Here is a 55508-nt window from a genome sequence, read left to right as displayed (position 1 = left end):
GAAACTCGATAGCAGGCTCACAATTTCATTCAAGACCCGCCCTCTGCGACCGATATCCAAAGTAGGTCACATTCTGTCGCATGGAACGCGCATTTCCTTCCTTGCCGGATAACGTCCCATGTCCCTACGCAATATGAACATCGCCCCGCGTGCCTTGCTGGGCTTTGCCCTGATCGGTGCGCTGATGCTCGGTCTTGGCATCTTTTCGTTGATCCAGATGGGCAACATTCGCCAAGCCGGCGTCGCCATCGAAGCGGTGAGCGTGCCCAGCATCAAGACCCTCGATGAACTGGCCCTGCTCAATCTGCGCATGCGCACCCTCGCCTACCGCCTGGTGCTCAACCGCGACCCTCAGTTCCAGCAAGATACCCAGCGCCAGATGGACGAGCGCAACGCGCAGATCGACAAGATCCGCGACGCCTATCGCCAGCTTGTGGAAGGCCCTCAGGAGCAAGCCGCCTTCGAGCGGTACAACCAACTGCTCGGCCAATACCGCCAGCTGGAAGCGCGCATGCGCAGCCTCAGCCAGGCCAATCGCGTGGAAGAACTCCAGAGCCTGATCAACCGCGAGCTGTTCGAGAATGCCGAGCAGATCAACCAGGCCATGGCGGAGCTGGTGCGCATCAACACTGAACAGACCCGCGCCACCAATGCGACAGCCGCCAGCCAATACGACGCCGCGTTCACCCTGGTCATCGGCCTGCTGGTGACCGCCACCGTGCTGACCCTGCTATGCGCGTTCCTGTTGACCCGCAGCATCGTCAAGCCGATCGACGAAGCGCTCAAGGCCGCCGAACAGGTCGCCGACGGCGACCTGACCCAGGTGATCCGCGCCGAGGGCAGCGATGAAGCCGCCCGCCTGTTGCGCGCCATGGCGCGGATGCAGGACAAGCTGCGCGACACCCTGCAATTGATCGCAGGCTCGGCCACCCAGTTGGCCTCGGCCGCCGAGGAGCTCAATTGCGTCACCGACGAAAGCGCCCGCGGCCTGCAGCAGCAGAACAACGAGATCGAACAGGCCGCCACTGCGGTCACTGAAATGACCAGCGCGGTAGAAGAAGTGGCGCGCAATGCCGTGAGCACGTCCGAAGCCTCCAGCGAGGCGAGCCGTTCAGCGGGCGATGGTCGCGACCTGGTACTGGAGACGGTGGGCGCCATCGAGCGCATGAGCAGCGATGTGCAGGCCACCGCCACACTGGTCACCCGCCTGGCGTCCCAGTCCCGGGATATCGGCAAGGTCCTGGATGTGATCCGCGGCCTGGCCGATCAGACCAACCTGCTGGCACTCAATGCCGCGATCGAAGCGGCCCGCGCCGGCGAAGCCGGTCGTGGCTTTGCCGTGGTGGCCGACGAGGTACGGGCGCTGGCCCATCGTACCCAGCAGTCGACCAGCGAAATCGAACGAATGATCGCCAGTATCCAGGGCGGGACGGAAGAGGCGGTGACCTCGATGCGCACCAGCACCGAACGCGCCGAGTCGACCCTGAACATCGCCCGGGGCGCCGGCCTGGCCCTGGACAGCATCGCCAGCGCGGTGTCGCAGATCAACGAGCGCAACCTGGTGATCGCCAGCGCCGCCGAAGAGCAGGCCCAGGTGGCCCGCGAGGTGGACCGCAACCTGGTGAACATCAATGACCTGTCGGTACAGAGCGCGACCGGGGCGCATCAGACCAGCGTGGCCAGTGCCGACCTTTCGCGCCTGGCGGTCGACCTCAACGGCCTGGTGGCGCGCTTTCGCACCTGACCGGCAACGGGGCTGCGTTGCAGCCCTTTAACGGCGCAAGGCCGCTCTTACAGGGAGGGCACAGCATGCGCTGTGTCTGTAAGAGCGGCCTTGTGCCGCGAAGGGCCGCATGGCGGCCCCATATCCAGGATCAGTAGTCGATCCGCACGTCCCCTTGCGGCACGCTGCAGCACGACAGGATGTAGCCTTCGGCTTCGTCTTCCTCGGTGATACCGCCGTTGTGGTCCATGACCACTTCGCCGCCGAGCTTGAGCACTTTGCAGGTACCGCAGATGCCCATGCCGCAGGCTTTGGGGATCATCAGCCCGACCTTGGCCGCTGCCGCATGCACTGTCTCGCCCGGGGCGATGCGGATGCTCTTCTCGCTGCCGACGAATTCCACCAGGTTGAGGTCGGCCGCGTCGAGTTCCTCGGCCGCCTCGGCGGCCTGCTCGGCATGCTCCACAGCGTCGGCCTTGGCCTCTGCCGGGGTCGCGCCGAACGACTCTTCATGGTAGTTGCGCATGTCGAAGCCCACCGCCTCGAGCATGCGCTTGACGGCGTTCATGTACGGCGTCGGGCCGCAGCAGAACACCACCCGCTCCATGTAGTCAGGCGCGATCAGCTCCATCAGGCGCTGGTTGAGGTAGCCACGGTAGCCCGACCAGGGCTCGCCCAGGCCGTGCTTCTCGCAAATGATGTGCAGGCTGAAATTGGGGATCCGCGAGGCCATCTGGTCCAGTTCGCGGTGATAGATGATGTCCTTCGGCGACCGGGCGCTGTGAACGAAGACCATGTCGACGTTGCCGTTGGTGTCATAGAACCAACGGGCCATGGACATCACCGGGGTGATACCGACACCGCCGGAGAGGTACAGCACTTTCGGCGCCGGGAAGTCGATGGCGTTGAACAACCCCACCGGCCCGTGCACCGCCAGCTCGAAGCCTTCGTGCATGTTGTCGTGCAGCCAGTTGGACACCTGCCCGCCAGGTACGCGCTTGACCGTGATCGAGAAGCTGTAGGGCACCGAGGGCGAGCTGGAAATGGTATACGAGCGCATCACCTGCTTGCCGTCGATCTCAAGCTCCAGGGTGACGAACTGCCCGGGCTTGAAGAAGAACATGATCGGCTGGTCGGCCATGAAACAGAAGGTGCGCACGTCCCAGGTCTCCTGGATGACCTTGACGCAGCGCACCACATGGCGGCCGTTGGCCCAGGTCTGGGTCGTGACCGGATTGAGGAAGGTATCGGACATGTTCTTCTCCAGCGGCCGACTACCGGCCTTCATGGCTGCGATAATGCGCAAGCCAGCGACGAAGTACATTCCTATCAGCGACATCGGCGTGCTTATCGCGACCAGCCCCGCACCACAAGGGCTGGCGCGTCGGAATCGGATTCGGCCATGTCGCCCGTGGATATGGTTCCTGTCGGCGGCGAACGCACACTCCACGGCAAATGAAACAGCTGTTTTTAGCAAGCAGCCTTGCGGCAAACCACAACAACGATTAGCCACTTTCGCCGGCCGCATACGGCCCTGAGGACCAAACGATGGACGTCACCGCAACCCTGAGCCTGGGCGATCCACTGGAAGCAGCACGCAAGGCCACTGCCGAGATGCTGCAGACCCGCGAGCGAACCTACTCGCTGCCCCAGCCTTTCTACACCGACGAGCGTCTGTTCCAGATCGACATGCAGGAGATCTTCCACAAGGAATGGTTGATCGCCGGCATGACGTGCGAGATTCCGACCAAGGGCAACTTCCTGACCCTGCAGATCGGCAAGAACCCAATCATCGTTATTCGTGGCGCCGAAGGCCAAGTGCATGCGTTCCACAACGTCTGCCGTCACCGTGGCTCGCGCCTGTGCACCAGTGAAAAGGGCAAGGTGGCCAAGCTGGTCTGCCCGTACCACCAGTGGACCTATGAAATCGACGGTCGCCTGCTGTTCGCCGGCACCGAGATGGGCGCCGACTTCGACATGAAGCAGTACGGCCTCAAGCCGGTGCATGTGAAGACCGCCGGTGGCTACATCTTCATCAGCCTGGCCGAGAACCCGCCAGCGATCGACGAGTTCCTGGCAACGCTCGACCACTACATGGAACCGTACGACATGGAGAACACCAAGGTGGCGGTGCAAACCACCTTGATGGAAAAAGCCAACTGGAAGCTGGTGCTGGAAAACAACCGCGAGTGCTACCACTGCAACGGTTCGCACCCTGAGCTGCTCAAGACCCTGCTGGAGTGGGACGACACCAACGACCCACGCGCCGACCAAGCGTTCAAGGACCACGTCGCCGCCTCCGCTGCTGCCTGGGAAGCCGAGAAGATCCCGTACCTGCACAAGAGCCATGGCCTGCGTAACCGTATCGTGCGCATGCCGCTGCTCAAGGGCACCGTTTCCATGACCATGGACGGCAAGCAGGCGTGCAAAAAGCTGATGGGCCGCATCAAGAACCCGGACCTGGGCTCGATGCGTATCCTGCACCTGCCGCATGCCTGGAACCACTGCATGGGCGACCACATGATCGTCTTCACCGTGTGGCCGATCAGCGCTCAGGAGTCGATGGTCACCACCAAGTGGCTGGTGCACAAAGATGCCGTCGAAGGCGTCGACTACGACCCAGAAAACATGCGCAAGGTCTGGGACGCCACCAACGACCAGGACCGTCGTCTGGCCGAAGAGAACCAGCGCGGCATCAACTCCACCGCCTACCAGCCTGGCCCGTACTCCAAGACCTATGAGTTCGGCGTGGTCAACTTCATCGACTGGTACAGCCAGCGCGTGCTCAACAACCTGGGCGCGGAGCCAGCACCGTACCTGAAGGAAGTCAACGCGCAGTAAGGCATCACCGCTACACGAAAAGAGCAGCCCGACGGCTGCTCTTTTTTTTGCTCGCAGCCCTGTCATGAAGAACGATGATCAATTTTTGATCAACTTTCACCCAGCCAAGGCCTCCCATGGCCTGCAGCCACCGACCAACACTTTATCCACAGCCTGGCTCACAGTAATTGTGGAAAGTCGCAACGAACCTTCACTGAATCAGTTGCTCATTATTTGAGCAAAACGCTGTAGCCCTTTGAATCCGTGGCCTCTGTCGATTACCGAACATCTTGTCCACAGAGCCGCCAACAGACTTTGTGGGCAAGGTTGGATCACTGCCGCACACACCTGTGGATAGACGCCTGAATGCCCTGGGACACGCCGGTTTCAGAGGAATTGATCAATTATCGAACAAACGGCTGGAGCCCAATGACCACGCGGCCTGCGTCATTAGCCAAACAGATTATCCACAGAGCCGCCAACAGCGATTGTGGGAAACGTTTGGGCCGTTAGGGGGTAGGCGAAGCGTAGAGCCTGTTCAATTGTTGATCAAAGCCATAGAGGCCAGGATTGGCGAGGCCTGCAGCGAGGCGTAAACATTTTATCAACAGGGTGGCGAACAGATTCGGTGTGTAAAAGATCGGGGCCGCTGCGCACCCCCTTTCACGGCACAAGGCCGCTCCTACAAGTACGGCGCAAATCCATGGGCTGCGCTGCATCTGTAGGAGCGGCCTTGTGCCGCGAAAGGGCCGCACAGCGGCCCCAGCGTCGCAACGCTTAGCGCAGTACCCCTTCCTCCACCAGCAACTTCAGGATCGCCTCGGCGCCTTCCTGTGGAGAAACGTCCTTGAGCACCTTGCCGCCACCGCCGCTGGCCTTGGCCGTGGCGGCTTTCATGCGGTCCGCGCCGCTCTTGGCCTTGATCACCTTCAGCCGCTTGGGCCGTGGACGGGCCGGTTGCAGTTCGGCATCGGCCAGCAGCTCATCCTCGACCACCGCCACATTGCGCGCGGCGAGCACGCCCCGGCGAGCCGGGCCGAAAGCGCTCTGGCGCGGCTTGGGCGCGGCGTTATCCACAGTCGCCAAGAGCGGCAGGCGCACCTTCAGGCGGCGTCGCTGGCCCCGTGGCAGGGCCTGCAGGACCTGCGCGGTGCCGTTGTCGATGGACTCCACCTCGGCCAGGCCCACCACCAGCGGCCAACCCAGGCGCTCGGCCAGCAGGAACGGCAACATGCCCGAACCTTCGCCGGTTTCCGCCTGGCTGCCGGTCAGCACCAGCTGTGCCCCGGCGTCGCGCAGGTAATCACCCAGCACGCCCAGCACATCGGCACCCGCCGGCTGCTCCAGCACATCGAGATGATCCAGGCCCATGCCCAGGTAGGCGCGCAGTGCTTCCTCGCGCGGATCGCCAGCATGCACCACCTGCAAGTTATCCCCAGCCAGCTGCAAGCCCAGTTCGACGGCGCGGGAGTCCTGCTCGGCGCGACGGGTGCGGCCGGAGCTGGGGTGGGCGCCAATGGAGACCAGGCTGATGACTTTCGTACTCATGCTCGTGCCCTTATGCCGCGTCGCGCTGGCCGGCGCTGCGGTAGTTGTCCACAGCCTCGATCAACGCCTGGAGAATCGCCGAACTGTCGCCAATCACCGACAGGTCCGCCCGTTTGATCATGTCGCAGCCTGGGTCCATGTTCACCGCCACCACCTTGTCGCAGGCGCCGATGCCCTGCAGGTGCTGGATGGCCCCGGAGATACCCACCGCCACATAGACACGCGCCGTGACCCAGGTACCGGTGGCGCCGACCTGGCGGTTACGCGGCATGAAGCCGTCGTCCACCGCCACCCGCGAGGCGCCTTCGGTAGCGCCGAGGGCGGTCGTCGCCTTGTGGAAAAGATCCCAGTCCTTGACGCCATTGCCGCCGGAGACGATGAACTCCGATTCGGCCATGGCGATGGCCGCCGGGTCCACGGCCACCGGGCCCAGGTCCTCGATGCGCGACAGGCTGCGCGCCACGCTTGTGGACAACTCCACCGGCAGTGCTTCGTGACGGGTTTCGCTGACCGGATCGGAGCACTCGGCTGCCGCCAGGATCAGGCGCGGCAACCCGCGCTGCAGGTCCTGCTGACCAGCCCCGGCACGGCCGATGCACTGGCCGTCCTTGACTTGCCATACCCGCGTCGCCGGGCGCTCGCCCAGCGCAGCGGCCAGGCGCCGGCCCAGCTCGCCACCACCGGTGCGGCTGTCGGGCAGCAGCCAGTGGCGCGGCGCGAACTGGTTATCCACAGCGCGCAGGCCCTGCACCAACTGCTCCGGTGCATAGCCTTCGAACGCTTCGCCTTCGATGACCAGCAAGCGGTCGACACCGGCTGTGGAAAAGTTGCTTTCCTTGTGTTCGCCGAACACGATCGCCAGTACCGCGCCGTCGCTGCCGGCCAGGCTGTGGGCCAGGCCCAGCAGGTCGCGGTCGTGGCTGCCCAGGCGGCCACCGACCATGTCCGGGACCACGGCGATGTAGAACGCCGGCTCCGCAACCTGATGCAGCGGCAGTTGCACCTCGGCCGCTGCCGTGCGGCGACCGGCGCCGGCGGTGCCCTGCTGGGCACCACTGCGGTCGATACGCTTGAGGCCGTTGGGGCCGATGAAGCCGGCGGCGAGCGCGTGGGGGTTCTTGCGGATGAGTCCGTTGGGCCCCATCCAGCGGGTCTGTTGCGTCTGCATCGCCGCGTGCAGCGGATGCAGACGGTTACGGGCGATCCACTCGGCACGAGGGTCGCGGCGGATGATGTCGCTCATCAGTGCACCTCCGCAGGTTCACGTTTGGCCGCTTGGGATTTGGCGCCGGCAGGGGCGTCGTCCTCGATCAGCACATCGGCGACGAGCTCGGCGATGTCCTTGATCTGCGGACGGGGTTCGACCACGCCTTCGAGCATCGCGGTGCACTGTGGGCAGCCCACGGCCACCAGCTCAGCCTCGGTCGTGCGGATGTCGTCCATGCGCATGTCAGGGATACGCTGCTTGCCCGGGATGTCGGTGATCGGCGCGCCGCCGCCACCGCCACAGCAACGCGAGCGGAAGCCCGAACGTTCCATCTCGCGGACCTCGATGCCGAGGGCCTTGAGCACATCGCGCGGCGCCTCGTATTCGCCGTTGTAGCGGCCCAGGTAGCACGGATCGTGATAGGTGACGCTGCCACCTTTGTGCTGGCCCAGGTTGAGCTTGTTGGCGGCGATGAGTTCGGCGATGTAGGTGCTGTGGTGCTGCACCTCGTAGTCGCCGCCCAGGGCGCCGTATTCGTTCTTCAGCACATGGAAGCTGTGCGGGTCGCAGGTGACGATGCGCTGGAAGCGGTACTTGTTCAGCGTCTGGATGTTGCGCTTGGCCAGTTGCTGGAAGGTCGCCTCGTCGCCCAGACGGCGTGCTACGTCGCCACTGTCGCGCTCTTCCAGGCCGAGCACGGCGAAGTCCACGCCAGAGGCCTTGAGCACTTTGACGAACGCCCGCAGGGTGCGTTGGTTGCGCATGTCGAAGGCACCATCACCGACCCAGAACAGCACCTCGGTGCTCTTGACCTCGGACAACAGCTTGAGGTTGAGGTCGGCAGCCCAGTTCATCCGCCCGCCTGGGTTGAAGCCGCCAGGGTTGTCGGTGGCGATCAGGTTGTCCAGCACCTCGGCGCCCTTGTTCGGGGTCGCGCCCTTTTCCAGGGTCAGGTGGCGACGCATGTCGACGATGGCATCGACGTGCTCGATCATCATCGGGCATTCCTCGACGCAGGCGCGGCAAGTGGTGCACGACCACAGGGTCTCGGCGTCGACCAGGCCATTGACGATCGGCTGGTGCGGATGACCGCCGTGCTCGCCGATCGGCTTGCCCGGATAAGGGCTGCCTGCGAACTGCGCATCGGTGCCACCGGCCAGGCCGATGACCATGTCCTGGATGAGCTTTTTCGGGTTCAGCGGCTGGCCGGCAGCGAATGCCGGGCACATGGCCTCACACTTGCCGCACTGCACGCAGGCATCGAAGCCAAGCAGCTGGTTCCAGGTGAAGTCCACCGGCTTTTCCACGCCCAACGGCGCGTTCGGGTCTTCCAGGTCCAGCGGCTTGAGGCCAGTGGAGCGACCACCGCCGAAGCGTTCGGCGCGGCGGTGCCAGGCCAGGTGCAGGGCACCGGCGAAGGCGTGTTTCATCGGGCCGCCCCAGGTCATGCCGAAGAACAGCTCCGACACGCCCCACAGCACGCCCACGCCCAGCACGGCGACCAGCAACCAGCCACCGGTGCCTTCCGGCAGGATGCCAGCCACTGGCAGCGTGGCGATGAAGAAGCTCGCGGCGAACACCAGCAAGCTCTTGGGCAGGCGCATCCACGGGCCCTTCGACAGGCGCGAAGGCGGGTTCAGGCGACGCTTGAAGACAAAGAGGGCACCACAGAACATCAGCACCGTGGCTGCCAGCAAGGCATAACCCAGAATCTTGCTCTGCAGGCCAAAGCCATGCACCAGGATCGCCAGCACGGCCGACAGCACGAAGCCGCCTGCGGTGGCCACGTGGGTCTTGGACATGTACTTGTCGCGCTCGACCACATGGTGCAGGTCCACCAGGTAGCGCCGCGGCATGGCCAGCAGGCCGCCGATCAGGTTGACCTTGGAAGGTCGGCCACGCCGCCACATGCGCACCCGGCGCAGGGCGCCGAGCACCGCCAGGCCAAGGGCGGCGAACAGCAGGATGGGTAGAAGGGTGTTCAACATGGGAGGCTCCCACAACAGCTGGATTCTTGCGCCGCCCTGAAGGCTGGATCGGCCCCTTGTGACAGCGGGTTTACCCGCGAATGCGTCAGATCAGACAACTATGTTGCTTGTGCTGACGCTTTCGCGGGTAAACCCGCTCCCACAGGGTCCGCGCTCAGTGGCGACGACTGTTAACGATCAGAAGTCCTTGCACAGGCGCAAGGCGTCGTAGATCGCCGCGTGGACGTTACGCTGGGCCACGCAATCGCCGATGCGATACAGCAGGTAGCCCTCGCCCGGCTGGCTGAGGATCGGCTGCGGCTTGATGGCGAACAGCGCCTCGATATCGATCTGGCCCTTGTTGCGCGAACCGTCCTTCAGTGCGTAGTACAGCTGCTCGTCAGGACGCACGCCGTTCTCCACCACCACCTGGTCGACCACGCGTTCTTCCTTGGCGCCGGTGTATTCGTTCTCCAGCACCGCCACCAGCTTGTCGCCTTCGCGGTAGACCTTTTCCAGCATCATGTCGCCGGTCATGATCACTTCTTTGGGGTACATGCTGCGGTAGTAGGTCGGGAAGGTGGTACCGCCCATCGCTACGCCCGGCTTGATGTCGTCGGTGACGATCTCGACCTGGCTGCCCTTGTCGGCAATGAAGTCGGCCACCGACATGCCGGTGAACTCGCAGATGGTGTCGTACACCAGCACGTTCTTGCCCGGCGCAACCTTGCCGTCGAGCACGTCCCAGCTGCTGACCACCAGCCCTTCGGCTGCGCCCCAGTGTTCGTTCTGCTCCAGGAACGAGTGCCCGCCCACGGCCAGCACGACGACGTCCGGACGCAGGTCCATGATGGTTTCGGCATCGGCGGCGGTGCCCAGGCGCAGGTCGACCTTCAGGCGCGCCAGCTCCAGCTGGTACCAGCGGGTGATACCGGCGATCTGGTCGCGCTGCGGCGCCTTGGCGGCGATGGTGATCTGGCCGCCGATCTGGTCCTTCTTCTCGAACAGGGTCACATCGTGGCCACGCTCAGCGGCCACGCGTGCGGCCTCCATACCGGCAGGGCCGGCGCCGACCACTACCACCTTGCGCTTGGGCCCGGTGGTCTTTTCGATGATGTGCGGCACGCCCATGTATTCACGGGAGGTCGCGGCGTTCTGGATGCACAGCACGTCCAGGCCTTGGTACTGGCGGTCGATGCAATAGTTGGCGCCGACGCACTGCTTGATCTGGTCGATCTGGCCCATCTTGATCTTGGCGATCAGGTGCGGGTCGGCCATGTGGGCACGGGTCATGCCGACCATGTCCACGTAGCCGCCTTCCAGGATACGGGTCGCCTGGTTCGGGTCCTTGATGTTCTGCGCGTGCAGCACCGGGACCTTGACCACTTCCTTGATGCCGGCCGCCAGGTGCAGGAACGGCTCCGGCGGGTAGCTCATGTTCGGGATGACGTTGGCCAGGGTGTTGTGCGTGTCGCAACCCGAGCCGACCACGCCGATGAAGTCGATCATGCCGGTGGCGTCGTAGTACTTGGCGATTTCCTTCATGTCCTCGTGGCTCAGGCCATCGGGGTGGAATTCGTCACCACAGATACGCATGCCCACGCAGAAGTCTGGGCCGACTTCGGCACGCACGGCCTTGAGCACTTCCAGGCCGAACTTCATGCGGCCTTCGAAGGTACCGCCCCATTCGTCGGTACGCTTGTTGACCCGCGGGCTCCAGAACTGGTCGATCATGTGCTGGTGCACCGCCGACAGCTCGACGCCGTCCAGCCCCCCTTCCTTCGCCCGGCGCGCGGCCTGGGCGTAGTTGCCGATCACACGCCAGATCTCCTCGACCTCGATGGTCTTGCAGGTGGCGCGGTGCACAGGTTCACGAATACCGGACGGCGACATCAGGGTCGGCCAGTTGAAACCGTCCCAACGCGAACGACGACCCATGTGGGTAATCTGGATCATGATCTTGGCGCCATGCTTGTGCATGGCATCGGCCAGGTTCTGGAAGTGCGGGATGATCCGGTCGGTCGACAGGTTCACCGACGACCACCACTCCTGCGGGCTGTCGATCGCCACCACGGACGAGCCGCCGCAGATGGCCAGGCCGATGCCGCCCTTGGCCTTCTCTTCGTAATACTTGACGTAACGCTCGGTGGTCATGCCGCCGTCGGTGGCGTAGACCTCGGCGTGCGCGGTGCTGAGCACGCGGTTGCGGATGGTCAGTTTGCCGATCTGGATCGGCTGGAACATTGCTTCGAATGCCATGACGCTCTCTCCGACTTACAACGGCTTGACGATGAACAGGCCGTCGTCGTGGCCTTCTTCCGAACCACCGTAGACCTGCTCGGCCACGGTCCGAATGGAGCTGCCGCGCGCGGCGAGAATCTGGTCCATGGCGCCGGCGAACCAGCCGGTGAACATGTAGTCGACCTTGCGGCCGCACTTGCCGTAGACGTAGACGAAGGCCGAGTGCTTGAGCTTGACGCTGCAGGTGCCTTTGTCCAGGTCGATGTCCTGGATCTCGAACAGGCCCCAGCCGCGCTGGGACAGGCGCTTCATGTAGTGCTCGAACACCGCGACGCCTTCCAGGCCATGGCACTCGGCCTCTTTTTCGCACCAGTGCCAAGCGGACTTGTAGCCGGCCTTGTAGAGGATCTCGGCGTAGGCCTCAGCGCCCAGCACTTCCTCGATACCGATGTGGTTGTTGACGAAGAAATGACGCGGTACATACAGCATCGGCAGGGCGTCGGAGGTCCAGACACCGGTCTCGGTATCGACTTCGATTGGCAATTGCGGGGCGATCTTGGCCATGGAAACTCAACTCCATCAAAATTTTTATTGGGTTGCCCCGGCGTTGCTGGCAGGGGCTTTCAGGCTTGAAGAGCGGCTTACTCGCCCCAGACGTCTTTCAGTACGTTGACCCAGTTCTCGCCCATGATCTTGCGCACCACACGCTCGGAGTGGCCGCGCTTGAGCAAGGTCTCGGTGAGGTTCGGGAATTCGCCGACAGTGCGAATCCCCAGCGGGTTGATGATCTTCCCGAAATTGGTCAGGCGACGGGCGTAACCCTTGTCGTGGGTCAGGTACTCGAAGAAGTCCTGGCCGTGGCCCTGGGTGAAGTCGGTACCGATACCGATCGCGTCTTCACCGACGATGTTCATGGTGTACTCGATGGCCTCGGCGTAGTCGTCGATGGTCGAGTCGATGCCTTTGGCCAGGAACGGCGCGAACATAGTCACGCCGACGAAGCCGCCGTGGTCGGCGATGAACTTCAGTTCTTCGTCCGACTTGTTGCGTGGGTGTTCTTTGAGGCCGGAAGGCAGGCAATGGGAGTAGCAGACGGGTTTCTTCGACTCGAGGATGACTTCCTCGCTGGTCTTGGAGCCGACGTGGGACAGGTCGCACATGATGCCGACGCGGTTCATCTCGGCGACGATCTCGCGACCGAAGCCCGACAGACCACCGTCACGCTCGTAGCAGCCGGTGCCCACCAGGTTCTGGGTGTTGTAGCACATCTGTACGATGCCCACGCCCAGCTGCTTGAACACATCGACGTAGGCGATCTGGTCTTCGAACGCGTGGGCGTTCTGGAAGCCGAAGAGGATGCCGGTCTTGCCCAGCTCTTTGGCCTTGCGGATATCGGCGGTGGTGCGCACCGGCATGACCAGGTCGCTGTTCTCGCGGATCAGCTTCTGGCTGGAGGCGATGTTGTCCACGGTCGCTTTGAAGCCTTCCCAGACCGATACCGTGCAGTTGGCCGCGGTGAGGCCGCCTTTGCGCATGTCCTCGAACAGTTCGCGGTTCCACTTGGCAATGATCAGGCCGTCGATGACGATGCTGTCGGCGTGCAGTTCGGCTGGGCTCATCAGGCTGTCCCCTTTTATTGAGTTCGCTTGCGCCAAACCTTGTGCCGGCGCTTTGGGGCCAGCATATGCCTGCGGCCCGAGGCGCCCCGATGCAAAAACGACAGGGGGTTTGCCGAAAGCGTCAAGACGCCGAATGGGCCCCTCTGCCACGGGTTTGGCCGATGAGAGCCAGTCTCGATAAGCCGCTTTATGAACTTTTCTTCAGGGATCTACCGAAGCGCTTCGCACTGAGCGAGAATCCCTGCGATTCGTCAGCCTGTTGAGGAGAAAACGGATGAAATCAATGGCATGGCTGGCCCTGGTGGCCGTCGCCCTGGGCGCTCAGGCGAGCGAGGAAGACAGCACGCCCTGCGACAACGTCGAAACCGACGCGCAGAACTACGCCTGCGCTGCCTACAACAAGCAGACCGCCGAGCGGGAGCTCAAATCGGCCTTTGACGATCTCATCCAGCGCATTACCGACCAGTACCCGGACGAAAACGACAAGGTCCAGCAGTTGACCGCCCGCCTGCAGGCGGCCGAGACCCTCTGGACCCAACTGCGCGACGCCGACTGCAAGGTCGAGACCTTTGCCGAAAAGCCCGGCAGCAAGGCATTCGAGGCGGCCTGGAACACCTGCGTGGCCCAGCGCAGCGATGACCGCTCCGAGTATTTGCAGTCCATCGGCCAGCAGTGATCTCGGGGCCGCTGCGCAGCCCAGGGTTGAGCGGTCACGGCCCCGAGATCAGGTCACCTTGAGCGAACGATCCTCCCGCGGACACCGCTCGAACCGCGCCCGATAGCAGCGGGTGAAATACGACGCCGACTCAAAGCCACAGGCGATGCTCACCTCCAGCACGCTCATGTCGGTTTGGCGCAACAACTGCCTGGCCTTGTCCAGGCGCAGGCGCAGATAGAAGCCACTGGGGGTGTCGTCCAGGTGCAGGCGGAACAATCGCTCCAACTGCCGCCGGGTGATCTGCACGGCATCGGCCAGCACCTCGGTGTTGAGCGGTTGCTCGGTATTGCGCTCCATTTCACCGATCACCCGCACCAGCTTCTTGTTGTTGATGCCGTAGCGCGATGCGATCTGCATGCGCTGGTGGTCTTGTCGCGGACGGATACGTCCGAGCACGAACTGCTCAGACACCTGCACCGCCAGCTCGCTGCCATGGGTCTGGGCGATCAAGTCGAGCATCAGGTCGATGGACGCGGTGCCGCCGGCGCAGGTGATGCGCCGACGATCGATCTCGAACAGCTCCTGGGTCGCCTGCAACCTGGGGTAACGCTCCTTGAAGGCTTCCAACGCCTCCCAATGCACGGTCGCCCGATGACCATCGAGCAACCCGGCTTCGGCCAGCACCATCGCCCCGGTGTCGATGCCGCCGAGCAACACGCCCTCATGGTCCAGGCGCCGCAGTACCTGGTACAACTGCGCGCCATAGCAGGCCAGCGGTTCGAAGCCGGCCACGATCAACAGCATGCGCGCCGCCTCCCCCTCCCCCAGCACGCCATCGGCATTCACCGACATGCCGTTGCTGGCCTGCACCGCACCACCATCTAGACTCAGCACGCGCCAGCGGTACAGCGGGCCGCGGAACCGGTTGGCCACGCGCAGCGGCTCCAGGGCACTGATGAAGCCCATCGCCGAAAAGCCTGGCAACAGCAAAAAGTGAATGATCTCGGGCATTGCATGCTCCACGGGAAAAGTGGTCGCTTCCGTGCAACTCTTGGTCGTCAGAGTGCGAATTTCCACCCCGTCACCAGCGTAGCGTGTTCACACGGCCCGCAGAGGCCGGCCCCAATAACAATATGCACTGCCGTTGGAGAGCCACCATGCACAGCTTCATCCGCCGCAGCTTGTTGTCCCTCGCGTTGAGCAGCACCCTCGCCACTCCCCTCCTCGCCGCCGAGCCCGCCGCCTGCCAAGACGTGCGCCTGGGCGTGGTCAACTGGACCGATGTCATCGCCACCAGCGCCATGGCCCAGGTCCTGCTCGACGGGTTGGGTTACCAGACCAAGCAGACCAGCGCGTCCCAGCAGATCATCTTCGCCGGTATCCGCGACAAGCGCCTGGACATGTTCCTGGGCTACTGGAACCCGATCATGACCCAGACCATCACCCCGTTCGTCCAGGCCGGGCAGGTCAAGGTCCTGGACAAGCCCAGCCTGGAAGACGCCCGGGCCACCCTGGCAGTGCCGAAGTACCTGGCTGACAAGGGCCTGAAGAGCTTCGCCGACATCCACAAGTTCGAGAAGGAACTGGGCGGCAAGATCTACGGTATCGAGCCCGGCTCCGGGGCCAACACCCAGATCAAGGCGATGATCGCCAAGAACCAGTTCGGCCTGGGCAAGTTCCAGCTGGTCGAGTCCAGCGAGGCCGGCATGCTCGCCGCGGTCGATCGCGCCGTGCGCCGCAAGCAGGCGGTGGTGTTCTTCGGCTGGGCGCCGCACCCGATGAACGTGAACCTCGACATGGTCTACCTGGGCGGCAGCCAGGACGCCCTGGGCCCTGACGAAGGCCGCGCCACGGTCTGGACCGTCACCGCGCCCGACTACGCCGAGCGCTGCCCCAATGCCCACCGCCTGCTGGCCAACCTGACCTTCAGCGCCGAGGACGAGAGCCGCATGATGCAGCCGCTGCTCGACCACAAGGACCCGCTGCAGTCCGCCCGCCAGTGGCTCAAGGATCACCCCGACGACAAGGCACGCTGGCTCGAAGGCGTGACCACCTTCGACGGCAAGCCGGCGGCCGAGCACCTCAACCTCAGCGCCAACTGATCTACCGGTTCGCGGGCTGACCCGCTCCCACACCAACACGACGCTGCGCCTGTGGAACGCGAGGTTGCCCCACGCCCCCAGGACTCACCGCAGCCCCTGTGGGAGTGGGCTCACCCGCGAAAAGCACACCACCGACCTCACAGACATACCCTGAAGGATCCGTGCCATGAACCATGACGTCATCATCACCTGTGCACTGACCGGCGCTGGCGACACCGTCGCCAAGAGCCACCTTGTCCCAGTCACACCCAAGCAGATCGCCGAGTCCGCCATCGAAGCCGCCAAGGCCGGCGCCACGGTGGTTCATTGCCACGTCCGCGACCCGCAGACGGGCCGCTTCAGCCGCGACGTGGCGCTGTACCGCGAAGTGATGGAGCGCATTCGCGAATCCGACGTCGATGTGATCGTCAACCTCACCGCCGGCATGGGCGGCGACCTGGAGATCGGCCCTGGCGAGAAGCCCATGGAGTTCGGCCCTGGCACCGACCTGATCGGCCCACTCGAGCGCCTGGCGCACGTGGAGGCCCTGCTGCCGGAGATCTGCACCCTGGACTGCGGCACGCTCAACTTCGGCGATGGCAACGCCATCTACGTCTCGACCCCGAGCCAGTTGCGCGCCGGTGCCAAGCGCATCACCGAACTGGGCGTGAAGGCCGAATTGGAGATCTTCGACACCGGCCACCTGTGGTTCGCCAAGCAGATGATGAAAGAAGGCCTGCTGGACGATCCGCTGTTCCAGCTGTGCCTGGGCATCCCCTGGGGCGCCCCGGCCGACACCACCACCATGAAGGCCATGGTCGACAACCTGCCAGCCGGCGTGACCTGGGCCGGTTTCGGTATCGGTCGCATGCAGATGCCCATGGCAGCCCAGGCTGTGCTGCTTGGCGGCAACGTGCGGGTCGGCCTGGAGGACAACCTCTACCTGGACCGTGGCGTGCTGGCCAGCAACGGCCAGTTGGTCGAGCGCGCGGTGGAGATCATCACCCGCCTTGGCGCCCGCGTCCTGACCCCGGCCGAAGGCCGCGAAAAAATGAACCTCAAGCGCCGCTGAGCCCACCCGGAGAATCGCCATGACCTTCATCACCGAGATCAAGACCTTCGCCGCCCTCGGCAGCGGCGTGATCGGCAGCGGCTGGGTCGCCCGCGCCCTGGCCCACGGCCTGGACGTGATCGCCTGGGACCCGGCTCCCGGCGCCGAACAAGCCCTGCGCAAACGCATCGCCAACGCCTGGCCAGCCCTTGAGAAACAAGGCCTGGCACCTGGCGCCGCCCAGGACCGCCTGCGCTTTGTCAGCACCATCGAAGAATGCGTGCGCGACGCCGATTTCATCCAGGAAAGCGCCCCGGAACGCCTGGATCTGAAGCTCGACCTGCACGCCAAGATCAGCGCCGCGGCCAAGCCCAATGCGATCATCGGCTCCAGCACTTCGGGCCTGCTGCCCAGCGAGTTCTACGAGTCCGCCACGCACCCCGAGCGCTGCGTGGTCGGCCACCCGTTCAACCCGGTATACCTGCTGCCGCTGGTGGAAATCGTCGGCGGTCAGCACACCGCTCCCGAAGCCATCGAGGCCGCCAAGACCATCTACACCGCCTTGGGCATGCGCCCGCTGCACGTGCGCAAGGAGGTCCCGGGCTTCATTGCCGACCGCCTGCTCGAAGCCCTGTGGCGCGAGGCCCTGCATCTGGTCAACGACGGGGTGGCCAGCACCGGCGAGATCGACGATGCGATCCGCTTTGGCGCAGGCCTTCGCTGGTCGTTCATGGGCACCTTCCTCACCTATACCCTGGCCGGGGGCGACGCCGGCATGCGTCACTTCATGGCGCAGTTCGGCCCGGCGCTCAAGCTGCCCTGGACCTACCTGCCGGCGCCAGAGCTCACCGACAAGCTGATCGACGATGTGGTCGAGGGCACCTCGGAGCAGTTGGGTGATCGCAGCATCGCCGCCCTGGAGCGCTACCGGGATGACACCCTGCTCGCCGTGCTCGACGCGGTGAAGAACAGCAAGGCCCGCCACGGCATGGCCTTCGGCGATTGAGGAGACGGCGATGTCCGCACTGATCACCTACCGCACCCCAGTCCAGGAGGACTGGGTCGACTACAACGGGCACCTGCGCGATGCCTTCTACCTGCTGATCTTCAGCTATGCCACCGACGCGCTGATGGAGCGCATCGGCCTGGATGCCGACAGCCGTGGGCAGAGCGGCAATTCGCTGTTCACCCTGGAGGCGCACATCAACTACCTGCACGAAGTGAAGCTGGGCACCGAGGTATGGGTGCAGACGCAGATCATCGATTTCGATCGCAAGCGCCTGCATCTGTATCACAACCTGCACCGGGCAGGGTTCGACGAGGCCCTGGCGGCCAGCGAGCAGATGCTCCTGCATGTGGATCTGGCGGGGCCGAAGTCGGCGCCGTTCAGTGAACGCAGCGCGGGCTTGCTACAGGGACTGGTGGATACGCAGCGGGACCTGCCGGCTGCGCAGTTCGTAGGGCGAGTGATGCGACTGCCCGGCTGAACCAAACCCTTTCTGGGGCTGCTTTGCAGCCCGATCGCGGGACAAGCCCGCTCCTACAGGAATTTACGCCGACCCTGTAGGAGCGGGCTTGTCCCGCGATGGTTTCCCGCAGGCAAAAAAATAACCCCGGAAAGCCGTGAGCATCCGGGGCCAAGAGAGCGAGCAACATCCACTTTGCACGAGTGAGGGTGACCAAACCCTCGTTTGCCGTGAATGCGTCCAGTGTGGGGCCTGTGGGGTTGCTGGATTTAGCCGGGAACGACCTGTTCTTAGCCAAAGAAGCCATTGCGACATTCTGTCCTTGCCGCCCTGTCGGCTTGGTCAGAGAATCGGTTGCAGATCACAGCAGCACTCTCTTAGCGATAAAAGGGACAACAGCCATGATGCATGCGGATTTGATTGATCAGGAAGACCTGCTGGGCCAACTGCGCTCCAGGGGCTTCGAGATTCCGGCGGGCGCCAGTGCCGAGCAGGCCTGCGAAGCCGTGGTGCGGGGGCTGACCGAGCCCAACGCGCGCGCGCTCAAAGGCATGGTCGAGCAGATGTACACCGGCAGCGCCACCATCCTCCCAGCCGTGCGCCAGGCCATCGAGAAGCAGCTCCTGCCGGCCTTGGCAGAGTTCAAGAACCGCGCCTGACGCCCAGATCCATTCGCGGGTAAACCCGCTCCCACAGGACTGCGCAGGCCTTTGGACTGCCCCCAAGAAGTTGGACACCAATCCAACCCTTGGGGGGCAGTCCACTTCAGGCTGGCAGGGATCCTGTGGGAGCGGGTTCACCCGCGAAAGGGCCGGTGCCCACAACACGGATGCAATGGCCCCACAGGGCTCGATGAGAACCCTGTGGGGCCATTGTTTACGCGCCGTTCGACGCGCATGAGCGTCGATGCGGCGTCAGAGCCTTACGCTGGCAAATGTCGACTCGTTGCGCGCCTGGCTCAGCGAGGCCATCGGGCCACTGTGCGGGGTCAACGCCATCGCCTGCGGAATCGGCATCATCGCCACCTGCTGCGCGGTATTGGAGCCCACACGCTCGTCACGCGGCGGAATACCGAAGTACTCGCGGTAGCACTTGGAGAAGTGCGGCGTGGAAACGAACCCACACACCGAAGCCACTTCGATGATCGACATCGGCGTCTGCTTGAGCAGCTGCCGCGCGCGGATCAGGCGCAGCTTGAGGTAGTAGCGCGACGGCGAGCAGTGCAGGTACTTCTGGAACAGGCGCTCGAGCTGACGACGCGACACCGACACATACACTGCCAGTTCGTCCAGGTCGATCGGCTCTTCCAGGTTGGCTTCCATCAGCGCGACGATTTCCTGCAGCTTGGGCTGGTTGGTGCCGAGCATGTGCTTGAGCGGCACGCGCTGGTGATCCTGCTCGTTGCGGATGCGCTCGTAGACGAACATCTCGGAGATCGCCGCCGACAGCTCACGGCCGTGATCACGGCTGATCAGGTGCAGCATCATGTCCAGCGGCGCGGTGCCGCCGGAGCTGGTGAAGCGGTTACGGTCCAGGGTGAACAGACGGGTGCTCATGTTCACCCGTGGGAAGGCTTCCTGCATCGCGGCCAGACATTCCCAGTGCACGCTGCAATCGAAGCCATCGAGCAGGCCGGCACAGGCCAGCGCCCAACTGCCGGTACACACCGCGCCAAGGCGACGGGACTGGCGCGCCTGGGCTTGCAGCCAGGTGACGTGTTCGCGGGTGACGGTGCGCTGGATGCCGACACCACCGCAGACGATCACGGTGTCCATCGGTGGTGCGCTGTGCATGGCGGCGTCCGGGGTGATCTGCAAGCCGTCACTGGCCCAGACCTGGCCGCCATCGACGGTCAGAGTGTGCCAGCGGTACAGCTCACGGCCAGAGAGCTGGTTGGCCATGCGCAGCGGCTCGACGGCGGATGCAAGGGAAATCAGGGTGAAGTTATCCAGCAGGAGAAACCCGATGGACTGGGGAGCTGTGCGGTTCTGGGTTGGGGTCCCGGAGGTGTACGACGTCATCGCGATTTCTCCTCACACAAATGCAGGATGTGCCTCAGGCTGGCACTGTTTTCTTGTAATGGCCCCAGTTCGTATGCAGAGGCTTTGCCAACTTCAACGCAAAGGTCGTGCCTGAAATTGAACGACCATTCAAAAAAAACCAAAAACGACGTCGCACCAAGGCCGTCAGGGCTTTTCCTTTAGATCTGTAGGAAAACGCGAACTAGCGCGCTAGCGCCGCTGCGTGTAACCCATGAGCAGTTAAGTAGCACTTTTGGGAAGGTTGCCCAGAAGCGACATCCATAAGTGTCACCGACAACGACACCTCTGGTAGCGACAGCTGACAGCCGGTAGTGGACGGCCGATGCGCCAACAAGTGGCGCACCGACCGAAGATGGGCAAAATTGGCGCATCAGCACTCGATGGCGCTGACGGCAAGGCCGCCACGGGAGGTTTCCTTGTACTTGTCGTGCATGTCGGCCCCGGTGTCACGCATGGTGCGGATCACCTGGTCGAGAGAGATGAAGTGCTCACCGTCGCCGCGCAGGGCCATCTGCACGGCGTTGATCGCCTTGACCGCAGCAATGGCGTTGCGCTCGATGCACGGCACCTGGACCAGGCCACCGACCGGATCGCAAGTCAGGCCCAGGTTGTGCTCCAGGGCGATCTCGGCCGCGTTTTCCAGCTGCGGCGGGGTGGCGCCCAGAACCTCCGCCAGGCCAGCTGCGGCCATGGCGCAGGCCGAACCGACCTCGCCCTGGCAACCTACCTCGGCACCGGAGATCGAAGCGTTCTTCTTGCACAGGATGCCCACCGCGGCGGCGCCGAGGAAGAAATCCACCACGTTGGATTCATCCACCGCGTCCGAGAAGCGCATGTAGTAGTGCAACACCGCCGGGATGATGCCCGCCGCGCCATTGGTAGGCGCGGTGACCATGCGCCCGCCCGCGGCGTTCTCCTCGTTGACGGCCAGGGCGAACAAGTTGACCCACTCCATGGCGCTCATGGTCGAGCCGATCACGTTGGGCTTGCCCAGTTCCTGCAGGCTGCGGTGCAGCTTGGCGGCGCGGCGACGTACGTTGAGGCCGCCAGGCAAGGTGCCTTCGTACTTGAGGCCGTTGTTCACGCATTCCTGCATGGCGTGCCAAAGCTTGAGCAGGCCGGCGCGGATTTCTTCCTCGCTGCGCCAGGCCTTTTCGTTCGCCATCATCAATTGCGACACACGCAGGTCGTTTTGCTTGCACAGGCTCAGCAGTTCGGCCGCGCTGTTGAAATCGTAGGGCAGTACCGTGTTGTCAGCGTCCAGCACACCGCTTGCAGCCTGGGCTGCATCGACCACGAAGCCGCCACCGACCGAGTAGTAGGTGTCGCGGTGCAGCTCGCCCTGCGCGCCTTCGGCGATCAGGGTCATGGCGTTGGGGTGGTACGGCAGGTTCTCGTCCAGCAGCAACATGTCGCGGCTCCAGACGAACTCGACCGGCAGGCGGCCATCGAGCTGCAAGGTGCTGGTTTCGCGCAGTTCAGCGATGCGCGGGGCGATCACCGTGGGGTCGATGGAGTCGGGCCACTCACCCATCAGGCCCATGATGGTGGCGTTGTCGGTGCCGTGACCGACGCCGGTCGCCGACAGCGAGCCATACAACCGGACTTCCACTCGCCTGACCTGTTCCAGCTCGCCGCGCTGGCGCAGCCCTTGGACGAACAGGGCGGCAGCACGCATGGGGCCGACGGTGTGGGAGCTGGAAGGCCCTACACCGATCTTGAACAGGTCGAACACGCTGATGGCCATTGTCGAATCACCTCTTGATGGGCTTGTCTCCCCGCGGCATGTGGCGGGTTGCGCAACTGCTAGGCTGATACCGCGAGTTGCCGCGAATGCACGCATCATCGGGCTTTTGCCCCACTACCCGCCGTCTGCAACCGACGTACTTTTGTCCAGCAACGCCGCCCGCTCCAGACGCCCTGCGCGCCGCTTTCGAGGGGGCTGGTGACGTAAAAACCCAGGGTAGAGGGTGGAAAAATCCATATGCGACATTGCCCTTACTGGATGCGACCCGTCCTGTACTGGTTACGACCCCACCAGTAGGCGATTGCCGAACGCTGGGGGATTATCGAAAGCGACTCGTATTGCACGGCCTCGCATCCTGCCCTCTGCAGGCCTGGTCGACCGGAGCCTAGAGAAAGCCCGGCGCCCCGCGGGAAACCCGAAGAAAAATCACAGGAGTCCATCCATGAAAGGTTCACCCTCGCTCTTGCTGGTCGCGATGCTCGCAACCCCCCTTCTGGCTCAGGCCGTGGAGCCCGAGCAGTGTCAGACGGTGCGGTTCTCCGACGTCGGCTGGACCGACATCACCGTAACCACCGCCGTCACCAGCGTTGTACTCGAAGCCCTGGGCTACAAGACTCACACCAACATGATCTCGGTACCGGTCACCTACAAGTCGCTGGCCGCCGGCAAGGACCTGGATGTGTTCCTCGGCAACTGGATGCCGACCATGGAGAACGACATCAAGCAGTACCGGGACGCCGGTACAGTCGAAACCGTGCGCGCCAACCTGGAGAACGCCAAGTACACCCTGGCCGTCCCCCAGGCGCTGTATGACAAGGGCCTCAAGGACTTCGCCGACATTCCCAAGTTCAAGAACGAACTGGGCGGCAAGATCTACGGCATCGAGCCGGGCAACGACGGCAACCGCACCATCCAGAGCATGATCGACAAGAACGCCTTTGGCCTGAAGGACGCCGGATTCAAGCTGGTGCAGTCCAGCGAGGCGGGCATGCTGTCGCAGGTGGACCGTTCGCAGAAGCGCGGCGAGGCGGTGGTGTTCCTGGGCTGGGAACCGCACCCGATGAACAAGCGCTTCAAGATGCAGTACCTGTCCGGCGGTGACGAGTTCTTCGGCCCCGAGTTCGGCAAGGCGACCGTCCTGACCAATACCCGCAAGGGCTATACCCAGGAATGCAGCAACGTCGGCCAACTGCTGAAGAACCTGTCGTTCACCCTGGACATGGAAAGCACCCTCATGGGCAACGTCCTGGACGACAAGATGAAAGCCGACGCAGCCGCCAAGGCGTGGCTGAAGAACAACCCGCAAGTGCTCGACACCTGGTTGGCCGGAGTGACGACCGTGGATGGCAAACCCGGGCTGGAGGCGGCCAAGGCCAAACTGACGCAATAACAACAAGGATGCAGTAGCAATTGGCACTACCTCGGGGCAGGCCAACGCCCGCCCCGGACTGATTTCAATCTTTGCAGGTGGAAGCTCGCTATCATGCTTATCGATCAGAAAATACCTCTGGGGCAGTACATCGCCTCATTCGTCGAATGGCTGACCCAGAACGGTGCCAACTATTTCGATGCCATCGCCCAGGGCCTGGAATTCATGATCCATGGGGTCACCAGCGCCCTGACCTGGTTCAACCCTTACGTCCTCATCGCCTTGTTCGCCGCCCTGGCGCACCTGATCCAGCGCAAATGGGCGCTGACGGCATTCGTCGCGCTGTCCTTCCTGCTGATCTTCAACCTCGGCTACTGGCAGGAAACCATGGAGACCCTGGCGCAGGTCACCTTCGCCACCGTGGTGTGCGTGGCGATCGGGGTGCCGCTGGGCATCGTCGCCGCGCACAAACCGATGTTCTACACCGCCATGCGCCCCGTCCTGGACCTGATGCAGACGGTTCCTACCTTCGTTTACCTGATCCCGACCCTGACCCTGTTCGGTCTGGGCGTGGTTCCAGGGTTGATCTCCACGGTGGTGTTCGCCATCGCCGCGCCGATCCGCCTCACCTACCTGGGGATCTGCGACGTACCCCAGGAGCTGCTCGACGCCGGCAAGGCCTTTGGCTGCTCGCGCCGCCAACTGCTGACCCGCATCGAACTGCCCCATGCAATGCCCAGCATCGCGGCGGGCGTCACCCAATGCATCATGCTGTCGTTGTCGATGGTCGTGATCGCCGCCCTGGTGGGCGCCGACGGCCTGGGCAAACCTGTGGTCAACGCACTGAACACCGCCGATATCGCCCTGGGCTTCGAGGCGGGCCTGGCGATCGTGCTGCTGGCGATCATGCTGGACCGTATCTGCAAGCAACCGGAGCTGCCGGCGCGAGGTGAGTCATGAGCATCATTCGTTTCGAAGACGTCGACGTCATCTTCTCCAACAAGCCACGCGAAGCGCTGGCGCTGCTGGACCAAGGCCAGACCCGCGAGCAGATCCTCAAGAAGACCGGTCTTGTGGTCGGCGTCGAGAAAGCCAACCTGGACATCAACAAAGGCGAGATCTGCGTGCTCATGGGCCTGTCGGGCTCGGGCAAGTCCAGCCTGCTGCGCTGCATCAACGGCCTGAACACCGTCAGCCGCGGCAAGCTGTTCGTCGAGCATGAAGGCAAGCACATCGACATCGCGCACTGCACCCCGGCGGAGCTGAAGATGATGCGCACCAAGCGCATCGCCATGGTGTTCCAGAAGTTCGCCTTGATGCCTTGGCTGACCGTGCGCGAGAACATCAGCTTCGGTCTGGAGATGCAGGGCCGCCCCGAGAAGGAACGGCGCAAGCTGGTCGACGAGAAGCTCGAGCTGGTGGGCCTGACCCAATGGCGCAACAAGAAGCCTGACGAACTCTCCGGCGGCATGCAGCAGCGCGTGGGCCTGGCCCGGGCACTGGCCATGGATGCCGACATCCTGCTGATGGACGAACCCTTCTCGGCCCTCGACCCGCTGATCCGCCAGGGCCTGCAGGACGAGCTGCTGGAGCTGCAGAACAAGCTGAGCAAGACCATCGTGTTCGTCAGCCATGACCTGGACGAAGCACTCAAGCTGGGCAGTCGTATCGCCATCATGAAAGATGGCCGGATCATCCAGTACAGCAAGCCTGAAGAGATCGTCCTGAACCCGGCCGACGACTATGTCCGTACCTTCGTCGCCCACACCAACCCGCTCAACGTGCTGTGCGGTCGCAGCCTGATGCGCACCCTGGACAACTGCAAGCGGGTCAACGGCTCGGTATGCCTGGACCCAGGCGGCGACTCCTGGCTGGACCTGGGCGAAGGCAACTCGATCAAACGCGCCCGCCAAGGCCAGAACGGCCTGGACCTGCAGAACTGGGTACCGGGGCAGGATGTGGAAACCCTGGGCCGCAAACCGACCCTGGTCAATGCCAACATCGGCATGCGCGAGGCCTTGCAGATCCGCTACCACACCGGCAACAAGCTGGTGCTGCAGGAGAACGACAAGGTGGTGGGGATTCTCGGCGACAGCGAGCTGTATCACGCGCTGCTGGGCAAGAACCACGGGTAATCGATGGATTGGGGCCGCGCTGCGGTCCCTTCACGGCACAAGGCCGCTCCTCCAGGGATTGTGCAACCCCCTGCAAGAGCGGCCTTGTGCCGAGAAAGGGCTGCAAAGCAGCCCCAATCAATAGTCAGCGAACGACGATACCGCGTGCAGCCATGTAGGCCTTGGCTTCCGGCACGGTGTACTCGCCGAAGTGGAAGATGCTCGCCGCCAGCACAGCGCTGGCGTGGCCTTCGAGAATCCCGTCAGCCAGATGCTGCAGGTTGCCGACACCGCCCGAGGCGATCACCGGGATACCCACCGCATCACTGATGGCCCGGGTCACGCCCAGGTCGAAACCACTCTTCATGCCGTCCTGGTCCATGCTGGTCAGCAGGATCTCACCGGCGCCCAGTCCTTCCATCTTCTTCGCCCAGGCCACCGCATCCAGGCCGGTCGGCTTGCGCCCGCCGTGGGTGAAAATCTCCCAGCGTGGCACTTCGCCAGGGCCGGAGACTTTCTTGGCGTCGATGGCGACGACGATGCACTGGGAACCGAAACGCTCGGCAGCCTCGCCCACGAACTCAGGGTTGAACACTGCGGCGGTATTGATCGAGACCTTGTCGGCACCGGCGTTGAGCAGGTTGCGGATGTCCTGCACGGTACGCACGCCACCGCCCACGGTCAGTGGGATGAACACCTGGCTGGCCATGCGCTCGACGGTATGCAGGGTAGTGTCACGGCCGTCGACGCTGGCGGTGATGTCCAGAAAGGTGATCTCGTCAGCCCCCTGCTCATCGTAGCGACGGGCGATTTCCACCGGGTCGCCGGCATCGCGGATGTTCTCGAACTTGACGCCCTTGACCACCCGGCCGTTGTCCACGTCCAGGCAAGGGATGATGCGCTTGGCCAGTGCCATGTTCTGTCCTCAGCCTTGGTAGTTGTCGCAGAAGGCCTGGGCCTCAGCGACATCGAGGGTGCCTTCATAGATGGCGCGGCCGGTGATGGCGCCGATGATGCCCGGGGTCTTGGCATCCAGCAGGGCCTTGATGTCGCCCAGGTTGTGGATGCCGCCGGAGGCGATCACCGGGATCGACGTGGCTTCTGCCAGGGCCTTGGTGAAGGGCACATTGCAGCCCTGCATCATGCCGTCCTTGGCGATGTCGGTGTAGACGATCGCCGAGACGCCATCGGCCTCGAAGCGCTTGGCCAGGTCGATGACCTGCACCGAGCTGACTTCGGCCCAGCCGTCGGTGGCGACGAAGCCGTCCTTGGCATCCAGGCCGACGATGACCTTGCCCGGGAACGCCTTGCACGCCTCGGCGACGAATTCAGGCTGCTTGACCGCCTTGGTGCCGATGATGACGTAGCTCACGCCAGCCTTGACGTAGTGCTCGATGGTTTCCAGCGAACGGATGCCGCCGCCGATCTGGATCGGCAGGTTCGGATAGCGTTTGGCGATGGCAGTGACCACTTCGCCGTTGACCGGCTGGCCTTCGAAGGCGCCATTGAGGTCGACCAGATGCAGGCGACGGCAGCCACCCTCGACCCATTTGGCGGCCATGCTCACCGGGTCGTCGGAAAATACCGTGGAGTCTTCCATGCGGCCTTGGCGCAGACGCACGCAGGCACCGTCCTTCAGATCGATAGCGGGGATAATCAGCATCTTGGGAACCTGTCTAATCAGTGAAATTCAGGGCTTCTCGAGTGCCCACAGGTCGCTCTCGATGCTCTCGAACCGCTCCTTGAGGTGCAGCTGAACATCGGCAATCGCCCTGTTGTAGTAGTGGGGTGCAATTTCCTTGCTGAACAACTCGAGGACCTCAGCCACCTCGAACGACCCAAGCGTCAGCTCGAAGCGGTCTTCGAGGAAGCGCTTCAAGGTGTCGAGCGCCTCGCGCTCCTGCTCGGGAGCCAGGGTGATGACCGGGGCCTTGGTCCGCGATTTGCTCATTTACCAGCGTCCATCCCAGCTGACGAAGTTCTGCAGCAGTTGCAGGCCATGGGTATGGCTCTTCTCGGGGTGGAACTGCACGGCGAAGCGCGAACCCTCGGCCAGGGCCGCGGCGAAATCGACGCCATAGTGGCCGCGACCGGCCACCTGCCCGGGCTTGCCGGCATTGATGTAGTAGCTGTGCACGAAGTAGAAGCGCGCGCGGTCGGGGATGTCGTGCCACAGGGGGTGGTCGATGGTCTGGCTGACTTCGTTCCAGCCCATGTGCGGCACCTTCAGGTGTTCGCCGTCTTCCTGCAGGTCCTTGCCGAAGAAACGCACCTGGCCAGGGAACAGGCCGATGCAGTCGACACCGTCGTTCTCCTCGCTGTGGTCCAGCAGGGCCTGCATGCCTACGCAGATGCCGAGGAACGGACGGTCCTGGCTGACTTCACGCACCAGGCTGTCGAAGCCCAGGCGACGGATCTCGGCCATGCAGTCGCGGATCGCGCCCACGCCCGGGAACACCACGCGGTCGGCTTCGCGGATCACCGCGGCGTCGCTGGTGACCAGCACCTTGCCAGCCCCCACGTGCTCCAGGGCCTTGGCCACCGAGTGCAGGTTACCCATGCCATAGTCGATTACGGCGACCGTCTGCATCACAGGCATCCCTTGGTGGAAGGCATCTGCCCGGCCATGCGCTCGTCCTGCTCGACGGCCATGCGCAGCGCGCGACCGAAGGCCTTGAACACGGTTTCGATCTGGTGGTGGGTGTTATGGCCGCGCAGGTTGTCGATGTGCAGGGTCACCAGGGCGTGGTTGACGAAGCCCTGGAAGAACTCCTGGAACAGGTCGACATCGAAGCCGCCCACGCTGGCACGGGTGTACGGCACGTGCATCTGCAGGCCCGGACGGCCGGAGAAGTCGATGACCACGCGGGACAGGGCTTCGTCCAGCGGCACGTACGAATGGCCGTAGCGGCGGATGCCCTTCTTGTCACCGATGGCCTGGGCGAACGCCTGGCCGAGCGTGATGCCGACATCTTCGACGGTATGGTGGTCGTCGATATGCAGGTCACCCTTGCACTCGATGTCCAGATCGATCAGCCCATGCCGGGCGATCTGGTCGAGCATGTGTTCGAGGAAAGGCACACCGATATCGAATCGGGCCTTGCCACTGCCATCGAGGTTGATCGAGGCTTTTACCTGGGTTTCCAGGGTATTGCGCTCGACGGAAGCCTTACGTTCGACCATCACCAGCTCCGCAAAATCATTGGGCGAAAAGGCTGCCATTATAGGCCCAGATCGCGCCCGCTTGGAACGCGGATGACATATGGCAATGTCGCAATTGTGTAATTTCTGCGGTTTGAGGCGACGGCGTGCTCGCTCCCGGGACAAGCCCGCACCCACATGGACTGCACGGCCCCTGCCATCGGCCACTATTGAATACGCCGAGGTCCTACCCACAGCGCTATACTCCCAGGCTTGAATTTCAAAAACGGACTACAAGGACTCGCCCATGAAAGCGTTCGGCAAAATCCTGGGGCTGGGGCTTCTCGGGTTGCTGCTGATCATCGTGGCGCTGGGCTTCGCCCTGACCCACCTCTTCGATCCCAACGACTACAAAGACGAGATTCGCCAGTTGGCCCGCGACAAGGCCCACATCGAGCTGACGCTCAACGGCGATATCGGCTGGAGCCTATTCCCGTGGCTGGGCCTGGAGCTGCACGAGGCCAGTATCGCCACGCTGAACAAGCCCAAGGAGCCGTTCGCCGACCTGCAGATGCTGGGTTTGTCGGTCCGTGTGCTGCCGCTGCTGCGCCGAGAGGTGCAGATGAGCGACGTGCGCGTCGAGGGCCTGAACCTGATCCTGAACCGTGACGAACACGGCCACGGCAACTGGGAAGACATCGGCAAGCCACTGCCACAGCCTGCCGACACGCCATCGACCGGCACGGCCGAAGCGCCTGCCACGGCCAATACCCCGGCCAACAAGGAAGACACCCGCGAGCGCATGGTCAAGCTGGACATCGACAGCCTGACCGTCAACAACGCCCAGGTGCAGTACACCGACGCCAAGACCGGCCAGACCTTCACCGCGCAAAGCATCCAGCTGAGCACCGGCGCGGTCCATGAGGGCGTGAACATCCCGCTCAAGGCCAGTGCCTTCCTCACCGTCGGCCAACCAAGCCTCAAGGCACGCACCGAGCTGACAGGCGAGCTGCGTTTCGACCGCAAGCTCAAGCGCTACAACATCGAGGACATGCGTCTTTCCGGCGAAACCTCTGGCGAACCGCTGGCCGGCAAGACCATGACCTTCGCCGCACAAGGCCAGTTGCTGGTCGACCTGGCGGCCAACGTGGCCTCCTGGAATGGCCTGAAGCTGTCTGCCAACCAACTGCGCGCCTTGGGCGAGCTGAACCTGCGCGACCTGGACAAAACCCCGCAGCTGAGCGGTGGCCTGTCCATCGCCCAGTTCGACCTGCGCACCTTCCTCGACAGCATTGGCCATCCGCTGCCCGCCACCGCCGACCCGGCCGCTTTCGGCAAACTGGAGCTGGTCACCCGCCTGCAGGCCAATCCAACCAGCCTGGCCCTGGAAGACCTGGCCGTGAAGCTCGACGACAGCACCTTCAGCGGCCGCATCGCCATCGACGACTTCGCCAAGCAGGCCCTGCGCCTGCGCCTTAAAGGCGACACGTTCAACGCCGACCGCTACCTGCAAGCCAAGAGCGAACAGGCCAAGGGTGCCAGCGCCGCGCGCCACGCCGAGGTCCAGCAGCAGGAAGCCAGTGCCGTGAGCGGCCCGAGCACGACCCCACTGCCCAATGCGCCTACCCAAGTGGCCTGGAGCAGCGACAAGTTGCTGCCGGTGGATCGCCTGCGCCAGCTCGACCTGCAGGCAGACGTCTCGTTCGATGCCCTGACCCTGGACAAGCTGCCGATCACCGATGCCCAGCTCAAGGCCAATGGCCAGGGCGGCCTGCTGACCCTCGAAACCCTGCGCGGCGGCCTGTACGACGGCAGCTTCGAGAGCAACGGCACGCTCGATGTTCGCCCCGCCGTGCCACAGATCGGCGTGAAGACCCGGATCAACCGCGTGCCGGTGGAACACTTCATCAATGCCGACACCCCGGACAAAGCGCCACCGGTCAAAGGCCTGCTGACGTTGTCCAGCGACCTGACCGCCACCGGCAACAGCCAGAAAGCACTGGTCGACACGCTCAACGGCAATGCCAGCTTCACCATCAATGATGGTGTGCTGGTCAACGCCAACCTCGAGCAGCAGCTGTGTCACGCCATCGCCACCCTCAACCGCAAGACCTTGAGTGGCGAACCGCGCGGCAAGGACACTCCCTTCCAGGAACTGCGCGGCAGCCTGGTGGTGCGCAATGGCGTCGCCAGCAACCCTAACCTGAGGGCAAGCATTCCAGGCCTGACCGTCAACGGTCACGGCGATGTGGACCTGCGCGTACTGGGCATGGACTACAACCTCGGCGTGATCGTCGAGGGTGACCAGCGCGCCATGCCGGACCCGGCCTGCCAGGTCAACGAGCGCTATGTCGGCATCGAAGTGCCGGTGCGCTGCCGTGGCCCGTTGGAGCTCGGCGCCAAGGCCTGCCGCCTGGATCAAGAAGGCCTGGGCAAGGTCGCCGCCAAGTTGGCCGGCAACCGCCTACAGGAAAAACTCGACGAGAAGCTCGGTGACAAGGTCAGCCCGCAGCTCAAGGATGCACTCAAGGGGCTGTTCAAACGATGAGTCCCGAGCAGTTCTCCAACGCCGTGCTGCGGTGGTACGACCAACACGGCCGACATGACCTGCCCTGGCAACAGGGCATCACGCCTTACCGGGTGTGGGTGTCGGAAATCATGCTGCAACAGACCCAGGTGAGCACTGTGCTCAACTACTTCGACCGCTTCATGCAGGCCCTGCCAACCGTGCAGGCTCTGGCCGAAGCGCCGGAGGACGAAGTGCTGCACCTGTGGACGGGCCTGGGTTACTACACCCGGGCGCGCAACCTGCAAAAAGCCGCGAAAATCGTGGTCGAGCAGCACGCCGGCGAGTTCCCGCGCAGCGTCGAGCAGCTCACGGAACTGCCCGGTATCGGCCGCTCCACTGCCGGCGCCATCGCCAGTATCAGCATGGGCATTCGCGCGCCGATCCTCGACGGCAACGTCAAGCGCGTGCTGGCCCGCTACACCGCTCAGGCCGGTTATCCCGGCGAGCCGAAGGTGGCCAACGCGCTATGGGCCAATGCCGAGCGCTTCACGCCACACACCAGGGCCAACCATTACACCCAGGCGATGATGGACCTGGGCGCGACCCTCTGCACCCGCAGCAAGCCCAGTTGCCTGATCTGCCCACTCAAGGCCGGCTGCCAGGCCCACCTGCTCGGTGAAGAAACCCGATACCCCGAACCCAAGCCGCGCAAGACGCTGCCCCAGCGCCGCACCCTGATGCCGCTGCTGGCCAACCATGAAGGCGCCATTCTGCTCTATCGCCGCCCCTCGAGCGGCCTGTGGGGCGGGCTGTGGAGCCTGCCGGAACTGGACAGCCTGGAACAGCTCGACGACCTGACCTACCAGCATGGTCTGCGCGCCACCGACAGTCAGGCCCTGGACGGCCTGACGCACACCTTCAGCCATTTCCAGTTGGCCATCGAACCCTGGCTGGTGCGCGTCGACCCGCTCGGTGCGCCCGTGGATGAGCCCGACTGGCTCTGGTATAACCTCGCCACCCCGCCGCGCCTGGGCCTCGCCGCCCCGGTCAAGAAGCTGCTCAAACGCGCGGCCGATGAATTGATTGCAGGAGAGTCCCGATGACCCGCACCGTGAAGTGTCGCAAGTACAACGAAGAACTCCCCGGCCTGCCACGCCCACCCTACCCGGGCGCCAAAGGTCAGGACATCTTCGATCACATCTCGCAGAAGGCCTGGGACGAGTGGCAGAAGCACCAGACCATGCTGATCAACGAAAAGCGCCTGAACATGATGAACGCCGAGGACCGCAAGTTCCTCCAGGCGGAGATGGACAAGTTCTTCGCTGGCGAGGAATACGCCCAGGCCGAAGGGTACGTTCCGCCGAGCGAATGACCCCAGAAAACGTAAGCGACGGAATTAATTTAAAAAATTTTCAAAAAGTCGTTGACGGAAGGTCTGAAAACCTTTTTAATTCGCCCCGTCGCCCAGATAGCTCAGTCGGTAGAGCAGAGGATTGAAAATCCTCGTGTCGGCGGTTCGACTCCGTCTCTGGGCACCAAGTGCCAAACCCCAGGTAACGCAAGTTGCCTGGGGTTTTTTAATGCCCGCGACTTTTGCAACGAAAGTCTGGCGCCAAAATAGCCATATGCTATCATTCGCGCCGCGCTGCCCCTGCCTTGCAGCGCATACCCCCACGGACGACGGTTGAGCAAGGAATGCCTCATCAGACAGCCGATGCCTCAGCCCGTTTTTTCCTCTCGAAAATCGGAATCGCCATGACATCCCCTGCCGAACTCATGAACAAGGTCAATCGTAAGACGCTGCACCTGGTACTGCTGTGCGCGGTCACCGGCGGTATCTATCTGCTGATCTGGCTGTACAAGACCAACCAACACCTGCGTGAAGCCACCGGACAGACCGTCTGCAGCGAGACCTACATCATCTGGATCTGCGTCTGCATGGGCCTAAGCGGCGCCTTCATCGACAACCCCGAACCCTTCCTGGTCGGCATCGGCGCCCTGCTGAGCATCGCCAGCGGCGTGCTGTTCATCGTTTGGGCGTTCAATGCCCGCAGCCTGCTGATGACCTACGCCAACGCCCATCAGCAGCCTTACTTCTCGATGAACGCCTTCTACACGTTCCTGTTCAACGCGTACTACATCAATTACTGCATCAACGAACTGGGTGAGAACGCGCAGCGCCAGCAGCCGATCTACGCGCAGCCGGCACAGCCCTGATCCACGAACGCCAACCGGCGCAAGGATTTGCATGTTAGCCCGACCATGCTTTGAAAAGCGGGCATACAAGGAGAGATAAATGGCCTACACGTCGATCATGTTCAAGAACCCGAAAACCGGCGCACTCAAAGAAGCCCCGGTCGGTTTTTCCTGGACCACCTTCTTCTTTGGTTTCTTCCCGGCGCTGTTCCGCGGTGACTGGAAGTTCGGAGCGATCCAGTTCCTGCTGCAGATGCTCACCATGGGCCTGAGCTCGCTGGTGTTCTGCTTCATCTACAACAAGCTGTACATCAAGGACCTGATCGGTGCCGGCTTCCAGGCCCAATCGATCTCCAAAGGTGACATGGACTACGCCGCCGCCAAGCTCGGCCTGCAGATCCCAGCGCTGACCGCAGCCTGAGGCTCGCCAAATAGGTCATTTGCACCCAGGGCTATAAACTGGCCCATGGGTGCCCTTCGGTGATGCTGCGTTGAAAACAGCCTCGGAATGCTCATTTACAACCCGTAAAGTCGAGCGCGACTCCCACCGCCCCTCGGCTGTTTTCGCTTTGCCTGACCTTCGTCCCAAGACTTTTCATACAGACCCTAGTCCAGTAGAGCGGCAAGTTAAACAGCCCGCCGCAATAAGCGTTTAAATTGTCAGCGGGGATATCAGAGGCATCCTACTTATTCGCTCGTCTTTTTAAAGCCTTATTGTTATAGAAATATCGGCAAACAATTTCGCACTCTCACCATGCCATGGCTCGGCTATCGTTAACGCCCAGCAACGAAAGCCCACAACTGCAAGGAGTGCAGCATGAAATATGCCGCTTGTTTACGCGTCGGCCTGAACGATATTAAAGCGCTGACTAATCTCGAACACCCCAGACGGGATCTATTCACACCGCTTCTGGACATGAGAGGAAACGATGACAGGCACCTCCAAAGCTTTCTAAAAGACTGGACCGACCATCCCTTCTTCATGGATATTTCCAGAGGAAAAAAAGATGTTCAGGAAAGCTTCATCGCTACTCATGACCTGCACAATCCTCTGAATGCCTTTCACGCCAAAAAGACATTCTTCAAGAACATTCAAACGACGAATCCAACCATCATTCCCGTGATCTCATGGTCCGACGATGACGCTCAACGGGATGTCGTTCAATTGGCCTTGTCACTGGAGCGTGAGTTCGATGCAATCGCTATCAGGATGTTCTGCCCAGAAAAGCCAACCCCGACCTCACGCAATCGTTTGTTCTCGATAATGGATTCTCTCGCGCGCCCGAGCGGTGTACATGTGATCCTTGATTTCATAGCCTCCGCCCCGCCCAGCACCGCCGCCGGTTCAGATTTCGATCGCTTGCTCAAGAATCTGAACACATACGCGCCTAGCTCGATAGTGCTTTTGAGTACTTCCTTCCCTATCGACAAGCCCGCCTCCAACAGCTCTCGCTCTGCCACCTGTTACGATGTGGCATGGCAGTCGACAATCAACCAGAGCCTGCCCAGCGCGAACATTGTCTACGGAGATTATGCTGCGACCAACCCTACGGCGCCGATGGAATATGTAATAGGCATGCCCGTACTCCCATTCGGCTGCTATTACACCCCCACGGAATGGTGGCAACGTAGAAAAGGTGGCGATAAAGAATTCAACAACTACATCGATATCGCCAAAGAGATCCGACGCCTGCCAGGGTATCACGGCGATGATTTTTGCTGGGCAACAAGAGAATACGCACGAATCGAGATGACAAATGCTGGCTATGGAAACAATGGCACCTGGAATGGCTACCGTATAAACCAGCATATTTGCGCAATATTGAAATCCATTGCGGACCAACAAAACAGTGCGCCCGGCACGATCGACCCGGACGAAATAGACGATCTTTTTTAAGCGTAACGCCGCTTCAAAACAGACAGCACACAACTGCGAATATCGCTGACTGTCAGTGCGTCGCTAACCATGCGCCGCACTGTTTTTATCAAGTCTTTGCTTTTTATACCGATGCCATGTGCACGCGCTAGATTATCCAGCTCCTCTCGCCACAAGAAACCTGTGAGATGAAATTTATCCTGTCGCTTGTTTTGCCCAGCCCTTCTCACCAAGGCCATTCCTGAGAAGTCATCGACGATCAGGATTCCAACATTGGCGGCCGAGAGCTCCAACGCCTTGACCAAGTGACGAGAATGGCAGCATAGCCACACTTCATCGAAACACGCCAGGTAGGCCTCTTGCTGCCCTACCCAGCGCCCCAAGGTATCGGCATGAGATTTGATCTCGAAGGCACTCAGTTTCCCATTGGCGTGCACAAGATCTGCGCGCCTGGCCTTATCAATGAAGCACAGCTCCTCGATGAATACATCACCGGGCTCATGTGGCATCACATTCCTGATCCACTGCTTAAGGAGGGGGCGAATTTCGTCTGGATTCAACATGCGCCGCATTATAGCTCCGACCCCGTAACGCTTCACACCTGGACGGACAGAGCGGGCGAGTGAAGTGTTACAGCCCTTCACCACCGAAGAACGACTAAACCAGGCACCCTTGATCAATATCAACTAGCCACTTCTTAAAGCGCCCTAGCCTATCGGGTGGACATTCGAACCGACCCAAAGGACTGTCATGAGCGACGACGCCACGCCTCTGCTCCCGCCCACCGCCGATACGACGCCAAGCATCACGCCGATCACCCACCCCCGCCCCCGCCCGCCTCGCAGGCGCCAGGCTGCCGCCAAGACTGCTCCAGACCCGAGCATCAGCGCCATCAGCCAGCAGCCGACAGCACTGGAAGTGGCCACCGCTCGCCGCGGCAGCAATGAAGACAGCACCTCGGCGCGTCTGCCGGCCAGCTATCCCTATCGCACACGCCTGCGCCGCCAGGACTACGAAAAGACTAAGCACGCCCTGCAGATCGAACTGCTGAAGGTTCAGAGCTGGGTGAAGGATACCGGCCAACGCGTGGTCATCCTGTTCGAGGGCCGCGACGCAGCGGGCAAAGGCGGCACCATCAAGCGCTTCATGGAGCACCTGAACCCACGCGGCGCCAGGATCGTCGCCCTGGAGAAGCCCTCCGAACAGGAAAAGGGCCAGTGGTACTTCCAGCGCTACATCCAGCACCTGCCGACTGCGGGCGAAATGGTCTTCTTCGACCGCTCCTGGTACAACCGCGCCGGTGTCGAGCGGGTGATGGAGTTCTGCACACCGCTGCAGTATCTAGAGTTCATGCGCCAGGCACCGGAGCTTGAGCGCATGCTGTGCAACAGCGGCATCCTGCTGTTCAAGTACTGGTTCTCGGTGAACCGCGAAGAGCAACTGCGCCGCTTCATCTCGCGCCGGGACGATCCGCTCAAGCACTGGAAACTGTCGCCCATCGACATCAAGTCGCTGGACAAGTGGGATGACTACACCGCAGCCAAGGAAGCCATGTTCTTCCACACCGACACCGCCGATGCCCCGTGGACGGTGATCAAATCCGACGACAAGAAGCGCGCGCGGATCAACTGCATCCGGCATTTCCTGCACTCGCTGGATTATCCGGGCAAGGACCATAGCGTCGCCCATGCGCCCGACTCGCTGCTGGTAGGACGAGCCTCGCGGGGGTTCGAGGAGGATGAACCATCGCCGCTGGCTAGCTAGGGTCTGTATGAAAAGTCTTGAGACGAAGGTCAGGCAAGGCGAAAGCAGCCGAGGAACGGTCGGAGTCGCGCTCGACTTTACGGGTTGTAAATGAGCATTCCGAGGCTGCTTTCAACGCAGCATCACCGAGTATCAAGGCTTTTCGTACAGAACCTAGCGCCTTGGAGCCGTAGCACAGCCCCTTGGGTTTCTGCGGCAACTACGCTTCAATACGCGCATTCTCCAGACACTCCCAAGGATTCGCCCATGGCCTCCAACACCAAGCAACAGAAACGCGCCAAGCGCGCCGCCACCAAGGCCAAGCAGAACCGAATGGTGCGCAGCGGCCAGACGGTCAAGGCCAGCGCCGGCGACAGCGCCAGTGTCGAGCAGGTCTTCAATAAAGCCATGGACTCGGGCAGCTACGACAGCCTGTTCGACAGGATGAAGGAAGCCCAGCAGAACGGCCTGGTGCCGATGATCTCGGTATTTTTGGTCGACCCCCTGCTGACCCTGGTGCTCAAGGGTCACAAGGAAGAACATGCCACCGACTACATCATCATGGTCTTCAACGCCTATCGCGAATGGCTCGACGGCGCCGACGAGGACACCACCATGGCCTGGCTGGAGAGCGAGGAGTTCCAGCAAGCCTATGTGGCAGCCTCGGAAGCGGTGGCCAAGCAGCAGCAACAGCAGAAGCAGTTCGGCTGATTGCTTGTGCCAACCCATTCGTGGGTAAACCTGCCACAAGGTCTGCGGTGCACTCAATAACACCGCTACACCCGCGAAAAGACCGACATCGGCAAACAAAAAGGCCGCGCTCTTCACAGGGCGCGGCCTTTTCATTTCAACTGCCGAATCAGTTATCCAGCGCTACCTGTCCGGCAGCCTGGCCTTCGGCCTTGCGCTTGCGCTGCACCAAGAGACCAGCGGCAACCACGCCAATGCTGAGCAACGCGGTGGCGATGATCTCGGCGCGATGGTCTTCGCGCAGCGCCATCACCACCAGAATCGCGATGATGAACGCGATGGTTGCCCAGGTCAGACCTGGGAACAGCCACATCTTGAAGACGATCTTCTCGCCACGGGCTTCACGCTGGGTGCGCATGCGCAGTTGCGACACGGCAATCACCAGGTACACCAGCAGCGCGATGGCGCCGGAGCTGGCCAGCAGGAACTCGAACACCGCAGCCGGAGCCACGAAGTTGGCGAATACGCACAGGAACGCCGCCGCGGTGGACAGCAGGACCGCCCAGTGTGGGGTGCCCGCCTTGGTGGTGCGCTGCGCCATGGCAGGTGCATCACCGCGCTTGCTCAGGGAGAACAGCATGCGCGAGGAGGTGTACAGCGCCGAGTTCAGGCAGCTGGTCACCGCGATCAGCACGACGATGTCGACGATCAGTTTGGCGTTCGGCACGCCGATGCGGCTCAGAACGGTCTGGTAGGAACCGGTCTCGGCCAGGGCCGGATCGTTCCATGGCACCAGGGCCACGACCAGGAAGATCGACACCAGGTAGAAGAGGCAGATACGCCAGATCACCGAGTTGGTGGCGCGGCTGATCTGTTTGCCCGGATCTTTCGATTCGGCGGCGGCGATGGTGACGATCTCGGTACCCATGAACGAGAACATGGTGGTCAGCATGGCGGCCAGCACCGCGCCCAGACCATTGGGCATGAAGCCCTGGGTATCGAACAGGTGGCTGACACCGCTGACCTGGCTGTTGGGCACCAGGCCGAACATGGCCACACAGCCAACGACGATGAAGCCAATGATGGCCAGCACCTTGAGCAGGGCGAACCAGAATTCGAACTCACCGTAGTTCTTCACGCTGCACAGGTTGGTCAGGGTCAGCGCCAAAGTGATGATGAGCGAGAAGGCCCAGAGGTCCACGGCGGGGAACCAGGCATGCAGGATGGCAGCCGCGGCGTTGGCCTCCAGCGGGATCACCAGGACCCAGAACCACCAATACAGCCAACCGATGGTGAAACCTGCCCAGCGCCCGATCGAGCGGTCGGCATAGGTGGAGAAGGAACCGGTATCGGGTGAGGCGATGGCCATCTCGCCCAACATGCGCATCACCAGCACCACCAGGGTGCCAGCCGCCGCATAGGCGAGCAGGACGGCAGGACCTGCCGCAGCAATGGCGTGGCCGGAGCCAACGAACAGACCGGCGCCGATTACGCCAGCGATGGACAGCATGGTGACATGCCGTTGCTTGAGCCCCTGAGCGAGGTCATTGGAATTGTGCTTACCGCTCATAAAACTACCTTTGTAAGGAGTGGACCACCCGAAATGCTGAAACGAAGCGCGCCGGGGGTTGGTGTAGGCGTCGCTGCATTCGGTCCATGCCATCTGGCAATAACCGCGCCACTTTCCAAACACGTTCATCGGAATCGCCTGGCCACCGCGACCGTCAAGACTTGCAGGCCTTTCGGCCATGCCTTGACCGAAAGAGCGTCAAATTTTCTTGCCAGCCCCGGTTTACTGAAATACCCACTTACAAACGCACCAAAGGTGCTCCTCGGTAACACCTGCGCACAAAAAATGAGCAACAGAAAGCGCAACCCCCTGGCGCAACCCAAGACCCGCACAGTCACGAGCAAAGCGCCACCCGGCCAAAAACGGCTTCCCAGGCACGTCCAAAGCTGGCACCATCGCGCCTTTTTTCATCAAGGCTCCGGTGCTGGGGACGTGCGCGCGGACATCCTCGCGACAGTCCGCTGCAACGATGCGACAAAGTATCCCGCCAGCGACCCGAGCCCCTTGCGACCTGGTTGGCCGCCATTACGCCGCTATGCTAGCGTGGCGCTCGCCAGGAAGGCCGCCAACAGCTGGGAACGCACCCGAACACATGAGGACCGCACATGGCCCAGGCCACGCCCGCGCTGGAAATCCGCAACCTGCACAAACGCTACGGCGAGCAGGAGATTCTCAAGGGCATTTCTCTGACCGCTCGCGACGGTGACGTGATCTCGATCCTGGGGTCGTCCGGTTCCGGCAAGTCCACCCTGCTTCGCTGCATCAACCTGCTGGAGAATCCCCATCAGGGGCAGATCCTCGTCGCCGGCGAAGAGCTCAAGCTCAAGGCGACCAAGACTGGCGACCTGATCGCCGCCGACAACCGCCAGATCAACCGTCTGCGCAGCGAAATCGGCTTCGTCTTCCAGAATTTCAACCTGTGGCCGCACATGTCGATCCTCGACAACATCATCGAGGCGCCACGTCGCGTGCTTGGCCAGAGCAAGGCCGAGGCCATCGAGGCCGCCGAGGCACTGCTGGCCAAGGTCGGCATCCATGACAAGCGCCACAGCTACCCCGCCCAGCTTTCCGGTGGCCAGCAGCAACGCGCGGCCATTGCCCGGACCCTGGCCATGAAACCCAAGGTCATCCTGTTCGACGAGCCGACCTCGGCGCTCGATCCGGAAATGGTCCAGGAAGTGCTTAACGTTATCCGCGCATTGGCCGACGAAGGCCGTACCATGCTGCTGGTGACGCACGAAATGAACTTTGCCCGCCAGGTGTCCAGTGAAGTCGTCTTCCTGCACCAGGGCTTGGTCGAAGAGCAGGGATCGCCGCAGCAGGTGTTCGAAAACCCGACCTCGGCGCGTTGCAAGCAATTCATGTCCAGCCACCGCTAACGGAGCAACACATGCAGACCTATAAGAAATTCCTCCTGGCCGCTGCCGCCACGCTGGTCTTCTCGGCCAACGCCATGGCCGCGGAAAAACTGCGCATGGGTATCGAGGCGGCCTACCCGCCGTTCAACAACAAGGATGCCAGCGGCAACGTGGTCGGCTTCGACAAGGACATCGGCGACGCCCTGTGCGCCAAGATGAAGGTCGAATGCTCGGTCGTCACCTCCGACTGGGACGGCATCATCCCCGCGCTGAACGCCAAGAAGTTCGACTTCCTGGTGTCGTCGCTGTCGATCACCGACGAGCGCAAGCAGGCCGTCGACTTCACCGACCCCTACTACTCCAACAAACTGCAGTTCATCGCCCCGAAGAACGTCGACTTCAAGACCGACAAGGCCTCGCTCAAGGGCAAGGTGATCGGCACCCAGCGTGCGACCCTGTCTGGCACCTGGCTGGAAGACAACTACGGCGATGACGTCGAGGTCAAACTGTACGACACCCAGGAAAACGCCTACCTGGACCTGATCGCTGGCCGCATCGACGGCATCCTGGCCGACAAGTACGTGCAGTACGAGTGGCTCAAGAGCAAGGACGGCCAGAACTTCGAGTTCAAGGGCGAGCCTGTGGTCGACAGCGACAAGATCGGCATCGCCGTGCGCAAAGGCGACCCGCTGCGCGAGAAGCTGAACAAGGCCCTGGCCGAAATCAAGGCCGACGGCACGTACAAGAAGATCAACGACAAGTACTTCCCGTTCAGCATCGAATGATTCACCCAGACCAGCGCCGCCTTGCGCGGCGCCGGTCCCTTGAATGCACCTGCCCATGAATATCGACCTGCACGGATTCGGTCCGGCCATGATGGCCGGCACCCTGATGACCGTAAAACTGGCGCTCTGCGCCCTGCTGCTGGGGCTGGTCCTGGGCCTGCTCGGCGCCCTGGCCAAGACATCCCCGGTCAAGCCACTGCAATGGCTTGGCAGCACTTATTCGACGTTGGTGCGCGGTGTACCCGAACTGCTCTGGGTACTGCTCATCTACTTCGGCACCGTCGGGCTGATGAACAGCCTTGGCGAAGCCTTGAACATGCCAGGTCTGGAGCTCAGCGCATTCGCCGCCGGCGTGATCGCCCTGGGCCTGTGCTTTGGCGCCTACGCGACGGAAGTCTTCCGCGGCGCGATCCTGGCCATCCCCAAAGGGCACCGTGAAGCGGGCCTGGCGCTAGGGCTGTCCAAAGGCCGCATCCTCTCGAAGATCATCCTGCCGCAGATGTGGCGCATCGCCCTGCCCGGCCTTGGCAACCTGTTCATGATCCTGATGAAAGACACCGCCCTGGTGTCGGTGATCGGGCTTGAGGAAATCATGCGTCACGCGCAGATCGGCGTGACCGTGACCAAGGAGCCGTTCACCTTCTACGCGGTCGCCGCCTGCATTTACCTGAGCCTGACCATCATTGCCATGACCGGTATGCACTTCATGGAAAAACGCGCCGCTCGCGGCTTCGCGAGGGCCGAATAATGAATTGGGAAGTCATCATCAAGTGGCTGCCACGCCTGGCCCAGGGTGCGACCCTGACCCTGGAGCTGGTCGCCATTGCGGTCATCGCCGGTCTGATCCTGGCCATCCCGCTGGGCATCGCCCGTTCCTCGCGCCACTGGTACGTGCGCGCCCTGCCCTATGGCTACATCTTCTTCTTCCGCGGCACACCGCTGCTGGTGCAACTGTTCCTGGTCTACTACGGCCTCGCCCAGTTCGATGCCGTACGCAGCAGCTCGCTGTGGCCCTACCTGCGCGATCCGTTCTGGTGCACGGTGCTGACCATGACCCTGCACACCGCCGCCTACATCGCCGAGATCCTGCGTGGCGCGCTGCAGGCCATCCCGAAAGGCGAAATCGAGGCGGCACGCGCATTGGGCATGTCGCGGGGCAAGGCCCTGTTCTACATCATGCTGCCGCGCGCCGCGCGCATCGGCCTACCGGCCTACAGCAACGAAGTGATCCTGATGCTCAAGGCCAGCGCCTTGGCCAGTACCGTCACCCTGCTGGAACTGACTGGCATGGCGCGGACCATCATCGCCCGTACCTACCTGCCGGTGGAGATCTTCTTTGCCGCAGGCGTGTTCTACTTGGTCATCTCCTTCGTGCTGGTCCAGGGCTTCAAGGTCCTCGAGCGCTGGTTGCGCGTGGACGCCTGCCAGGGGCGTTGAAACTGTAAAACCTCAGGGGCCGCCTTGCGGCCCATCGCAGGCTCCGCATCGCCTGAATCTGTAGGTGCTGGCGTAGCCTGCGATGGAGCACAAAGTGCTCCCCTTCCAATAGCGCTACGGTGCTTGAATGCAAACCACCCCCTACCTCCAAGGCCCTCACCTGCTCGAGCGCTTCCAGGCCCTCGACCACTTCCTGCTCCAGCATCAGCACCTGTGGCGCCCGCGCCCCTTCACCACACTGCATCTGGACTGGGAGGCCCAACACCCCGAACTTTCCGCCTGGCTTCGCCAGCGCACCCTGGAGCAGGCCGAAGCCGTCCAACAGCATCCCGAGCAGCTTCAGGCGCCAGCGCCCTTCGCACAACTGGCCGCTCAGGCCGTGCAATTGTCTGCGCTGGGCAAGCTGCCCGACGCCGGCCTGCACCCGGCCGGGCACCGCCTCGACGTCAATGTCCCAGGTCGCAAGTGGCAGCAGATCGAAGCTTTCACCCGCCGCCTGGCCTTCCACCAGCCCACCGCGCACTGGCTGGATTGGTGCTCAGGCAAAGGCCACCTGGGCCGACGCCTGCTGCAACCCGGCCAGCGACTGACCTGCCTGGAGTACGACGCCGAACTGGTTCATGCGGGAAGCGTCCTGAGCGAGCATCACCAACTACCCGCCACCCATGTGCAGCAAGATGTGCTGGCACCCGACAGCCAGCGACATCTGGACAGTGGCAAGAGCGCCGTTGCCCTCCACGCCTGTGGCGAGCTGCATGTGCGGCTGCTGCAATTGGCCAGCCAGCAAGGTTGCGCACAGATCGCCGTCGCGCCCTGCTGCTATAACCGCATCCCGGGCAAGACCTATCAGCCGATGTCTTCGGCGGCCCGCGCCTCGGCCTTGGCGTTGAGCCAGGAAGACCTGGGTCTGCCGCTGAACGAGGCAGTGACCTCCAGCGCCCGAGTCCGGCGCCAGCGTGACATCTCAATGGCCCGCCGCCTGGGCTTCGACCTGCTGCAACGCCAGCAGCGCGGCATCGACGAGTACCTGCCGACACCCTCGCTGCCGGTCAATTGGCTGGACAAGACCTTCGAGCAGTATTGCCGCGACCTGGCCGAACTTCGGCAAGTCGCGATCCATAAGGCGCCGGACTGGGCTGCGTTGGAGGCCGCCGGATGGCAACGCCTGGCCCAGGTTCGCAACCTGGAGCTGTTGCGCAACCTGTTCCGCCGCCCGTTGGAAATGTGGCTGGTACTGGACCGCGCCCTGTTCCTCCAGGAGCGCGGCTATGACGTGCGCATGGGCGTGTTCTGCGATTACCCGCTCACGCCCCGCAACCTGCTACTGCTCGCAGAGCGCGACAGATCCGCGCAGCACCGTTGACAGCCTGTGGATAACTCTGTGAACAAGCTTGTGATGAATCTCACGAAAACGGGGATCCAACCGCTATTTCAGCGCGTTGGCTTATTCCAGACAGGGAGCCAAAACCAGTAAAAACAGGCCTTTGCGCAAAGACCGACGGATAAGTCAAGTGGCATGCCTTTCGCGCACGTCCGGCATGCCACTTGTGCATAAACGTGCCGGACATGCGTCGATCGCATTATTTTCAGGCCATTTTCAGCAGGCTCATGCCCACCAGCAGCAAGGCCAGCCCCAACCATCCGCGGCCCGCCAGGCGCTGACCGAACAGCGCCCATCCCATCGCCACCGTAGCCAGGATGCCAAAGCCGCCCCAGATGGCGTAGGCGAGCGAGAGTTCGATGTCCTGAACGGCCTGGGCCAATGCCGTAAACGCCGCCAATACACTCAGGATCGAGGCAAAACCCAAGCCCTTGCGACGAAAACCGTCCGAATACTTGAGCAGCAGGTTGGCCAGTACTTCCAGCACGATGGCCAAACCCAGCCAGGCAAAGGGGATCAGCATGGCAGGCCCTCCGCTTCGCGCACAGCAGGCTTGCTGCGGGTACCGGCCTTGACCAGCAGGATGCCGGCGATCATCACTGCCAGGCCCAGCGCCTTGGTCCAGCCCAGGCTTTCGCCCAGCCAGGCGACGCTGACCAAGGTGATCAGGACGATACCGATCCCTTCCCACAAGGCATACGCCACGCCCACTGGCACGCGCTTGACCGCAAGCGCGAGGAAGAAATACGACAGACAGATCATGACGTACATGACGACATGCCCCAGGACGGGGAAATGTGTGGCGGCGAGTTTCATCGACGCCGTGCCGATCACCTCAGCGGTGATCGCGACGAACAAGAAGATCCAGGAACGCATGGTGCCCTCCCATGGGCGACAGCGGCCGAGCACACAGGCAACGGCACAAAACACAACGTTTAAGGCTGCAGGTCGAGGGAGGGGCTAGAGATCGCCGGTCCAGTGACGCTCACGGGAAACCAGGCGGGAGGTGGAGAGGAGCTTGAAAGCTTTACCGTTCAACATAATGAACACAACATTAACCGAGCTGATCGCATAAGTCAAAACGATAGACTGAGACTAATGAATTATCACGCCAATGTAGGGTTTATCAGGAAAAAGCCCCGTAAAGCCTGCTGAAAGGTTCGTAAATTATATTATTCACTCGTTGAAAAACCGCCGCCGCTCATGGGCTGGTCACTTCCCTGCGACAAAGCGTCGCCAGATTTGTTAAATAGAAATTAATTATTGTATTGCGATAATTTATCGCAAATAATCCGCCCCGTTCATCACTGTACGGAGGCACCTCATGAACGACAGCAGATCAGTGGCCTACGCGCGTTCGCGCTTGCGCATCATCGGCGTGTTCGCCGCTTTCCTTGCCTGGGCCACCGGCGCGGTCGAGCTTTTCGGCACACCGCTGCTTTGGGTCTTCGACTATCCCGACACGGTCGCGGCCTACCTGCAGGGCCACGGCATCAACATGCCTTTGCTGCTGGAAGATGGCTACCAGCCCTCGAAGCTGGCCATAGGCCTGGTAATGGCGCTTGAGATGATCCCGACCGGGCTCTCGGTATTGGCCCTGCTGCTCACTGGCCTGTTCTTCATGCGCCTGTCGAAGGGACATACCTGGAGCCAGGCCAACATCCGCATGCTCTGGCAGGTCGGCCTGCTGTGCATCGGCACACCCCTGCTCTGGCCGGTGATCGACACCTTCCAAGGCCTGGCCCTGGCCATCGACCTGCCCGCTGGGGAGAGAAGCTTCGTCGTGTCGATCGGTGTATCATCCGAGGCTGTCTACGAGATCATGAAAGGCATCCTGCTCTGCGCCTTCTCGCTGCTCATGCGTGACGCCAAGACCATCAGCGATGAACACAACTGTTATGTCTAGCCGCCCTCTATGCCGATAATCATCCGCCTCGACGTCGTCATGGCCAGGAACAAGATCCGTTCCAAGGACCTGGCGGAAATCATCGGCATAACGGAAGCGAACCTGTCACTGCTGAAGAACGGCAAGATCAAGGGTTTCAAGATCGAGACCCTCGAGAAGCTGTGCCGCGCGCTGAATTGCCAACCGGGCGACCTGCTGGAGTTCAGCGAGGAATGATCAAGGACCGTTGCACCCGTGGACACCCCATACCAACGCTTCGCCACCCTGGTGCTGGCGAGCCTGCTGCTCGGCGGCTGCGGCCCAACCTATACGTATAGGTATTCGCCACCGCCCAGCCCCCATGGGCTCGACTGCATCAACAGCTGCGCGATGCAACGCAATCACTGCAAACAACTGGCGCGCCCTGTACCAGGCCGAACTGAGAGCCTACCAGTACTGCAAGGACAGCAAGCCAAACAAGAACACGCGTCACAGTTGCCCTTACCCGAGCTATCCATTTGCCAGCACCGCTGGCTACGATTGCCAACGTGACTACGATAGCTGCTACATGGCCTGCGGCGGCACCATCCAGCGCATTCAGAACAACGACTGACCCAGAACGGACTTCGACAACGTGATCCAGACCAAGCCCTTCGCCCTGCTGTGCTGCGCCCTGGCCCTGAGCGGCTGCGCCAGCAACACCTACTCGCCCAAGACCTCGTCCCTCGACTGGAACATGCCCGGCATGCAGTTGGGCGGCGACCGAGGCCTGCCCCTGCGCGCCGAAACACCCTGCCGCAAGCGCGGCTGCGACAACGACAAGCTGTTCTTCAACCCCGCCCAGGCCGAACCCAGCGTCAACAGCATCCACCGCGGCTGGTAGGAAAACTCTGCTTTCCCGGTAATGGCGTAACCTATTGGAAGGAATAGGTTTACACGCGCCAACCGATCGCTATAATGACGCCCCATTGCCGGTATAGCTCAGCTGGTAGAGCAACTGACTTGTAATCAGTAGGTCCCGGGTTCGATTCCTGGTGCCGGCACCATACGCAGTATCAAAAAAGGCTCACCGAAAGGTGGGCCTTTTTTGTTTCCGGGGTGAGATCTGACTCAGATGACGAATTCCTCCAGCCTTGCGCTAGGCGTTGTGCAGTCCGCTATGGCGTTCTCAAAGGCGTTCCGGCAAACCCCTCCGCGATGGTTTGCGTTCGACCTGTTTTCCATGTTTCCCACGAACTGCTGTGAATTCGCGAGTTTGCTGCTGGCGTGGTTTCTATGCGAGGAACACGATGGCATTACTATCGACGTGGTAACAGGCGAGTTGACCGGAGATACGGAGCAACGGCACGTCTGGCTGAGGCTCGAAGGGCACAACCTGGATATCACCGCCGACCAATTCGATGCAGCTCTTCCTCATACGCTCATCACCCAAGCCGGCGGCTGGCATGACAGATATGCCGTGATTCACGTGACGCCATTCCAAATGGGTTTCCACGAGGACTGCGGGGATGATTGCAGGCAAGACTTCATCGACGACTATAGGGCCTTGGCACATAAGGCGCGGGCGCAGCTCGAATCGTAAGAGCTGTACCCGGGCTGCGATATCGCGCCGAGCACTGGATTCTCAAGCGCACCGCGTCCTCTGTAGGAGCGGCCTTGTGCCGCGATGGGCCGCAAAGCGGCCCCGGCGATTGCGGATCATAACAGCGAAACCTCAAGCCCCGCCGACAGGACTCAAAACGCCCTATCAGGCGGCTTTCTGCTCCAAGCTCTCCCACCCCAGGCAAGCCAACGCCAATGTACGCGGAACCGCTTCACGACCACTGCTGTAGCGGCTGATGCTACGGGCGCTGACGCCCAGCGCTTCGGCAGCCTGGTCGAGCGTCATCCGGTGCCGCAAACGCCAGCGAATGAAAATGCGGGTATTTTCATCAGGGGCATTCTGGGCAAGCGCGTCCAACAGCAGGGTATCCGCACCAATCTGAATATCCAGCGCCGGCCACTCCACCGACCATCCCCCGTCGCCCAATACGACCCCTTCAAACGCTTTGCGCTTGGACAATGGCGCCAATCCAGGATACGTCTTGAGCGCATCGCTCATATCAAGGGTGAAATGCTGACCATTGGTAAAGGTAAGCTCAAGGCTAGCGCCCGATCGAGGCTGCACACCCTTCAGACGGGGACGTTTCATCGATGCCATTTCATCCACTCCTTCAACAAATCGGCCTGATTGGCCGCAACCCAGGCCAAGGCCTCCTGCACCACTTTGGCAGGTGCCCTGCCTTGGGAGACAGTCACAGATTCCAGACTGATCACCACGTCCACCCCACCGCCCGTAAGGTGAACGTGGGGTGGTAGATGATCCCTTTCCCTTAGCTCAATGCGGTACTTGTCGCGAAATCGATATTTGGTAGACATGGCATGATCGTATCGCCAAATTGGCGATACGGCAATCGACACAAACCACCGCTGAATCTATCCACAGCACCGCATGAAGCTTTTCCACGCAGACCCGTTGATAAGGGACATCCAGGAAAGCACTACTGGCAGAGCGTACGTCAGGGGAAAACCACTGATGTCCACCAGAGGAAAGTTACCCACAGGCGCTAAACCCCTGAAATTACCCAGCTAGACGAATACTGCCCACAGGCGTAGGCCGGAAGTCGCAAGTACTGCCGAGGCAGCAAAATATGGCCCGAAACCTGAAAGGCCACGCCGCAACTGCGGTGGTCAGCTCATGTACGATTCGCATCCGGCAGCTCGTATGGTCACTACCCATGTGATGGATGCTTTTACACAAATGGCGCTCGTGCGCCAGATACACCGTACCTCGCTGCCCTGCAGCAGCCTATCCGCTTGGCCGAATATTGCGCCAACCTGTGCCCGTCTCTTTCTTCTGGAAAGAGACGGGCACTTCTACCACTGCTGCAGCCCTGATCGCACAAGGCTTTGCGGCATTCTCCCTCGTGACAATCGGCGTGACAAACGCCGATGTCACCAGCAACAGCGTTGTAGATGATGGTGCCGCAGACCAAGGAATGGACTGCACCTGACTGACAGTCAGGCATGCCCCGGTCATCGCATTGCTGCTTGCACATGGCTCAGGATCTTCAGGCGCAGGTCTCGTCAGCCAGCGCTGCCTCCACCCGCCCACCGGTAACGGTGCTCAGGAGGCCAGATCATGAGATGCCCTTGCTCCCGGACGTAAGGAGCCGCCAGTCCCGCGCTAGAGGACATCCCCACAGGTCGCAGGGGCCTTGATCCCTGATAACACTCAACATTCTTGGCGGGATGACGTGGGGCGAGGATCGGAGACCAGGCGATGAGGTGATTCGACATGGCATTGGTGGGTAGACGCGATGGCCGTAATTTCGGCTACGGCAGGCAACTGAGCTACGCAGGGCCGCAGGCGTTGAGAGACATGTTCGGCGGCGGCCACTACGGCACGGTGAAGGCACACTGTGATCGGTGGCAGGCATTCGTCAGATGGTGCCGCTCCGAACAAGGGCCCGGTATCAATGATGCGCGGCACATTGATCGAAAGGTGTTGGCCGACTATGCGGCCTATCTGCGTGACCTGGTTGAGCGCGGTGATCTCGCCGTCAGCACCGCACAAAACCGGCTGTCCAGCGTCAACAGAACCATGGCGGCGCTTCGCGGTGATCAGCATGTGAAATTGCCAAGTCCGAGCAAGGCGTTGAGTATGCAGCGCAGCGGGGTTCGTCACGCGATCCCGCAGGGCCAGGATCGCAAACAGGTTAAGCAGATCGTCGATGCGCTTTGCAGCCGTGACCAGATACGGGCCGCCGCGATCGTATTGTTGGCGCGAGCCACCGGCATGCGCCTGCGTGAGACCATCTTGGCGGACCTGCCACGGCTAAGCCGTGAGGCTAACGACCTAGGCAGGATTAACATTCAGGATGGCACCAAAGGCGGTCGCTCCGGCGCTTCAGCACCGCGTTGGATTGCGGTGGACGACCATGTTCAAGACGCACTTGGGTTTGCGCGGCAGGTGTCGCCTGCGGGCAGCCGCAACCTGATTGCACCACACGAAAGCTACTTTGACGTTCTGCAGGACATCGTCCGTCCGGCACGGGACATCCTGCATGCACAGAACCTCAGAGGCTTCCATGAGCTACGAGCGGCGTACGCATGTGAGCGCTACGAGCAGATCACCCAACACCCCGCGCCAATCAGTGGCGGCCAATGTTGCCAGGTAGATAGACACCTAGATCGTCAAGCCCGAAGGCAAATCAGCTATGAGCTGGGGCATGGTCGAATCGACGTGGTCGCTGCCTACATTGGAGGGCGCGCATGAATAAGCCATTCGATATGGAGCTGTTCCTGTCTGGAGTACTGTCCGGCTCGCACGCAACTCGGCAACGCCACATACGGCAGGCGAAAATCATCCAGGCTGAGATTGCCGTGCGCTGGCAGCGAGAGACGCCTTGGGTTTGGCAGAGAAAGCATGTCGCGTGGTTTCTCGATCATCGGATGAGCAAACGCAGTGAAGAGACGCGGTATTACTACGTGCTGACGGTTCGGCTGCTCGCTCGTCGCCTAGAAAAGTCATGGGTCTTTAATCTCTGATTCGGATCTAATGCTGGTAGTAACGAACGGCACCAATCGGCTATCAGGCCGCTCATAGGCAACCTTCTCCGGCCTGGCGGCGGGAGACGTACCAAGGCACTACAGGATCGGCATGAACGTGTTTCTTCTCTAAATCAGGAACGCGCTATAGCGCTCGCAGTGTGCCTCGAGCCACGCCACGGCTGCTTGAATACACCCTAGGCTCAGCCGAAAGTAGACTTGACAAAAGCTCGCATACCAATAATATTGGTGCCCTCTTTACGCGTTTTAGGAGCTTTCGAGCTCTAGTCTGGTGTATAGCCGGACTCTAATTTATTGAACGGTATTAGTTGCGACGAAGGCTCGCGTGGGCTTCACTCGTCGCACTCGTGCCTTAGCACTCGCACTCCTCGCAAATCCCACGCGAGCCTTCGCCGCTATATCTTTGGTAAAGAGAACCTCCTGGAGACGCAATCAAGTGCCATGGACTAGGGTCGACTAACGTGACGTTGAAGTACGATGACAAAAGACTCGAGTCACTAGCTCATATTTCTCTTGAAAACTCCCGTGTCGTTCTGACTCATCCAATCCTTTTTTTCTGCGGTGGCCAAGTAGATGTTAAGTCTGCTGCTCCGACTTCTGTTAGAGGGGCACTTGTTGAGTATTTGCACAAAGCACGTTGTCATCTTGCAGACAGCATTACTCTGGCTGAAGACTTTAAAGACTGGATTCATGATGCTGTTTACAAAGACCTCTTGGCCTTTGAGAGCGACATTGCTCACATATCGTCCTTGATTGTTATAATCCTCGAAAGTCCGGGTGCATTAGCTGAGCTCGGGCTATTTGTAAAAAACAAAGCTCTCAAGAATAAAATACTGGTCTTTGTCAGGCAAGATCACTACGAAGAAAGCTCATTCATTAAGCTCGGACCATTAAGATACTTGCAAGGCGTAAAGGAAAGCAGCGTCTGCTCCTATCCCTGGGATAACAATGACCTAGCAGGAAGTCTATCTTCTTCATTAAAAGAAATGAGAGAAGATATCTTAGGCGCCATATCAAATCGAGACGAATCAGAGGCGTTCAACATCGATAACGAAGGACACATCGCCTTCGTAATTTATGAAATCATTAAAGTTTTCAGAGCTTTGAAGCTTATGGAAATTGAAGGCTACCTTCGAGCCCTCGACATTAACATTTCAAGAGACAAACTGAAAAGGCTTATATTTCTCCTCGGCAAATTCAACTTGATTAAAAGCTCGAAACGAGGCCATATCGACTACTACTATGTCGCCCTCGATGTAGTTATGGTCGAGTTTGCAGGGAAATTTGAACCGACTAAGGTTAAACTTGCGGCGCAACAATATTATGCGACCAATGATAGCGAGTCGAGAAGAATGCATGTTATTCAGTCTGCCTACGCTGTGGCTACTCCCGAGCCGGTCGTCTTGCCAGTGGGGGCGGAGTGATGCTGATCTTAGAAGAACTGGCAAGTAAGCTACTAATCAGTACCGCAGAATTAGTAAAGTTCGTGAACACTGCACCTTACCGATATAAGGTGTATTCAATTCCAAAACGGAGTGGCCGAGGACTTAGAACCATTGCGCAGCCTACTGAGGTGCTAAAAGTAATACAGCGAATGGTTCTCGATAGTTACTTGAAAGGCCTTCCTGTCCATGATTGCGCTACAGCTTATAGAGATGGCTTAAGCATCAAGGAAAACGCCGCAGTGCATCTGGGTAGCAAATATCTGCTAAAAATGGATTTTTCGGACTTCTTTCCGTCCATAGGCCCGAGCGATCTTATTACGCACATAAAGAAACATCGAAAAGATATCGCTAGAGAAGATGCTTACGCCGTAAGGAAAATATTTTTCTGGGCTACAAAGAAAGACCCTGCGCATAGACTTAGCATCGGCGCGCCTTCATCACCTTTCATATCTAACACTTTGATGTACGAGTTTGATTGCAAGGTTTTCGACGAGTGCACTCGTTTAGGTGTCAGATACACACGCTATGCGGACGATCTCACATTTACAACTAATGTCCGAGGCATTCTGTTTGAGCTCCCCGATATAGTAACCAAGACTTGTGCCGAGATTGGATATCCAACCTTAAGAGTAAACCAGGACAAAACTGTTTTTTCGTCAAAAGGAAACAACCGTCACGTCACAGGACTGGTACTAACGAATGACAACAAAATATCACTAGGCCGAGAGAAAAAAAGATACTTTAGATCGTTGATTCATAGATACTCACTTGGTGGCATGTCTAGTGAAGACATCTATGCACTCAAGGGAAGGCTGGCATTCGCTAAGCACGTGGAGCCGACATTCTATTATGCTGTTGTTCAGAAGTACGGTGCGGAACTCATTAAATCAATCATGGAGTACCAAATCTTAAAATAGTTGTTTCTGCTCAGGTCTCGACTCACCTGCTTACAGTTCTCAGCCATGACACCAGAGCGCTAGGCCTCAAAAGAACAAGCGTCAGCAAATCCGCATTAATCTAGGACACGTATACTTTCTGTTATTCATTACAGCCACAACGTATCGATCACTCTCATTTTGGCACTTCCCATAGCGTTGCGCCGCAGAAAAGGGGACAGATTTATTTTTCGACGATAGTTGATGTGCCATTAAATAAGTTTATCCCCTTTTTCCTCCACAGCGGATAGCTAACGCCCGAGACTGAATACTCAGCACACTGATATCTGCGCTTAAAAAATCAGGATATTTACTTTAGATAGTGATCTAGGTTGTGCTCGCGACGAAACTAGCCCGCGTAACTTTTCTCCGCTGCATGTAATCTCACTTATCAGTCGTGCCAAATTTCACCCGCAATCGCAGACAAAGTCGGATCAGCAATACCTCTAGTTACCCTACAAAGGTCGATATTCTGTCCAACTTGAGCCTGTAGCTTTCCTCTGAGAGAACGCTCTACAATTTTCCCGTGCATGAAGCCGCGCATATTGCCATCAAAGTTTTGCGTGCACTGCCGAGCAATAAGACCAGCATTCGGCTTGGCGCCACCTCTGTAGGAGTCTTGAAGCTGCCGATTGTATATTGTGTTTATGTACTTCTCCAGTATCGCATCTCGTCGTTCATTGAGACACTCCTCTATCAACGCTGAAACTTGCTGCTGTGTTAGCCCAGGATATAACTCGGAAATATGCTCTTCATCTACAAAGTGACTCTCAGCATCATTTCCGACCGAAATAAAGACTTTTATACCTACAGCCTCTAAACCTTCCTTATACTCCAAAACCTCAGCGTCCGTCATATAATCCCGATCACGATGAACAACTACAGTTGTACCTGGAGCATGTTCAACTATGAATGAATTCAATGCCTGCGCGATCTGTATATTCGAACAACCATTATATGACCAAACTTGATACTCCCCAGGCAAGAAACCAGAAGCCTCAGCAATAAGATTTATGTAACTTACATCTGCATCTTCAGTAAGCAATATACAAGGTATCTCGCCATTTCTCAGTTGATCCCCCTTATCAAGAGCCCCGATTTCTAGCAAAATGCTTCGTTCAAGATCTTCCGAATTTTCAACCAAAGAGCAATTATTTATCCAATGAATAGTGGCATCATCTTTAAGCGCATCGAAAAAATGTCGAGAATGCGTGGAGATTATAAGTTGACAGCCGGTTTCCTGATGTAGCTCTTTGAGCAAGATCGCTAAAATTCTTTGATTATTTGGATGCAAGTGAGAATCAGGCTCATCCAATATAAGCAGCTTAGGCTTGTACAAATAATAATAAGCTAGTATTTGAATGGCCTGTAGAATCCCTGTCCCACACGAATCAATTGGCAGCGACACCTCGTTACTAGTAACTCTCGCATTGATATGTTCATCAATATTGGAGTCAAACCTCACGCTTATCTCATAATCTGGAAATACAGTCTTAAACTTATCCTTAAACGATTGCCATGACTGATCATCCTTAGATAGCAGCAGCAAAATATTTCTAAAGACACTATTCGAGTCTCCTTTTGCGGCAGCTTTACGGACAACTGATGGCGGTCTATATTCTTCAAAGGAAGGTATTCCTGCTAGACCAGGAACAATCATTGAGTAAGGGCTTTCAATGTTTTGGAGGTGCTCTCCCAAAGCTCTACCTTCTAGCGAGGTAGTAATATTTCTATTCCTGCCTTTTCGTATAGTAACAGTTGAGTTTGTGTTCTCAACAAAAGTTACTTTAATCGCATGCTCCAATGAAGTCTGAAGCCTTCCGTACGGTGCTAACGCTTCAACGTCCCTCAAAGGTGAGTAAATCAACGACTCACTAGAAAGTGATGAGGGGCATCTATCTTGAGACCACCGAGCGCCTTGTTGTGCAGTAGTTTGTGCAATAGACACAGAAAATTGGATTGCTTGCTGGATACTGCTCTTACCCGCATTATTAGATCCAATAAGGAGATTTATACCTCCTAGAGGAATTTCAATGTCCGTAATATTCTTAAATCGCTCTATTTTCACAGAACTAAGCAAATCCATCTCCTTATTGACATGAAAACATCAGAAATCAAGACTATAAAATAATTACCCGGACGATCAAAACGCCTTATGCAACAGAGCAATAATTTATCAAGCAATGAATCGCCCCTGGTTTTCTAGACACTCTCCAAGCTCAGGAAATAGCGTTTCTCATACTCTACTGGAGACAGCTGCATAGCACTGCTGTGTCGGCGTTTAGGGTTATAG

At 60.5% G+C, this 55508-nt stretch carries 54 protein-coding genes, 2 tRNA genes and 1 pseudogene; 35 read left to right on the top strand and 22 right to left on the bottom strand.

Annotated features, from left to right (window positions below):
- Positions 1-118: 118 nt before the first annotated feature.
- Together ACNFCH_RS21045 and ACNFCH_RS21040 are read left to right on the top strand one after the other, a co-directional pair.
- Positions 119-889, top strand: a pseudogene (locus ACNFCH_RS21045) (MCP four helix bundle domain-containing protein); the annotation flags it as partial.
- Entirely contained in the window at positions 872-1744 is an 873-nt protein-coding gene (locus ACNFCH_RS21040) for a methyl-accepting chemotaxis protein (RefSeq protein ID WP_416743610.1), read from the top strand. The pseudogene ACNFCH_RS21045 and the gene ACNFCH_RS21040, both read left to right, overlap by 18 nt.
- Positions 1745-1874: 130 nt before the next feature.
- Here the strand turns inward: ACNFCH_RS21040 and gbcB are convergent, their stop codons facing one another.
- Complete coding sequence (gene gbcB, locus ACNFCH_RS21035; RefSeq protein WP_196163357.1) at positions 1875-2978, bottom strand: glycine-betaine demethylase subunit GbcB; 1104 nt, start codon at positions 2976-2978, stop codon at positions 1875-1877.
- A gap of 293 nt (positions 2979-3271) precedes the next feature.
- Here gbcB and gbcA point away from each other — a divergent pair, with 293 nt between their 5' ends.
- The gene (gbcA, locus tag ACNFCH_RS21030; protein ID WP_337160195.1) at positions 3272-4564 is read left to right on the top strand and encodes a glycine-betaine demethylase subunit GbcA; all 1293 of its coding nucleotides are present in this window, start codon (positions 3272-3274) and stop codon (positions 4562-4564) included.
- A 756-nt stretch (positions 4565-5320) separates the two neighbouring features.
- On the opposite strand, the gene ACNFCH_RS21025 is transcribed toward gbcA, so the two are convergent.
- From ACNFCH_RS21025 to ACNFCH_RS21000, 6 genes are all read right to left on the bottom strand, one after another.
- Positions 5321-6091 carry an electron transfer flavoprotein subunit beta gene (locus tag ACNFCH_RS21025; protein WP_043211085.1) on the bottom strand — a complete coding sequence of 257 codons (771 nt, stop codon included), beginning with the start codon at positions 6089-6091 and terminating at the stop codon, positions 5321-5323.
- Positions 6092-6101: 10 nt separating this feature from the next.
- Positions 6102-7334 carry an electron transfer flavoprotein subunit alpha/FixB family protein gene (locus tag ACNFCH_RS21020; protein ID WP_337160193.1) on the bottom strand — a complete coding sequence of 411 codons (1233 nt, stop codon included), beginning with the start codon at positions 7332-7334 and terminating at the stop codon, positions 6102-6104.
- A complete protein-coding gene (gene dgcB / locus ACNFCH_RS21015; protein ID WP_337160192.1) occupies positions 7334-9286 on the bottom strand; it encodes a dimethylglycine demethylation protein DgcB in 1953 nt (650 codons plus the stop codon). The genes ACNFCH_RS21020 and dgcB overlap by 1 nt, the downstream gene beginning before the upstream one ends.
- Before the next feature lie 177 nt (positions 9287-9463).
- Positions 9464-11524, bottom strand: coding sequence for a dimethylglycine demethylation protein DgcA (gene dgcA / locus ACNFCH_RS21010; protein WP_070090746.1), 2061 nt, complete (start codon positions 11522-11524; stop codon positions 9464-9466).
- 15 nt (positions 11525-11539) lie between these two features.
- A complete protein-coding gene (locus ACNFCH_RS21005) occupies positions 11540-12070 on the bottom strand; it encodes a DUF5943 domain-containing protein (RefSeq protein WP_337160191.1) in 531 nt (176 codons plus the stop codon).
- Between the two features lie 77 nt (positions 12071-12147).
- Positions 12148-13125, bottom strand: coding sequence for a dipeptidase (locus ACNFCH_RS21000; protein ID WP_070090748.1), 978 nt, complete (start codon positions 13123-13125; stop codon positions 12148-12150).
- A gap of 274 nt (positions 13126-13399) precedes the next feature.
- Between ACNFCH_RS21000 and ACNFCH_RS20995 the strand changes: the two genes are divergently transcribed.
- Positions 13400-13801: a lysozyme inhibitor LprI family protein gene (locus tag ACNFCH_RS20995; RefSeq protein WP_043211074.1), complete on the top strand. Its 402-nt coding sequence runs from the start codon at positions 13400-13402 to the stop codon at positions 13799-13801.
- 48 nt (positions 13802-13849) lie between these two features.
- Here the strand turns inward: ACNFCH_RS20995 and ACNFCH_RS20990 are convergent, their stop codons facing one another.
- The gene (locus ACNFCH_RS20990) at positions 13850-14794 is read right to left on the bottom strand and encodes a GlxA family transcriptional regulator (RefSeq protein ID WP_416743598.1); all 945 of its coding nucleotides are present in this window, start codon (positions 14792-14794) and stop codon (positions 13850-13852) included.
- 146 nt (positions 14795-14940) lie between these two features.
- Here ACNFCH_RS20990 and choX point away from each other — a divergent pair, with 146 nt between their 5' ends.
- From choX to ACNFCH_RS20965, 5 genes are all read left to right on the top strand, one after another.
- Positions 14941-15885 (top strand): choline ABC transporter substrate-binding protein, encoded by a 945-nt coding sequence (choX, locus tag ACNFCH_RS20985; RefSeq protein WP_196163341.1) that lies wholly within the window; start codon positions 14941-14943, stop codon positions 15883-15885.
- 166 nt (positions 15886-16051) lie between these two features.
- The gene (locus tag ACNFCH_RS20980) at positions 16052-16936 is read left to right on the top strand and encodes a 3-keto-5-aminohexanoate cleavage protein (protein ID WP_196163340.1); all 885 of its coding nucleotides are present in this window, start codon (positions 16052-16054) and stop codon (positions 16934-16936) included.
- Between the two features lie 19 nt (positions 16937-16955).
- Positions 16956-17921 carry an L-carnitine dehydrogenase gene (locus ACNFCH_RS20975; RefSeq protein ID WP_070090753.1) on the top strand — a complete coding sequence of 322 codons (966 nt, stop codon included), beginning with the start codon at positions 16956-16958 and terminating at the stop codon, positions 17919-17921.
- Positions 17922-17931: 10 nt separating this feature from the next.
- The gene (locus ACNFCH_RS20970) at positions 17932-18402 is read left to right on the top strand and encodes a thioesterase family protein (protein ID WP_337160189.1); all 471 of its coding nucleotides are present in this window, start codon (positions 17932-17934) and stop codon (positions 18400-18402) included.
- 380 nt (positions 18403-18782) lie between these two features.
- A complete protein-coding gene (locus ACNFCH_RS20965; RefSeq protein ID WP_043211060.1) occupies positions 18783-19040 on the top strand; it encodes a hypothetical protein in 258 nt (85 codons plus the stop codon).
- Positions 19041-19295: 255 nt separating this feature from the next.
- On the opposite strand, the gene ACNFCH_RS20960 is transcribed toward ACNFCH_RS20965, so the two are convergent.
- Positions 19296-20402: a GlxA family transcriptional regulator gene (locus ACNFCH_RS20960; protein WP_043211058.1), complete on the bottom strand. Its 1107-nt coding sequence runs from the start codon at positions 20400-20402 to the stop codon at positions 19296-19298.
- A gap of 391 nt (positions 20403-20793) precedes the next feature.
- Positions 20794-22170 carry an L-serine ammonia-lyase gene (locus ACNFCH_RS20955; protein WP_337160188.1) on the bottom strand — a complete coding sequence of 459 codons (1377 nt, stop codon included), beginning with the start codon at positions 22168-22170 and terminating at the stop codon, positions 20794-20796.
- Positions 22171-22612: 442 nt separating this feature from the next.
- Here ACNFCH_RS20955 and ACNFCH_RS20950 point away from each other — a divergent pair, with 442 nt between their 5' ends.
- The 3 genes from ACNFCH_RS20950 (at position 22613) to choV (ending at position 25674) form a co-directional block, all read left to right on the top strand.
- Positions 22613-23560 (top strand): choline ABC transporter substrate-binding protein, encoded by a 948-nt coding sequence (locus ACNFCH_RS20950; protein ID WP_337160187.1) that lies wholly within the window; start codon positions 22613-22615, stop codon positions 23558-23560.
- Positions 23561-23650: 90 nt separating this feature from the next.
- Positions 23651-24499, top strand: coding sequence for a choline ABC transporter permease subunit (choW, locus tag ACNFCH_RS20945; RefSeq protein ID WP_170831707.1), 849 nt, complete (start codon positions 23651-23653; stop codon positions 24497-24499).
- Positions 24496-25674, top strand: coding sequence for a choline ABC transporter ATP-binding protein (gene choV, locus ACNFCH_RS20940; protein ID WP_196163336.1), 1179 nt, complete (start codon positions 24496-24498; stop codon positions 25672-25674). Before choW ends, choV begins: the two co-directional genes overlap by 4 nt.
- Positions 25675-25798: 124 nt before the next feature.
- Here the strand turns inward: choV and hisF are convergent, their stop codons facing one another.
- Genes hisF through hisB form a run of 5 tightly spaced genes read right to left on the bottom strand, consistent with a single transcriptional unit; the run spans position 25799 to position 28836 of the window.
- Entirely contained in the window at positions 25799-26569 is a 771-nt protein-coding gene (gene hisF / locus ACNFCH_RS20935; RefSeq protein WP_196163335.1) for an imidazole glycerol phosphate synthase subunit HisF, read from the bottom strand.
- 9 nt (positions 26570-26578) lie between these two features.
- Positions 26579-27316: a 1-(5-phosphoribosyl)-5-[(5-phosphoribosylamino)methylideneamino]imidazole-4-carboxamide isomerase gene (gene hisA, locus ACNFCH_RS20930; protein ID WP_043211043.1), complete on the bottom strand. Its 738-nt coding sequence runs from the start codon at positions 27314-27316 to the stop codon at positions 26579-26581.
- Positions 27317-27343: 27 nt separating this feature from the next.
- Complete coding sequence (locus tag ACNFCH_RS20925; protein WP_196163334.1) at positions 27344-27604, bottom strand: DUF2164 domain-containing protein; 261 nt, start codon at positions 27602-27604, stop codon at positions 27344-27346.
- Entirely contained in the window at positions 27605-28243 is a 639-nt protein-coding gene (hisH, locus tag ACNFCH_RS20920) for an imidazole glycerol phosphate synthase subunit HisH (RefSeq protein ID WP_043211039.1), read from the bottom strand.
- Positions 28243-28836, bottom strand: coding sequence for an imidazoleglycerol-phosphate dehydratase HisB (hisB, locus tag ACNFCH_RS20915; protein ID WP_043211130.1), 594 nt, complete (start codon positions 28834-28836; stop codon positions 28243-28245). The genes hisH and hisB overlap by 1 nt, the downstream gene beginning before the upstream one ends.
- Positions 28837-29101: 265 nt before the next feature.
- On the opposite strand from hisB, the gene ACNFCH_RS20910 reads away from it, so the two are divergent.
- The 7 genes from ACNFCH_RS20910 (at position 29102) to ACNFCH_RS20880 (ending at position 35396) form a co-directional block, all read left to right on the top strand.
- Positions 29102-31342 (top strand): AsmA family protein, encoded by a 2241-nt coding sequence (locus tag ACNFCH_RS20910; RefSeq protein WP_416743591.1) that lies wholly within the window; start codon positions 29102-29104, stop codon positions 31340-31342.
- Positions 31339-32406, top strand: a complete 1068-nt coding sequence (gene mutY, locus ACNFCH_RS20905; protein WP_337160185.1) for an A/G-specific adenine glycosylase — start codon at positions 31339-31341, stop codon at positions 32404-32406. The genes ACNFCH_RS20910 and mutY overlap by 4 nt, the downstream gene beginning before the upstream one ends.
- Positions 32403-32675 carry an oxidative damage protection protein gene (locus tag ACNFCH_RS20900; protein ID WP_043211032.1) on the top strand — a complete coding sequence of 91 codons (273 nt, stop codon included), beginning with the start codon at positions 32403-32405 and terminating at the stop codon, positions 32673-32675. Before mutY ends, ACNFCH_RS20900 begins: the two co-directional genes overlap by 4 nt.
- Before the next feature lie 90 nt (positions 32676-32765).
- Positions 32766-32841 (top strand) — tRNA-Phe (locus tag ACNFCH_RS20895).
- A gap of 217 nt (positions 32842-33058) precedes the next feature.
- Positions 33059-33520, top strand: a complete 462-nt coding sequence (locus ACNFCH_RS20890) for a DUF4234 domain-containing protein (protein ID WP_070090763.1) — start codon at positions 33059-33061, stop codon at positions 33518-33520.
- A 79-nt stretch (positions 33521-33599) separates the two neighbouring features.
- Positions 33600-33920: a hypothetical protein gene (locus ACNFCH_RS20885; protein WP_337160184.1), complete on the top strand. Its 321-nt coding sequence runs from the start codon at positions 33600-33602 to the stop codon at positions 33918-33920.
- Positions 33921-34316: 396 nt separating this feature from the next.
- Positions 34317-35396 (top strand): beta family protein, encoded by a 1080-nt coding sequence (locus ACNFCH_RS20880; protein WP_416743588.1) that lies wholly within the window; start codon positions 34317-34319, stop codon positions 35394-35396.
- Here ACNFCH_RS20880 and ACNFCH_RS20875 read toward each other — a convergent pair.
- On the bottom strand, positions 35393-35947 hold the full coding sequence (locus ACNFCH_RS20875; protein WP_416743586.1) for a sce7726 family protein: 555 nt from the start codon (positions 35945-35947) through the stop codon (positions 35393-35395). The two genes, ACNFCH_RS20880 and ACNFCH_RS20875, sit on opposite strands and share 4 nt — an antisense overlap.
- A 178-nt stretch (positions 35948-36125) precedes the next feature.
- Here ACNFCH_RS20875 and ppk2 point away from each other — a divergent pair, with 178 nt between their 5' ends.
- Together ppk2 and ACNFCH_RS20865 are read left to right on the top strand one after the other, a co-directional pair.
- The gene (gene ppk2, locus ACNFCH_RS20870; RefSeq protein ID WP_337160181.1) at positions 36126-37139 is read left to right on the top strand and encodes a polyphosphate kinase 2; all 1014 of its coding nucleotides are present in this window, start codon (positions 36126-36128) and stop codon (positions 37137-37139) included.
- A gap of 246 nt (positions 37140-37385) precedes the next feature.
- Positions 37386-37829 (top strand): hypothetical protein, encoded by a 444-nt coding sequence (locus tag ACNFCH_RS20865; RefSeq protein WP_337160180.1) that lies wholly within the window; start codon positions 37386-37388, stop codon positions 37827-37829.
- Positions 37830-37977: 148 nt separating this feature from the next.
- Here ACNFCH_RS20865 and gabP read toward each other — a convergent pair whose 3' ends face one another.
- Positions 37978-39378 carry a GABA permease gene (gene gabP / locus ACNFCH_RS20860; protein WP_337160179.1) on the bottom strand — a complete coding sequence of 467 codons (1401 nt, stop codon included), beginning with the start codon at positions 39376-39378 and terminating at the stop codon, positions 37978-37980.
- 605 nt (positions 39379-39983) lie between these two features.
- Between gabP and ACNFCH_RS20855 the strand changes: the two genes are divergently transcribed.
- From ACNFCH_RS20855 to ACNFCH_RS20835, 5 genes are all read left to right on the top strand, one after another.
- Positions 39984-40757: an ABC transporter ATP-binding protein gene (locus tag ACNFCH_RS20855; RefSeq protein WP_196163328.1), complete on the top strand. Its 774-nt coding sequence runs from the start codon at positions 39984-39986 to the stop codon at positions 40755-40757.
- Between the two features lie 11 nt (positions 40758-40768).
- Positions 40769-41521, top strand: coding sequence for an ABC transporter substrate-binding protein (locus tag ACNFCH_RS20850; RefSeq protein WP_043211016.1), 753 nt, complete (start codon positions 40769-40771; stop codon positions 41519-41521).
- A 55-nt stretch (positions 41522-41576) separates the two neighbouring features.
- On the top strand, positions 41577-42269 hold the full coding sequence (locus ACNFCH_RS20845; RefSeq protein WP_070090769.1) for an ABC transporter permease: 693 nt from the start codon (positions 41577-41579) through the stop codon (positions 42267-42269).
- Positions 42269-42958: an ABC transporter permease gene (locus ACNFCH_RS20840; protein WP_196163326.1), complete on the top strand. Its 690-nt coding sequence runs from the start codon at positions 42269-42271 to the stop codon at positions 42956-42958. Before ACNFCH_RS20845 ends, ACNFCH_RS20840 begins: the two co-directional genes overlap by 1 nt.
- Positions 42959-43085: 127 nt before the next feature.
- Positions 43086-44321 (top strand): methyltransferase, encoded by a 1236-nt coding sequence (locus ACNFCH_RS20835; protein ID WP_416743583.1) that lies wholly within the window; start codon positions 43086-43088, stop codon positions 44319-44321.
- Between the two features lie 223 nt (positions 44322-44544).
- On the opposite strand, the gene mdtI is transcribed toward ACNFCH_RS20835, so the two are convergent.
- Positions 44545-44862 (bottom strand): multidrug/spermidine efflux SMR transporter subunit MdtI, encoded by a 318-nt coding sequence (gene mdtI, locus ACNFCH_RS20830; RefSeq protein ID WP_070090772.1) that lies wholly within the window; start codon positions 44860-44862, stop codon positions 44545-44547.
- Entirely contained in the window at positions 44856-45215 is a 360-nt protein-coding gene (locus ACNFCH_RS20825; RefSeq protein ID WP_416743581.1) for an SMR family transporter, read from the bottom strand. Before ACNFCH_RS20825 ends, mdtI begins: the two co-directional genes overlap by 7 nt.
- A 448-nt stretch (positions 45216-45663) precedes the next feature.
- On the opposite strand from ACNFCH_RS20825, the gene ACNFCH_RS20820 reads away from it, so the two are divergent.
- The 5 genes from ACNFCH_RS20820 (at position 45664) to ACNFCH_RS20800 (ending at position 47806) form a co-directional block, all read left to right on the top strand.
- Positions 45664-46245: a hypothetical protein gene (locus tag ACNFCH_RS20820; RefSeq protein ID WP_337160176.1), complete on the top strand. Its 582-nt coding sequence runs from the start codon at positions 45664-45666 to the stop codon at positions 46243-46245.
- Positions 46246-46254: 9 nt separating this feature from the next.
- On the top strand, positions 46255-46461 hold the full coding sequence (locus tag ACNFCH_RS20815) for a helix-turn-helix domain-containing protein (RefSeq protein ID WP_043211003.1): 207 nt from the start codon (positions 46255-46257) through the stop codon (positions 46459-46461).
- Positions 46462-46858: 397 nt separating this feature from the next.
- Positions 46859-47107, top strand: coding sequence for a hypothetical protein (locus ACNFCH_RS20810; RefSeq protein WP_416743579.1), 249 nt, complete (start codon positions 46859-46861; stop codon positions 47105-47107).
- 87 nt (positions 47108-47194) lie between these two features.
- Positions 47195-47270 (top strand) — tRNA-Thr (locus tag ACNFCH_RS20805).
- Positions 47271-47338: 68 nt separating this feature from the next.
- Positions 47339-47806: a hypothetical protein gene (locus ACNFCH_RS20800; RefSeq protein WP_416743577.1), complete on the top strand. Its 468-nt coding sequence runs from the start codon at positions 47339-47341 to the stop codon at positions 47804-47806.
- Positions 47807-47971: 165 nt separating this feature from the next.
- Here the strand turns inward: ACNFCH_RS20800 and ACNFCH_RS20795 are convergent, their stop codons facing one another.
- Both ACNFCH_RS20795 and ACNFCH_RS20790 read right to left on the bottom strand, forming a co-directional pair.
- Entirely contained in the window at positions 47972-48424 is a 453-nt protein-coding gene (locus tag ACNFCH_RS20795; protein ID WP_416743575.1) for a DUF2442 domain-containing protein, read from the bottom strand.
- The gene (locus ACNFCH_RS20790) at positions 48412-48642 is read right to left on the bottom strand and encodes a DUF4160 domain-containing protein (protein WP_081237919.1); all 231 of its coding nucleotides are present in this window, start codon (positions 48640-48642) and stop codon (positions 48412-48414) included. The genes ACNFCH_RS20795 and ACNFCH_RS20790 overlap by 13 nt, the downstream gene beginning before the upstream one ends.
- A gap of 919 nt (positions 48643-49561) precedes the next feature.
- On the opposite strand from ACNFCH_RS20790, the gene ACNFCH_RS20785 reads away from it, so the two are divergent.
- From ACNFCH_RS20785 to ACNFCH_RS20770, 4 genes are all read left to right on the top strand, one after another.
- A complete protein-coding gene (locus ACNFCH_RS20785; protein ID WP_416743573.1) occupies positions 49562-50542 on the top strand; it encodes an integrase domain-containing protein in 981 nt (326 codons plus the stop codon).
- Positions 50539-50814: a hypothetical protein gene (locus ACNFCH_RS20780; protein WP_416743571.1), complete on the top strand. Its 276-nt coding sequence runs from the start codon at positions 50539-50541 to the stop codon at positions 50812-50814. Before ACNFCH_RS20785 ends, ACNFCH_RS20780 begins: the two co-directional genes overlap by 4 nt.
- 482 nt (positions 50815-51296) lie before the next feature.
- Positions 51297-52259: a retron St85 family effector protein gene (locus ACNFCH_RS20775; RefSeq protein ID WP_416743569.1), complete on the top strand. Its 963-nt coding sequence runs from the start codon at positions 51297-51299 to the stop codon at positions 52257-52259.
- A complete protein-coding gene (locus tag ACNFCH_RS20770) occupies positions 52259-53197 on the top strand; it encodes a retron St85 family RNA-directed DNA polymerase (protein ID WP_416743567.1) in 939 nt (312 codons plus the stop codon). Before ACNFCH_RS20775 ends, ACNFCH_RS20770 begins: the two co-directional genes overlap by 1 nt.
- A gap of 409 nt (positions 53198-53606) precedes the next feature.
- Here the strand turns inward: ACNFCH_RS20770 and ACNFCH_RS20765 are convergent, their stop codons facing one another.
- Entirely contained in the window at positions 53607-55301 is a 1695-nt protein-coding gene (locus ACNFCH_RS20765) for an ATP-dependent nuclease (protein WP_416743565.1), read from the bottom strand.
- Positions 55302-55508 lie beyond the last annotated feature (207 nt).

Origin of the sequence: Pseudomonas sp. NY15354 (assembly GCF_048068075.1) — a bacterium.
Lineage (GTDB): Bacteria > Pseudomonadota > Gammaproteobacteria > Pseudomonadales > Pseudomonadaceae > Aquipseudomonas > Aquipseudomonas guariconensis_C.
Note: the sequence above shows the minus strand (reverse complement) of the source record. Positions and strands in the feature narration are given on the sequence as shown.

What these genes read in the sequence shown, in the direction of transcription:
- ACNFCH_RS21040 (WP_416743610.1), top strand. Translation starts at nt 872, where the DNA reads ATGGCGCGGATGCAGGACAAGCTGCGCGACACCCTGCAATTGATCGCA.
- gbcB (WP_196163357.1), bottom strand. Translation starts at nt 2,978, where the DNA reads ATGTCCGATACCTTCCTCAATCCGGTCACGACCCAGACCTGGGCCAAC.
- gbcA (WP_337160195.1), top strand. Translation starts at nt 3,272, where the DNA reads ATGGACGTCACCGCAACCCTGAGCCTGGGCGATCCACTGGAAGCAGCA.
- ACNFCH_RS21025 (WP_043211085.1), bottom strand. Translation starts at nt 6,091, where the DNA reads ATGAGTACGAAAGTCATCAGCCTGGTCTCCATTGGCGCCCACCCCAGC.
- ACNFCH_RS21020 (WP_337160193.1), bottom strand. Translation starts at nt 7,334, where the DNA reads ATGAGCGACATCATCCGCCGCGACCCTCGTGCCGAGTGGATCGCCCGT.
- dgcB (WP_337160192.1), bottom strand. Translation starts at nt 9,286, where the DNA reads ATGTTGAACACCCTTCTACCCATCCTGCTGTTCGCCGCCCTTGGCCTG.
- dgcA (WP_070090746.1), bottom strand. Translation starts at nt 11,524, where the DNA reads ATGGCATTCGAAGCAATGTTCCAGCCGATCCAGATCGGCAAACTGACC.
- ACNFCH_RS21005 (WP_337160191.1), bottom strand. Translation starts at nt 12,070, where the DNA reads ATGGCCAAGATCGCCCCGCAATTGCCAATCGAAGTCGATACCGAGACC.
- ACNFCH_RS21000 (WP_070090748.1), bottom strand. Translation starts at nt 13,125, where the DNA reads ATGAGCCCAGCCGAACTGCACGCCGACAGCATCGTCATCGACGGCCTG.
- ACNFCH_RS20995 (WP_043211074.1), top strand. Translation starts at nt 13,400, where the DNA reads ATGAAATCAATGGCATGGCTGGCCCTGGTGGCCGTCGCCCTGGGCGCT.
- ACNFCH_RS20990 (WP_416743598.1), bottom strand. Translation starts at nt 14,794, where the DNA reads ATGCCCGAGATCATTCACTTTTTGCTGTTGCCAGGCTTTTCGGCGATG.
- choX (WP_196163341.1), top strand. Translation starts at nt 14,941, where the DNA reads ATGCACAGCTTCATCCGCCGCAGCTTGTTGTCCCTCGCGTTGAGCAGC.
- ACNFCH_RS20980 (WP_196163340.1), top strand. Translation starts at nt 16,052, where the DNA reads ATGAACCATGACGTCATCATCACCTGTGCACTGACCGGCGCTGGCGAC.
- ACNFCH_RS20975 (WP_070090753.1), top strand. Translation starts at nt 16,956, where the DNA reads ATGACCTTCATCACCGAGATCAAGACCTTCGCCGCCCTCGGCAGCGGC.
- ACNFCH_RS20970 (WP_337160189.1), top strand. Translation starts at nt 17,932, where the DNA reads ATGTCCGCACTGATCACCTACCGCACCCCAGTCCAGGAGGACTGGGTC.
- ACNFCH_RS20965 (WP_043211060.1), top strand. Translation starts at nt 18,783, where the DNA reads ATGATGCATGCGGATTTGATTGATCAGGAAGACCTGCTGGGCCAACTG.
- ACNFCH_RS20960 (WP_043211058.1), bottom strand. Translation starts at nt 20,402, where the DNA reads ATGACGTCGTACACCTCCGGGACCCCAACCCAGAACCGCACAGCTCCC.
- ACNFCH_RS20955 (WP_337160188.1), bottom strand. Translation starts at nt 22,170, where the DNA reads ATGGCCATCAGCGTGTTCGACCTGTTCAAGATCGGTGTAGGGCCTTCC.
- ACNFCH_RS20950 (WP_337160187.1), top strand. Translation starts at nt 22,613, where the DNA reads ATGAAAGGTTCACCCTCGCTCTTGCTGGTCGCGATGCTCGCAACCCCC.
- choV (WP_196163336.1), top strand. Translation starts at nt 24,496, where the DNA reads ATGAGCATCATTCGTTTCGAAGACGTCGACGTCATCTTCTCCAACAAG.
- hisF (WP_196163335.1), bottom strand. Translation starts at nt 26,569, where the DNA reads ATGGCACTGGCCAAGCGCATCATCCCTTGCCTGGACGTGGACAACGGC.
- hisA (WP_043211043.1), bottom strand. Translation starts at nt 27,316, where the DNA reads ATGCTGATTATCCCCGCTATCGATCTGAAGGACGGTGCCTGCGTGCGT.
- ACNFCH_RS20925 (WP_196163334.1), bottom strand. Translation starts at nt 27,604, where the DNA reads ATGAGCAAATCGCGGACCAAGGCCCCGGTCATCACCCTGGCTCCCGAG.
- hisH (WP_043211039.1), bottom strand. Translation starts at nt 28,243, where the DNA reads ATGCAGACGGTCGCCGTAATCGACTATGGCATGGGTAACCTGCACTCG.
- hisB (WP_043211130.1), bottom strand. Translation starts at nt 28,836, where the DNA reads ATGGTCGAACGTAAGGCTTCCGTCGAGCGCAATACCCTGGAAACCCAG.
- ACNFCH_RS20910 (WP_416743591.1), top strand. Translation starts at nt 29,102, where the DNA reads ATGAAAGCGTTCGGCAAAATCCTGGGGCTGGGGCTTCTCGGGTTGCTG.
- mutY (WP_337160185.1), top strand. Translation starts at nt 31,339, where the DNA reads ATGAGTCCCGAGCAGTTCTCCAACGCCGTGCTGCGGTGGTACGACCAA.
- ACNFCH_RS20900 (WP_043211032.1), top strand. Translation starts at nt 32,403, where the DNA reads ATGACCCGCACCGTGAAGTGTCGCAAGTACAACGAAGAACTCCCCGGC.
- ACNFCH_RS20890 (WP_070090763.1), top strand. Translation starts at nt 33,059, where the DNA reads ATGACATCCCCTGCCGAACTCATGAACAAGGTCAATCGTAAGACGCTG.
- ACNFCH_RS20885 (WP_337160184.1), top strand. Translation starts at nt 33,600, where the DNA reads ATGGCCTACACGTCGATCATGTTCAAGAACCCGAAAACCGGCGCACTC.
- ACNFCH_RS20880 (WP_416743588.1), top strand. Translation starts at nt 34,317, where the DNA reads ATGAAATATGCCGCTTGTTTACGCGTCGGCCTGAACGATATTAAAGCG.
- ACNFCH_RS20875 (WP_416743586.1), bottom strand. Translation starts at nt 35,947, where the DNA reads ATGCGGCGCATGTTGAATCCAGACGAAATTCGCCCCCTCCTTAAGCAG.
- ppk2 (WP_337160181.1), top strand. Translation starts at nt 36,126, where the DNA reads ATGAGCGACGACGCCACGCCTCTGCTCCCGCCCACCGCCGATACGACG.
- ACNFCH_RS20865 (WP_337160180.1), top strand. Translation starts at nt 37,386, where the DNA reads ATGGCCTCCAACACCAAGCAACAGAAACGCGCCAAGCGCGCCGCCACC.
- gabP (WP_337160179.1), bottom strand. Translation starts at nt 39,378, where the DNA reads ATGAGCGGTAAGCACAATTCCAATGACCTCGCTCAGGGGCTCAAGCAA.
- ACNFCH_RS20855 (WP_196163328.1), top strand. Translation starts at nt 39,984, where the DNA reads ATGGCCCAGGCCACGCCCGCGCTGGAAATCCGCAACCTGCACAAACGC.
- ACNFCH_RS20850 (WP_043211016.1), top strand. Translation starts at nt 40,769, where the DNA reads ATGCAGACCTATAAGAAATTCCTCCTGGCCGCTGCCGCCACGCTGGTC.
- ACNFCH_RS20845 (WP_070090769.1), top strand. Translation starts at nt 41,577, where the DNA reads ATGAATATCGACCTGCACGGATTCGGTCCGGCCATGATGGCCGGCACC.
- ACNFCH_RS20840 (WP_196163326.1), top strand. Translation starts at nt 42,269, where the DNA reads ATGAATTGGGAAGTCATCATCAAGTGGCTGCCACGCCTGGCCCAGGGT.
- ACNFCH_RS20835 (WP_416743583.1), top strand. Translation starts at nt 43,086, where the DNA reads ATGCAAACCACCCCCTACCTCCAAGGCCCTCACCTGCTCGAGCGCTTC.
- mdtI (WP_070090772.1), bottom strand. Translation starts at nt 44,862, where the DNA reads ATGCTGATCCCCTTTGCCTGGCTGGGTTTGGCCATCGTGCTGGAAGTA.
- ACNFCH_RS20825 (WP_416743581.1), bottom strand. Translation starts at nt 45,215, where the DNA reads ATGCGTTCCTGGATCTTCTTGTTCGTCGCGATCACCGCTGAGGTGATC.
- ACNFCH_RS20820 (WP_337160176.1), top strand. Translation starts at nt 45,664, where the DNA reads ATGAACGACAGCAGATCAGTGGCCTACGCGCGTTCGCGCTTGCGCATC.
- ACNFCH_RS20815 (WP_043211003.1), top strand. Translation starts at nt 46,255, where the DNA reads ATGCCGATAATCATCCGCCTCGACGTCGTCATGGCCAGGAACAAGATC.
- ACNFCH_RS20800 (WP_416743577.1), top strand. Translation starts at nt 47,339, where the DNA reads ATGACGAATTCCTCCAGCCTTGCGCTAGGCGTTGTGCAGTCCGCTATG.
- ACNFCH_RS20795 (WP_416743575.1), bottom strand. Translation starts at nt 48,424, where the DNA reads ATGGCATCGATGAAACGTCCCCGTCTGAAGGGTGTGCAGCCTCGATCG.
- ACNFCH_RS20790 (WP_081237919.1), bottom strand. Translation starts at nt 48,642, where the DNA reads ATGTCTACCAAATATCGATTTCGCGACAAGTACCGCATTGAGCTAAGG.
- ACNFCH_RS20785 (WP_416743573.1), top strand. Translation starts at nt 49,562, where the DNA reads ATGGCATTGGTGGGTAGACGCGATGGCCGTAATTTCGGCTACGGCAGG.
- ACNFCH_RS20780 (WP_416743571.1), top strand. Translation starts at nt 50,539, where the DNA reads ATGAATAAGCCATTCGATATGGAGCTGTTCCTGTCTGGAGTACTGTCC.
- ACNFCH_RS20770 (WP_416743567.1), top strand. Translation starts at nt 52,259, where the DNA reads ATGCTGATCTTAGAAGAACTGGCAAGTAAGCTACTAATCAGTACCGCA.
- ACNFCH_RS20765 (WP_416743565.1), bottom strand. Translation starts at nt 55,301, where the DNA reads ATGGATTTGCTTAGTTCTGTGAAAATAGAGCGATTTAAGAATATTACG.